Source organism: Streptomyces sp. NPDC004610 (genome assembly GCF_040609715.1).
In the GTDB taxonomy this organism is placed as follows: Bacteria; Actinomycetota; Actinomycetes; order Streptomycetales; family Streptomycetaceae; genus Streptomyces.
The window spans coordinates 178,337-232,090 of the sequence record NZ_JBEXLA010000012.1; the positions used below are offsets into that span (position 1 = coordinate 178,337).

The following is a 53,754-nucleotide window of genomic DNA, read 5'->3' on the forward strand; positions in this document are numbered from 1 at the left end:
GCCCGCCGGGAGTAGCGCCCGCCGGGAACAGCGCCCGCCCGGAACAGCCCCTGCCCGGAACAGTGCCCGCCGGGAGTAGCGCCCGCCGGGAACAGCCCCCACCCGGAACAGCCCCCGCTGGGAACAGCCCCTGCTGGGAACAGCCCCCGCCCGAAACAGTCCCCACCCGAAACACCCCCCACCCGGAATACCCCCCGCCGCCCCCCGCGTTGCCCGATCATGACGACGGACGACACCCCCCACCCCGAGGTGCTGCGCTACACCGCCTTCTCCGGTACCCCCGACGGCGGCAACCCGGCGGGCGTCGTCCTGGACGCCTCCGGCCTCGATGACAGCGCCATGCTGGCCATCGCCGCCGGGCTCGGATACTCGGAGTCCGCCTTTCTGACCGCGCCCCCGGCCGGGCTCGGCGGCGCCGAGGAGCGGGCGTACCGGATCCGGTACTTCAGCCCCCGGGCCGAGGTGCCGTTCTGCGGGCACGCGACCATCGCCACCGCCATCGCCCTCGCCGAGCGCACCGGCCCCGGGAAGCTGGTGTTCGCGACCCGCGCCGGTACGGTGCCGGTCGAGGTGGCCGAGGAGGACGGGACTCTCCGGGCCACCCTCACCAGCGTCGAGCCGCACATCGAGGAGATCGCCGCCCCCGACCTCGCCGAGGCGCTCGCCGCGCTCGGCTGGCCCGCCGCCGATCTCGACCCGGGCCTCCCGCCCCGTATCGCCTTCGCCGGTGCCCGCCATCTCGTGCTCGCCGCGGCCACCCGCGCCCGCCTCGCGGATCTCGCCTACGACTTCGAGCGCCTCGAAGCGCTGATGCACCGCCTCGACCTGACCACCCTCCAACTGGTGTGGCGGGAGTCGGCCACCGTCTTCCGCGTCCGCGACCCCTTCCCCGTCGGCGGGGTCGTCGAGGACCCGGCGACGGGTGCGGCAGCCGCCGCGTTCGGGGCGTACGCCCGTGAACGGGGCCTGGTCCCCGAGGACGCCGTCCTCACCCTCCACCAGGGCGAGGACCTGGGCCGCCCCGGCACCCTCACGGTGACCCTGCGCGCGGGGGACTCGCGGGTGCGGGTCAGCGGTACCGGGACCCGTATCAGCGGGACGGGCTGACCCGGCCCGGTTCGCTGCCGGGCGGCGTGGCAGGTCCGCTTCGGCGCGCGCGGCGATGGCCGGTCCCGGGTGAGGGGCCGGCCATCGGTGGGAGGTCGGTCGGGAGGGGAGTCGGCGCCCCTTCGACGCGGGACCCGTGCCGCCGGGGTGGTGGGGCGGGGGTCAGCGGGGCTCGGGCACGAGGCCGGGGGTACCGGCCGGTGTCCGGGCGGTGAGGAGCTGGTCCTCGTAGTGGTGATGGTGGCGGGTGGTGGTGCGGTGGCGGAGCAGGACGGCCGCGCGTACCTGGTCACCGGCGTCCACGAGGGCGCGGGCGAGGGTGTCCTGGACGATCTCGCGTTCGACGCGGACCCCGCCGAGCCGTTCGAGCCGCTCGTCCGGGTCGATGAGGTCGGTCAGCAGATCGACGGCGGCCCGGGGGCGCCCGGCGGTGATCTCCGCGAGGGCCCGGACGACGGGGGCGAGGACATCGCGGAAGTCGGGGCGGTCGTCGGCGGCGGCGCGGCGGGACAGGGCGTGCAGATCGTCGGTGGCCGCCTCCACGGCGAGGGCGAGGGCGAGATTGAAGGTGTGGAAGATCTCGGCCATGCCGCCCGGCGCGGCGAGCAGTTCGCGCAGCTGCGCGGGGTCGCTGTGGTGGGCGGGGGACTGCCCGGCCAGGAGCAGCCGCCAGTTCGTGGCGGCTCGCATCCCGACATCCGTACGGGCGAGCGCGGTGTCCGCTCGGCGGCGGGCGTCGGGGTAGTCGCCGCAGGCGAGGGACTGGAGGGCGGCGTGCCAGTTGAGATGGCGGGCCTGTAGCGCCCGGGGGTCGGCGCGCAGCCAGTGGTCGAGGAAGTCGGTGCAGGCGGGCCCGGTGCCCAGTTCATGGGCGGCGTGGGCGAGGGCGTGGGCGGCGACGCCGGAGCGGGGATAGAGGTCGAGGGCGTGCTCGGCCAGCTCGTACGCCTCACGCGCCCGGCCGCTCTGCTCGGCCCTCGCCGAGGCCAGCCAGCTCGTCCACGGCCAGTTGTCCGGACCGGCCACCGCCGCCTGCTCCTCCACCAGCGTGTCACCGTGCCGGCGGTACTCGGGGTCCTGGCAGGCCCAGAACGCGCCCACCAGGAGTCCGGCCTGTTCATCGGCGGGCCAGCGGGCGAAGTGCCAGACCAGATGCTCGGCGGTCAGCCGGTAGTGCCGGTGGGTGTGCAGGAAGACCCCGTACACCAGACTCGTCTCGCGCTCGCCCGCCTCCAGGGCGTCCCGGTGGGCGATGGCCATCTGCCGCTTCAGTACGGCGTCGTCCCAGTGGTCGCCGGCCGCCAGGGCCAGCAGCGCCCGCGCCACTCCGCAGCGCGGGTCCGCGCTCACCCAGGCGCGCAGCAGCGGCAGCGTCCGTCCGCTCTGGGCCAGCAGCGCGTCCACCGCACGCTGCTCCGGTGCGCCGCGGCCGGTCAGGGGCCGCTCATCGACACGGTTCACGCCTCACACACTCGCCCGGAACAGCGCGGTGCAGACGATGCCGCTGTTGCCGCAGTGGTTGCGCGGCAGGCTCAGCGGCAGACCCGCCAGGTTGCCGCCCCCCACCCCGCTCCCGCCGACCGTGGTCCCCGCGGCGCGCGCGTCGCCGTGACTGGCGCAGGTGTTGCCGAAGACGGCGTTCCCGATCCCGATGACATTCGCGTGCGCGGCGCCCGCCGGGACCAGCGCCATCCCGGCGACCGTGCCCAGCACCACGGCCCGCGCGCCCGTCCGCCCCGCACCGGACTCGGCACCCCGCGTCTCCACCCTCATCGCGCTCATCGCGCTCATCGCGTTTCTCCTTCTCCTCGGTCCGGGGCGGCACCCCGGTACTTGTGCAAAGGGCGCCGACCGGATGAAACCGGGCGCCGCACTGGAGCCAACGAAGGAGGGCATGACCCGACACGTGTGCATCACCCGGCGCACGGGACACAACCGGCACGTCAGGTGGTGCGGCGAGAGATGCTGCGCTCTCCCGCCCGCCCCCGCGCGCCGCGCCCGCCTTCGCCGTCGGTGCCCGGGGCAGGGGCAGCGTTCAACACGTTCAACATTGCGACGCGTCGGAGGAGTTTGGGCGGCGCGCTCGCCAGCCTCACCCGGGGGGCGGGGGTGTTCTTCGGGTCATGGCGTCGTCGACGCCCTTGCCGGGGGTGCGATTTGAGCCGCGCGGGGTACGGCCGACCGCGCCCGGCGCTCTTCACGTCACCCCGGCGATCCGCCCCGCCCGAGCCACCGCTCACCGCCACCTCAGCCGCTCAATCCCCCTCTGACCAGCATTCTTTCCCCTCCCCCGCTCGCCGGAGCCGACCCCTCCACCGGCCAGGACCCGGCCGGGTGCCGTACGGAGAATCCTGTGAAGAAACTATGAATCCGATCCTGTGTGGCTGAGAATGCACTCCCTGTCGTGATACTGGGGCGCCACCCGGTCATGGGTGGCGGTAGTGGAACGAACGTGGAGGAATGGCATGGGCAGAGAGACGGAGAGCGGGGCCGCATGGGCGGGGCCCAGTCGGCGGACAGTCGTCTGGGCCGGCGTCGGGGTGGGTACCGCTGCGGCGGTCGGGGTGGGGCAGGACGCGGAGGCGGCGACGACGGGAGGCGGTGCGAGTGACGGGGTGAAGGTGATCCCGGTGCCGAGGCAGGCACCCGCGGCCGAAGGCGTCGTACGGGTGGACGGCGTCGGGCTCGGCTACTGGGACACCGGCGGCAAGGGAGAGCCCGTGGTGCTGATGCACCCGGCGAGCGGGAGCCGGGAGAGCTGGCCCTATCAGCAGCCGGTGCTGGCACGGGCCGGATACCGGGTGATCGGCTACTCACGGCGGGGCTACCACGGCTCCGAGACGGGCGACCCCGCCCAGGGCGGGACCGGCGCGGCCGACCTCCACCGGCTCGTCCAGGCCCTCGGGCTCGGACGGTTCCACATCGCCGGGGTCGCCGGGGGCGGCGGGGTCGCCCTGGACTACGCCCTGCTCCACCCCGGCCGGCTCCGCTCCCTCACCATCGCGGGCAGCTCCACCGGAGTGGAGGAGCCCGCGTACCGCGCCCTGCTGAACCGCCTGGAGCACGACGGCTGGGACGGTCTGCCCGAGGAGTTCCGCGAGCTGGGCCCCGCCTACCGGGCCGCCGACCCCGACGGCGTGGCCCGCTGGCGGGAGATCCACGTCCGGGCGGTGGCCAACCGGGTACGGCAGGAGTACGAACTCGCCCCCGACTGGGCCGCGGTGGAGGCACTGTCCGTACCCGTCCTGCTGTTCTGGGGCGACGCCGACCTCTACTCCCCGCCACCGATCCAGCGGGTTCTGGCGTCCCACTTCCGCCGTGTCCGCACGGTGGTCGCCGATGAGTGCGGGCACAACCCGCAATGGGAACGGTCCGATCTGTTCAACCCGGCGCTGCTGCGGTTCCTGCGGCAGAACTCCCGGTAGCGGGATAGCTCCGCTCGATAGCCCAGCTCGAAAGCGGCACAGCCCCGCGTGGCCCGATAACCGCACAGCCGCACAGCGGGATAGCGGGATGGTCCGGTGGCTCCAACTCGGCCCCCGGCGGCCAGGCCGCGAGACGATCCCCCCGGTCACGGGTCACCCCCGGCACCGCCGCGCAGGGATCCCCAGCGCCCCGGCGTCAGCACACCCTCCGACGCCCAGGCCCCTCTCTCGCCCTCTCCCCTCCCCCCCCCACGTCGGTATCCGCACCCACCACCCTCCCGTGGTCCGGCGTGTCCACCCGCCCTCACCCAGGGCTGGCCCATGTCAGCGCACCGGCCCGGCCCGGCGGCCCTTCGCCGTGGCCGGGCTCGTGCGTGTCATCGTGCGGGCGCGCAGGAGGACCGCCGCGGCCTGGCTCTGGTTGCGGTGCCGGTAGAGCGACCGGCTCAGGTACATCAGGGCGTCGTCCGCGGCGACCAGCCGCAGGTTCGGATAGTGATCGAGGAAGACATGCCAGTGGACGCACGACTCCTCCAGGCGGCCCAGCGGCAGCAGGGTCGCGGCGAGCCGGGCGTGGGTCAGGGCGCCCGATCTGCGCCGGTCGTCGCCGCGGGCGGCGGCGGAGGAGGCGAGGGATCGCGCGGCCTGTTCCCGGTCGCCGAGGGCCAGGAGGGTCTGGCCGTGCTGGTAGTCGAGCCCGGCCCGGGGATAGGTGTCGAAGGGCGTGGTGCGCCGGGGCGCGCGGTCGTGCTGGGTCTCGGCGGCCGAGAGGTCGGCGAGGGCGTGGCGGCGCTGCCGGGTGTGGGCATGGGTGACCGCGCGCTGGCTGAGCAGGAAGGCGAGGGTGGCGGGGTCGGCGGACGGTCCGGCGGCGTCCAGCGCGGAACCGGCGAGCTGGGCCGCCTTCTCGTGGAAGCCGAGGCGCAGGGCCTGGAGGCTCATGGCGCGCAGGGTGATGGCGTACATACGGCGGTCGTCGGCCTCCGAGGCGAGGTCGAGCGCAGTGGTGAAGTAGTGCTGGGCCAGGCCGGGGTGTCCGGCGTCGGCGGTCATCCGGGCCAGGACATGGGTGAGTTGGGCGGCAGCGGTGAACAGAGCCCGGCGCAGGGCGGGTTCGGCGGGGGCGGCCAGCAGACGGGCGGTGTCGTCGGCGAGGTAGGCGGCCAGGGCGGAGCGGGCGTGGGCGCCGCCGTGCCGCTCCATGAGGTCGGTGAAGACCTGGCACATGTCCCTGAGGGCCTGGACCTCTGCGGCGGAGACCCGGCTGTGCGCGGCGCGGGGCCGTCCGGGAGAGGGCACCTCGGGATCCCAGGCGAGGGAGTCCACGGCGGGCAGGCTGTACGCGGTCACGGTGAGCTGGGCGCGGTGGGAGGGGTCGGTGTCGGCGCGGGCCAGCACGGTGAGCCCCGCGGCGGCACCGGCCGTGCTGTCGGGGGAGGGGCGGGGGAGTTCGTCCGCGGGCCGGGCGGGGCGGGTGAGGCCGGTCTCCCGGGCGGTGACCAGGCGTTCGGTACGGCGGCTGAAGGCCGCGGCGACCAGATCGGGGACGGGGGGCCGGGGGCGGGAGCCGGTGAGCCAGTGGGCGACCGAGGTGCGGTCGTAGCGAAGGGTCATGCCCTGGGCTCTGCCGAGCGCGTTGACGGCTCTGGCCAGCTCCGCGGCGTTCCACTCGGCCTCGGTGAGCAGGAGGGCGAGTGCGCGGTTCGGTCGGCGACGGACCACGGCGGGTCTCCTCGGCAGGAGGTGCGCGCCGTGATGGTCCGGCTGCCGCCGGTCCGTGCGCGCAGCAATCGGGGAAGCGGATACGAGGACGCGTCGGCGGGTACTGGAAGAGCCCATGCCGTCTGTCTCCCCCCGCCATCATCCCGTCGCGGGCGGGTGCCGGGTAGGCCGAGATACGGGGAATCTGCGCCGACCGATTCCGATTCCGGTTGCGAACTCCGGCTCCGGCTCCGAACTCCGGTTCCGGCTCCGGCTCCGGTTCCCGCTCCGGCTCCGAACTCCGGCGCGCCGCGACCGCCGGGGCACCATCGGCATGCGTGATGGCCGGGACCGACGCGAGGTCCAGCGTGCCGAGTGTCTGGGCGGGGCGGCCAGGGCGAGCCGTTCGTACCTGAGCCCCTGCCGCCCCGCAGGCGTACGGTCTCCGGGCTCCGCATTCCGGCGGTCGCCCAGCGCTTCACCGGGGTCAGACCGCTGCGGGTCGATGGGCCCCTGGAGCCGGGCGCCGTCGATCAGGGGCAGGGACGCGAGCTGGACGGTCGAGTCAAGGGGCCGTCCGTCCCGTCACCGAGGGGGTGCCTGCGGAAGTGGGAGACGGACGGCCCCGGTTGCTCCCCGCATCCGGGCCTCGGGGCACCGGACACGGGGGCGCTACGCGGGCGGCGCTACGGGGGTGGCCACGCCGGGCCGCACGAGCCGTCCTCGGCGGCGGACCCGGACCCGTCCGTCCCGCCGTCCCCCTCGTGGTACTCGAAGGTGTGGCACCCCGGATGTCCCACGTACAAGATGCACGCCACGTCACCCTGGCCGTCCCCGCTCAGGGTGTTGCAGTCGGGCAGCACGAACACCCGCTCCGCCGGACCCGCTTCGGGCCACACCGCCCACACCTCACCCCGGGACGCGTCGTTCAGCTCCCAGGTCATGTCCTGGTGCCAACCGCTCTCGTGCTCCTCCAGCAGGCAGCACAGCTCGGCGCTCACCGACACCCGGGGATCACTGTCGTCGGGGATGTGCGCGAGCATCAACGCCACGAGATCGATTGGCATCCGGCCCCGGGCACCGCACCGCCGACGGCGCGGCCCCCTGTCCAGGGACACCACGGTCACACCTCCCGACCGGCGGAGTCGGGCACATCCGGCCGCGGGCCCCGACCCGACAGACAGCGCGGGCAACGGCACGGCGGCCAACGGTCCGACACCAGCGTCAGCGGCCCGGGACCGCGCCGGTACGTGCGCCGCCGAGTGGGCCCGGTCCGCGTGCCGTCCGGGCCCACCCGGTAGATCTCGATCGTCATACGCGAGGTGCCCGGCGCGGGCGGAGTACCGGCGTTCACCGCGCCCCCTCCCCACCCAGGTCGCGGCAGCAGCACCTACGGCGCGGGACCAGGACCGCCTCGCGCTCCCGCTCCGTGGCGATCAGGTAGGGCGACCGGGGCGCCCGCACCCGCGCGGCACCCGCACGGGGCCCTTCCGGGCGCTGCACGAAAGTCTGGGGGACCGGACGGGCACCCGCCCGACGCTTCCCCGAGGCGGGCAGTATCAGCCGCAGCAGGAACTCAAGAACCAGACAGAAACGCTGCACCACTTCCCCAACTCCCATCAAATATGGGCCTGTTGACCGCCCGTATGTGAGATCCGCCCGAACCGTTCAGAAGGTCGGCGCGTTCGCGCCGGTGGCACGGCGGTGCGGATGCTGACTGATGATCACGTTGAAGTTCCGGACTGCCCCGGGGAGCTCCCGGGAACGCTTCCGCCCCCGTGCTGCTGCACCACAGATACGGCAGCCATCCACCGGTACAGGCTCACCACCGAGACCGGGCCCCACGGCCTACTCGCCATCCCGCAGGAACCGCACCCACGGCATGAGCCCCGAGGGGCCAGACACCCATTGGGCACCCGCCCCGGTCACGTCAATGCACTCGCCCATGCCGCTCACTCCTCTATGTAGCGACTCCGCTACCGGGGTGAGTCAGCGTGGCCTAGAGTCGGAGTCGTCTTCAACCTGTCGGTGAGTTGAGAAGACTTGAGGTGGATCATGAACCGGAGAGAGCTTGATCCAAAATCCTCTCCCCGCGCGGCCTTTGGTGTTCAACTTCGCAGGTCACGTGAGGCAAAGGGATGGATTCAGGACGAGCTAGCGGCGCGGATGGGCTACTCGGGAACGCACGTATCGGCCGTAGAAACAGGCCGCAAATCCCCCACACTGGAGTTCGCACGTAAGGCTGACAAGGCACTCGGCACAGGCGCGACGTTTGAAGTCATGTGGCAGGCCATCAGGAAATCAGTGCTCTTGGAGGGGTTCCCCGAGTATCTGCAAGAGGAGTTGAAGGCGACGAAGCTGCGCACGTTCGAGCTTGGCGTCATCCCGGGGGTGTTCCAGACGGCCCGGTACGCGGAGGCTCTTGCGGGCGCCGACGTAGAACAAGGAGCTATCACACAAGAGTTGGCAGCAGAACGAGTAGCCCTCCTGAGAACCCGCCAAAAGCGTCTACTGGAAGCGAAGGACGCACCACTCTTGTACGCGGTCTTGGACGAAAGCTGTCTGTGCCGCAAGGTCGGGGGGCGGGGCGTGATGAGGGAACAACTCGATCACCTTGCGCGTCAAGCCACGTCACCCCGTGTAACAGTTCAGCTTGTTCCCTTCAGCCATGGCCATCTGCGCCCCCTACTCCTCCCGGTCATACTGCTGACTATGCGTGATCGGTCAGTCTTGGGCTACACCGAGTCAGCGAGTCGCGGCTACCTGGAGCGGGATGACAATCTTATCGAGAGGTGGGAGAGGGCCTACGATCAGTTGCAGGCAGGCGCGCTTTCCCCGGCGGCCTCCCTGGATCTGATCAGCTATGCACGGAAGGGTTTCCAAGATGAAAGCTGACTTGACAACGGCTCAATGGGCTAGGTCGTCGTACAGCCAGCAGGGGGGCAATTGCATCGAGTGGGCCCCCGGGTTCGCCCCGTCCGGTGTCATCCCCATCAGGGACAGCAAGCAGACTGACGGCCCGGTCCTCATACTCTCCCTCGGAGCGTTCACCGGTCTGGTGTCGTTCGCACGTAATGCTGATCTCACCTGAGTGCGCCCATTCCCGCAGGCCCCCGTCCGGTCGACTTCACCGGGCGGGGGTCTCGCTTTCCGAGGACGGGCCGTCGTACGGCCGACATCGACGCCGATACCGGTGATGCCGCCGCCGACAACGCCGCTTGCCCGCAAAGGGAAGGCGCAGCGGTCCTGCCCATGCTGACGGCCTACCATCAGCTACAGAGAGAATCGCTGTCCCAGAGTGCTTCACTTGATCTGAGCAACCAGCTACGAAAGGACGCACTGTGACTGACCGTCCCCTCTGGTTCACATCCTCCTACAGCAACAACGGGGGCGCTTGCGTGGAGGTTGCCACCAACATCGCCGGCTCGCGCAACGTCGTCCCGGTCCGGGACAGCAAGCGTGCTGACAGCCCGGTCCTCATACTCTCGCCCGAAGCATTCGCCGGACTGGTGACGTTCGCCCACCATGCTGACCTCACCTGAGTCCGCCCGTTCCAGTAGAACCCCGTCCGGTCGCTCCCTACCGCGCCCGCACCGTGCTGCGCCGCGCCGAGTCCCTGACCCGCATCCGAGAACTGCTTGAGGAGTACCGACAATGAGCCTTCCTGCCCCCCATGCTGCGGAGTGGGTGAAATCGAGTCACAGCGGCCCTGAAGGCGGTACGTGCGTCGAGTGGGCACCCGGGTACGCGTCCGCTGCTGGCGTCGTTCCGCTGAGGGACAGCAAGCAGACCGACGGCCCGATCCTCATACTCTCCCTCGCGGCGTTCACCGGTCTGGTGTCGTTCGCACGCAAGGCTGATCTCACCTGAGTACGCCTACCCCCTCGCTTTCCGAGGACGGGCCGCCGTACAGCCGACGCCGACGCCGATACCGGTGATGCCGCCGCCGACAACGCCGCTGCCGTCGCCGTCGTCGCTCAGCCCGGCGCGAAAGGTGACTCCCCGAGCCCGAGCGCCCCGTCGAGCCGGGCCGGGTGCAGTACATGGTCGCGGACGAGATACGCCGCTCCGGCGATGCCCGCCCGGGAGGTGTAGCGCGTGGGCACGATCTTCAGCTGGCGGGTGGCCAGCGGCAGGGACCGCTGGTAGACGACCTCGCGGACGCCCGCCATCAGATGGTCCCCGGTGGTGCCGAGGATGCCGCCCAGCACGATGACATCGGGGTTGAGCAGACTCGTCGCGTAGGCGACCGCCTCCCCGAGGACGCGTCCGGCGGCCCGCAGAGCGGCGACGGCACCGCTGTCGCCGCTCTTGACCTGGTCGACGACATCGCGGGCGTCATGGCTGTTGTCCTGGTGGCGGCCCCGCGCGTCACGGGCGAGGGCCCAGCCGCCGACGAGGGACTCCAGGCACCCCCGGTTCCCGCACCGGCACTGCGGATCGCCGAAGCCGCTGATCCGGGCGTGGCCGATGTCGCCGGCCGCGCCCTGGGCGCCGCGATGGACCCGGCCGTCGACGACCATCCCGCTGCCGACACCCGTCCCGGCCTTGATGTAGAGCAGATGCCGCTGGTCGGGCCAGAAGCGGCGGTGCTCGGCGAGGGTCAGCAGATTGACGTCGTTGTCGATCAGGATGGGGACCTGCCAGGTCCGGCGCAGATGCCCGCGGATGTCGTAGTCGTCCCAGCCCGACATGATCGACCAGCCGAGCACCTTCCCGGCCTCGTAGTCGACGGGCGCGGGGAGCCCGAATCCGATGCCGGCGACCGGCCGGTCACCGAGCCCGGCGTCCCGGATCAGCTCGCGCACGGTCGCGGTGATCCGGTCGAGCAGTACGTCGGGGCCCGCTCCGACGGCGAGCGGCTCGACGCGGTCGGCGAGGATGCCGGTGTCGAGATCGGTGAGGGCGACGCGGGTGCGTTCCTCGCCGATGTCGACGCTGATGACGAGCCCGGCGGAGGGGTTCAGTTGCAGCGCGCGGGAGGGACGGCCCCGGGAGGGGATCTGTTTCTCGCTCTCCCGGATCAGCCCGGCGGCGAACAGCGCGTCGAGCCGCTGGCCGACCGTCGAGCGCGAGAGGCCCGTCATCTCGGCGATGGCGGTCCGGGTGCGGGCCCGGCCGGTGGTGATCAGCTCCAAGACTCGTCCGGGGCCCTCATCGGCCCGCCACAGAGACGGAGTTGCCGGGGCCGTGGGTGTCGTCTCGGTCATCTCGCTCCACTCACTCGAACGTCGCCCCGCACTGTAGTGAAGTAGGGACTTCCGGCGATCGTAACGCATAAGAATGGCTTTGATGCTTGACAGTCACCGGAACTATGCGCAACATCTCCGTCATCGGAATCCCATACCGCCACTGCGGAGACATATGGACGCTTCCGCGGCGCTGTTGCCGGCGCTCGCGTCGGCGCTCCTGTCAGCACTCGCGCAGGGTGAGCCGCCGGTCCGCATCCAGGAGGACTCCATGAAGATCGTCCGCCGCACCCCCAGACCCGGGATCAGAGCGATGGCGCTGGCCGTCACCTGCGCCGTCGCCGCCGTCGCCGTCGTCGGCTGCGGCTCGGGTGACGGCAGTTCCGGCGATTCCGGAACGTCCGCCGATGAGTCCGGCGGGGCCGTCACGATCGGCATAGTGAACCTGAACCTGAGCAACCCGTTCTTCGGGACGCTGGGGGACGCCACCGAGGCCGCCGCCGAGGCCAAGGGCTGGAAGGTCATGAAGGCCGAGGCGAAGGTCCCCGGCGACTCCGGCACCCAGGTCACCGCGATCGAGAACATGATCGCCGCCAAGGTGAAGGCGATCGTCGTCACCCCGGCCAACTCGACCGCGCTCAACGGGGTGCTGAAGCGGGCCAGGGACAACGGCATCCTCGTCCTGGACGTCAACTCGCCGCTCGACCCGGTCAGCACCGCGGACGGCACCTACGCCACCGACAACCTCGCCGCCGGCAAGCTCATCGGCGCCTGGGCGAAGGCGTCGTCCCCGGCCGATCCGCAGATCGCGATGCTGGACTTCGACCTCACCGACGGACCCGCCTCGGGCCGCCACGACGGCTTCCTCAGCGGCTACGGCATCACCATGGACTCCCCGCTGGTCGCGGGCAGCGCGCTGACCCAGGGCACCGTGGACACCGGTCAGTCCGCGATGGAGAACCTGCTGTCGGCGCACCCCGGCATCAATGTCGTCTACACCATCAACGAGCCCGTCGCGCAGGGCGCGTACACCGCCGTCGAGAACAAGGGCCGGGCCGACGACGTCATCATCGTCTCGGTCGACGGGGCGTGCTCCGGGGTCCAGGACGTGCAGGACGGCGTCATCGGCGCCACCGCCATGCAGTTCCCGGACAAGATGGGACAAATGGCCGTCGACGCCACCGACGCCTACCTCAAGGACGGCACCAAGCCCGCCGCCGACCAGATCACCGACTCGGGCACCGTACTGATCACCGACCGGCCGGTCGACGGGGTCGAGTCCCAGACCTCCGCGTGGGGCCTGGAGCGGTGCTGGGGCGACAAGTGACGGCAACAGCCACGCGCGACGCCGAAGTGGCGGCCCTGGAGGGGGAGGTGGGCCGCGCCTCGGGACTGCGCGCGCTGGCGGCCCACCAGATCACGGGCCCGCTCGCGGCCCTGCTCCTGGCGGTCGTCGTCTTCTCCCTGTCCACGAGTACGTTCCTCAACTCGGAGAATCTCTCGCTGATCGCCCAGCAGTCGGTCGTGGTCGGCACCCTGGCCCTCGGCCAGACGCTGATCATCCTGACCGCGGGCATCGACCTGGCGACCGGCGCGATCATGGTGCTGGGATCGGTCGTCATCGGCAGACTCGCCGCCGACGGCAACCCCGCCCTGGCCCTGCTCATCGGCCTGGCGGTGTGTGTCGCGGTCGGCTCGCTCAACGGCGTACTCGTCTCGTTCCTGAGACTGCCGCCGTTCATCGTCACCCTCGGGGTGATGTCCGTCGTCGCCGCGTCCGCGCGGCTGTTCACCGACTCGCAGAGCTACCCCGTCACCTCCGACCTGCTGACCGTCCTGAACCTCGGTCCCTCGGTCGGCGGGGTGACCATCACCTACGGCGTCATGCTGTGGGTCGCCCTCACCGCGATCCTGGCCTACGCCCTCACCCAGACCTCCTGGGGCGTACGCGTCTACGCCGTCGGCGACAACCACAAGGCGGCGGAACTCGCCGGCATCAAGGTCCGGCGCGTCCTGCTCAGTGTGTATGTCGTCGCGGCCGTGATCTATCTCTTCGCCGCCTGGCAGGCGCTCGGCCGCACCCCGACCGCCGACCCCAGCGGATACCCGACCGCGAACCTCGACACCATCACCGCGGTCGTCATCGGCGGGACCAGCCTCTTCGGCGGACGCGGCGGGGTCATCGGCACGCTGATCGGCGCGCTGATCGTGACCGTGCTCCAGAACGGGCTCACCCAGGCCGGTATCGACTCGCTCTACCAGCAGGTCGCCACCGGCGTCCTGGTGGTCATCGCGGTCGGCGTCGACCACCTGGTGCGCAGGAGGCAGACCCGATGACCACCACCACCGCACACCCCGTCCCCGCTGTCCCCCCTGTCCTGCAAGCCCGCGGCCTGACCAAGCACTACGGCCATGTGGTGGCCATGGACGACTGCGATTTCGATCTGCGGCCGGGCGAGATCCTCGCCGTCATCGGCGACAACGGAGCGGGCAAGTCGACCCTGATCAAGTCCCTCACCGGAGCCGTCGTCCCCGACGCGGGCACCCTCCGGCTGGACGGCACCGAGGTCCACTTCCGGGGCCCCCTCGACGCCCGCAGGGCCGGTATCGAGACCGTCTACCAGGAACTGGGCGTGGCCCCGGCGCTCGACATCTCCCAGAACCTCTACCTCGGCCGCGAACAGCGCCGCCGCGGGCTGCTCGGCACGGTCTTCCGCCAACTGGACAAGCCCGCCATGCGACGCGGCGCGGCCCGGCAGATGGCCGACCTCGGCATCCGCGTCCAGTCCATCCGGCAGAAGGTCGAGACCCTGTCCGGCGGACAGCGCCAGGCCGTCGCCGTCGCCCGCGTCGCCGCCTGGGCGACCCGGGTCGTGATCATGGACGAGCCGACCGCCGCGCTGGGCGTCCGCGAGACCAACCAGGTCCTCGACCTGGTGCTCCGCGTCCGCGACAGCGGTCTGCCGGTCGTCCTCATCAGCCACAACATGCCGAACGTCTTCCAGGTCGCCGACCGCCTCCACATCCACCGCCTGGGCCGCCGCATCGCCCTGGCCGACCCGAAGACCCTGTCGATGGAGGACGCGGTGGCGGTGATGACCGGGGCGAGGCCACCGGACTCCATCGAATCCATCAACTCCATCAACTCCACCGAATCCATGGACTCCATCAAATCCACCGCATCCATGGACTCCATCGACGCCCTCGGCACAGCCGCCACCGCCGGAGAACCCGACCCGGCCCCCCGCACGGAAGGCGAACAGTGAACAACCCCCCAGCGGCCCATGACGGGAAGCGGAAACCGAGGGCGGTCGCCAAGGAGACGGACATCGACGTGGACGCAGCTGTGAATGTGACCGTGGACGACTTGATCGAGTCGGCCCGCGCGCTCATCACCCCCGGTACCCGCCGGATCCTGGGCATCACGGGCGCCCCCGGCTCCGGCAAGTCCACCCTCGGCGAGACCCTCGTGTCCGCGCTCGGCGACCAGGCCGTCCTGGTCGGACTCGACGGCTTCCATCTGGCCACCGCCGAACTGGACCGCCTCGGACGCCGGGCCCGCAAGGGAGCCGCCGACACCTTCGACGCCGCCGGATACATCAGCCTGCTGCGCCGCCTGCGCTCCCGCGAGGACGAGGCCGTCTACGCCCCCCTCTTCGACCGCGGCCTGGAGGAGTCCCTGGCCTGCGCGGTACCGGTCCCGCGAGACGTACCGCTGATCATCACCGAGGGCAACTACCTGCTGGTCGCGGGCGCGGCCTGGGGCCCCGTACGCGAACTGCTCGACGCGTGCTGGTACGTCGACCCCGGGGACGACGTCCGCCTCGACCGGCTCATCGCCCGGCACATGTCCTTCGGCCGCTCCGCCGACGAGGCGTACGAACGGTCGCACGGCTCGGACGAGCGCAACGCCGCGCTCATCCGGGCGACCCGCCCCGCGGCGGACCGGATCGTCCGCGTACCCGTGCTGCGCACACCCCTGAGGCCCGCCGAGGAGGCATCCGTATGAGCGTCCTGGACCAGTTCCGACTCGACGGCAAGGTCGCCGTCGTCACCGGCGGGAACCGAGGCATCGGCAGGGCCATCGCGCTCGCGCTGGCCGAGGCGGGCGCGGCGGTCGCGATCGCCGCCCGCGACGAGGCGCGCAACGCCGAGGCCGTCGCCGAACTGACCGAGGGCGGTGCCACCGCCCTCGCCACGACGACCGATGTGACCCGCCGGGAGGACCTCGTCGCCATGCGCACCGAGGTCACCGAACGGCTCGGCCCCATCGACATCCTGATCAACAACGCCGGTATCGGGATCCACGGCGAGTCCCTCACCATCGACGACGACAGCTGGCGCCGCGTCATGGCCACCAACCTCGACGCGGTCTGGACGGCCAGCCAGGTGGTCGGCGAGTCCATGGTGGAGCGGGGCACCGGTTCGATCGTCAACGTGGGCTCCATGTCCGGCATGATCATCAACCGCCCCCAGTGGCACGCCCCGTACGCCGTCTCCAAGGCGGGCGTGCACCACCTCACCCGGTCGCTCGCGGCGGAGTGGGCGCCGAGATCGGTACGGGTCAACGCGATCGCCCCCGGCTACACCAAGACGGAGATCTCCGACATCGACCTCCCCGAGTACCGGCACTACTGGATCGACGAGGTACCGATGCGGCGCTACGCGCAGGCCGCGGAGATCGCTCCGGCGGCGCTGTATCTGGCCAGCCCGGCATCGTCGTTCGTGACGGGTGAGGTGCTGGTGATCGACGGGGGATACACGCTGTGGTGAGCGGGCGCCGGGGGCCGGGGGTGGATGTGCCCAGGGGGTCGGGGGTGGATGTGCCCAGGGGGTCGGGCGCAGCACTGCCGTAGCCGCCGCCGTGGAGGTCGTAAAAGCCGTAACTGCCATAGCCGTTCGCGTAGTTCGTAGTCACCGTAGAAGGAGCGCTCCGTGACGAGCACCGCCCCCGCCACCGAACCCGCCGCCTCTCAAGAGGTCACCGCCCCCTTCCGCTGGACGGATGACGACATACGGGCCGTCACCACCGCACGGGTGCTGGCCATGGACGCGGTGGAGGAGGCGGGGCACGGGCATACCGGGACGGCCGTCAGCCTCGCCCCGGCGGCGCATCTGATCTTCCAGCGGTTCCTGCGCCACGATCCCGCGGACCCGGCGTGGCCCGGCCGGGACCGCTTCGTCCTCTCGTGCGGCCACACCAGCCTCACCCTCTACATCCAGCTCCACCTCACCGGATACCCCCTCACCCTGGACGACCTGCGGTCGTACCGGAAGAAGGGCAGCCGTACGCCCGCGCACCCGGAGTGGGGCCATACGCCCGGGGTGGAGACCACGACGGGTCCGCTCGGCCAGGGCATGGCCACCGCCGTCGGCATGGCGATGGGCGCGCGCAGGGAGCGGGGCCTGTTCGACCCGGACGCGCCGGACGGCGAGAGTCCCTTCGACCACCGCGTCTTCGTCCTCTGCTCGGACGGCGACATCCAGGAGGGCATCAGCGCCGAAGCCGGTGCCTTCGCGGGCCATCAGCGACTGGGCCGGCTGGTCGTGGTCTACGACGACAACCGCATCTCCATCGAGGGCAGCACGGAACTGGCGACCGGCGAGGACGTGGCGGCCAGGTACGCCGCCTATGGATGGCACGTCCAGCGGGTCGAGCTGGCCGACGACGGCGACATCGACCTCCCGGCCCTGTCCCGGGCACTGGAGGAGGCGACCGCCGAGACCGACCGCCCCTCGATCATCCTGATGCGCAGCACCATCGCCTGGCCGGTGCCCGGGGCCCGGAACACCCCCGAGTCCCACGGCTCCGCGCTGGGCAGGGAGCCGGTCCGGGCGGCGAAGGTGCTGCTGGGCGCGGACCCCGACGCGACCTTCGACGTACCGGAGTCGGTGTACGCGTACACCTCCGCATCGGCCCGCGAGGCGGGCGCCGCCGCGCACCGGGCGTGGGACGAGGCGTTCGCGACCTGGGCGGGCGCGCACCCCGCCGGACACGACACCCTGCGACGCCTGAGGGAGAGACGAACCCCCGCCGGTTTCGCGGCAGCCCGCCCGGACTTCCCGGCCGCCGACGGCCCGGACGGCCCCCCGATGGCCACCCGCAAGGCATTCGGCGTCGCCCTGAGAGCCGCGGGGCGGCAACTCCCCGAACTGTGGGGCGGATCGGCCGACCTCGGCGACTCGAACAACACCACCATCGACGCCACCTCGTCCTTCCTCCCGCCCTCCAGCCCGCTCCCCGGAGCGAGCCCCTACGGCCGGACGGTCCACTGGGGCATCCGCGAGCACTTCATGGCCGCGGCGATGAACGGCATCGCCCTCTCCGGGCTGACCCGCCCCTACGGCGGCACGTTCCTGGTGTTCAGCGACTACATGCGCCCGGCCGTCCGGTTGGCGGCGCTGATGCGGCTGCCCACCCTGTACGTCTGGACCCATGACTCCATCGGCCTGGGCGAGGACGGCCCCACCCACCAGCCGGTAGAGCATCTCGCCTCGCTGCGCGCCATCCCCGGCCTGGACATCGTGCGCCCCGCCGACGCCCGCGAGACCGCGATCACCCTGTGGAAGGTGCTGGAGGGTGGCGCCGCCCCGGGCCGACCCACCGGCTTCAGCCTCAGCAGACAGGACCTGCCGGTGTTCCCGGCCGACGGCGACGGCTTCCGCCCGCCCGACGACGCCGTCCGCGGCGGCTACATCCGCTACGAGCCCCCCGCCGACGACTCCAGCACCACCACCCGAACCCCCGACGACCCGGACGTCGTCATCATCGCCACGGGTTCGGAGGTACCGGTGGCGATCACCGCGGCCCGCACCCTCGCCGGGGAGGGCATCCGGGCACGGGTCGTCTCCATGCCGTGCCGCGAATGGTTCGACGAACAGGATCCCGCGTACCGGGACAGTGTCATTCCCCCGACGGTCCGCCGCCGGATCACGGTGGAGGCGGGCGTCGCCCAGTGCTGGCACGACCTCCTCGGCCTCGACGGCCACGCCATCAGCGTCGAGCACTTCGGCGCCTCGGCCTCGGCCGCGGAACTGTACGCGGACTTCGGCATCACGGCGGAGGGGGTGGCGGGGGCGGCACGGGACCTGCTGCGCGGCACGCGGTGACCGGCCGAGATCCCGACTCCCCGCATGAAATAGAACTCGCCCTCGGCGGGTTGTGCAGGGCACAGTCCAGTTGATGTATCAACTAGAGGAGTGCCCGCCATGCAGCTCGGCATATTCACCGTCGGTGATGTGGCCGTCGACCCGCACACCGGCCGTGCCCCCACCGAGCACGAACGGATCAAAGCGCTGGTGACGATCGCGCGGAAGGCGGAGGAGGTCGGACTGGATGTCTTCGCCACCGGCGAGCACCACAACCGGCCCTTCGTGCCCTCGTCGCCGACCACGATGCTGGGCTGGATCGCCGCCCGCACCGAACGCATCATCCTGTCGACGTCCACGACGCTGATCACCACCAACGACCCGGTGAAGATCGCCGAGGACTACGCGATGCTCCAGCACCTGGCCGACGGACGGGTGGACCTGATGATGGGCCGCGGGAACACCGGGCCGGTCTATCCCTGGTTCGGGCAGGACATCCGCGAGGGCATCAATCTCGCCGTCGAGAACTACGCGCTGCTGCGCCGGCTGTGGCGCGAGGACGTCGTCGACTGGGAGGGCAAGTTCCGTACGCCGTTGCAGGGCTTCACCTCCACCCCGCGCCCGCTGGACGGCGTACCGCCCTTCGTCTGGCACGGATCGATCCGGTCGCCGGAGATCGCCGAGCAGGCCGCCTACTACGGTGACGGCTTCTTCCACAACAACATCCTCTGGCCCCCTGAGCACACCCGCCGAATGGTCGAGCTGTACCGCAGGCGCTATGCGCACTACGGGCACGGCACGCCCGAGCAGGCGATCGTCGGGCTCGGCGGGCAGGTCTTCATGCGGAGGAACTCGCAGGACGCGGTGCGTGAGTTCCGCCCCTACTTCGACAACTCACCCGTGATGGGCGGCGGACCGTCGCTGGAGGAGTACATGGCGGCGACCCCGCTCACCGTCGGCACCCCGCAGCAGGTCATCGAGAAGACCCTGGCCTTCCGGGACTACGCGGGCGACTACCAGCGCCAGCTCTTCAGCCTCGACTCCTCGGGACTGCCGCTGAAGACCGTCCTGGAGCAGCTCGACCTCCTCGGCGAGGAGGTCGTCCCGGTGCTCCGCGCGGAGTACGCACGCAGCCGCCCCCCGGGCATGCCCGACGCACCGACCCACAGTTCACTGGTCGCCTCCCGCCGGGACGCTGCCCTCTCCGGCGAGGCGCGGGCGTAGCGCCGGGGACGCTGTCGGCGACGTCCGCCGCCTGTACCGGTCGTACGGCCGACTGCCGGACGACGACCGATCCGCACGCCCGCACGCACGGTCCCTGACCCTCGATGCCGGGCCGATCCCCGGTCGGCAGTCCCCGATCCGGGGTCCCCGATCCCGATCCCCGGTGCGCGGGCCCCGTGCACCGGGGAGGCCCCCATTCCTCTCACTCCTCCGCAAAAGCCGAGCCCGTCAACTGGGCAGCTTCTCCATATGGTCGAGAACGCGCCGCGAGATATGAGCGACCGAATCAAGCTCTTCCGGGGTAAGCGCTTCGATGAAATAGCGGCGCACCGCCTCGACATGCCGGGGCGCCGCCTCGGTGATGGCCGCGCGCCCCGCCGGAGTGATGGCCATCAGGGCGCCGCGCCCGCCGTCCGGGCACTCCTCCCGGGCCACCAGCCCCCGCTTCACCATCCGGCTGATCTGGTGGGACATCCGGCTCTTCTCCCATTCGACGGCCCTGACCAGCTCCATGAACCGCAGCTTGCCGTCGGGTACCTCGGTCAGCTCGACAAGCACCGTGTAATCGGCGGCCGACAGGCTGGACTCGGCCTGCACCTGACGGGCAAGACGGCCGATCAGTTTCTCCTGCATGCGGATGAACTCGCGCCAGGCGGCATATTCCTTCTGGTCAAGCCAGTGCGGGGCTTTGTTCATGGCGTCAGCGTACGTCGAGGTTGATGTGTCATTCCTCGGGATTTCTCAGGCCGACACCTCGGCCTACGACGCCGACGCCGACGCCGAGGAGCGGCACTGGACCGAGCTGCTGGAACGCCCCGACCGAACCCTCTGAACCGCCCCCGGCGGACGTCACTTCACTTCACGTCACATGCTCCGCCCGCCGGGTCGGTTCAGACGGCGGGCATCAGCACGGTGTCGATGATGTAGACGTTCGCGTTGGCGGTAGTGACTCCGCCGCAGACGACCTCGGCCGCATCGCCGATGGTGTACGACTCACCCGAGCCGGACGTGGTGAGCTTCGAGGTCTCCAGGGTGTCGAAGGACCCCTTCTCCAGGTCGGCGGGGGTGAGCTTCTGCCCGACGACGTGGTAGGTGAGGATCTTCGTCAACGCCGCCTTGTCATTGAGGACCTTGTCCAGGTCGGCCTTGGGGATCTTCGCGAAGGCGTCGTCGGTCGGCGCGAACACGGTGATGTTCTCGGCGTTGTTGAGGGTGTCGACCAGCCCCGCCTTCTGCACGGCGGTCACCAGCGTGGACAGCGCCGGGTTGTTGGAGGCGGCGGTGGCCACCGGGTCCTGGGCCATGCCGTCGAAGGAGCCCGCGCCGGTCGCGGGGACGGTCGAGCAGGCGGGGCCGAACGGCTGGTCCATGGCGGCGCTGCTCTCGGCGGCGGTACCGGCGTTGTCGTCGGAGGCCGGAGCGGACGCCTCCGCCGCGGAACCGGACTCGGCGGAGTCGCTGCCGCTGTCGGAACAGGCGGTCAGGACGAGGGGGAGTAGGGCCGCGGCGGCGAGGGCGACGGTGGCGCGGCGGAGACGGGTGTGACGAGTGTTCATGATGATTCTCCTGGGATGGGGAAATGGGCACATGTGCCCTGTGATGGAGGAAAGTTGCTGGTCAGGGGGCGGGTTGATGGGTCGGTGAGTCGGTGGGATCACTGGGTCATTCGACGGTGACGACCACGGAGTGCCATCCGCTGGCCCCGTCGGGCACGGTTCTCGTCCGCTGTTCCGTCTGCACGGCTCCGGTGCGGTCGGTAGCGCGGACGGTGAGGGTGTGGCCGCCCGGGGTGGCCTGCCAGGGGAAGGACCACTGACGCCAGGTGTCCCGGCCCGCCTCGGCGGCGAGCAGGGCGCGCTGCCACGGGCCGTCGTCCACCCGGACCTCGACCCGGTCGATGCCCCGGTGCTGCGCCCAGGCGACCCCGGCGACCATGACCGTCCCCGCCCCCGGCCGGGCGAAGGGCCGGGGCGTGTCGATCCGCGACTGCGTCTTGACCGGCGCCCGCCGCGCCCACCCCCGCCGCACCCAGTAGGGGTCGTAGGCATCGAACGTCGTCAGCTCGATGTCCTCGATCCACTTGCAGGCGGAGACGAACCCGTACAGGCCCGGCACCACCATGCGGACGGGGAAACCGTGGTCGAAGGGGAGGGGTTCGCCGTTCATACCGAGGGCGAGCAGGGCGTCCCGGCCGTCCATGACGTCCTCGACCGGACTGCCCAGCGTCATCCCGTCCACGGAACGGGCCACCAGTTGGTCGGCCGACCCGCCCCGGGAGGGCGCCCGCACCCCGCACTCGGCCAGCAGCTCGGCGAGCCGTACGCCGGTCCAGCGCGCGTTGCCGACATAGGGGCCGCCGACCTCGTTGGAGACACAGGTGAGGGTGATGTCCCGCTCGACCAGCTCGCGGCGCAGCAGGTCGTCGTAGGAGAGGGTGACCGGGCGGGTGACGCCCCGGCCGTGGACGCGCAGCCGCCAGGTGGTGGCGTCCACCCTCGGTACGACGAGCGCGGTGTCGACGCGGTAGAAGGAACGGTTGGGGGTGACGAAGGGACTCACCCCGGGGATCCGTAGCCGGGCGCCCCTGGGTACGGGGGCGGCGGGGGAGCCCGGAGCGGGCAAGAGCACGCGGTCCCGGGAGGCGGCGGCGTCCCGGGCGGCCGAGCCCGTCAGGACCCGGCCGAGGCCACCGGCCCCGACGGAGGCCGCCGCCGCCAAGCTCGCCGCGATGACGAAACCACGCCGGTCCCAGCCGTGTTCCTCTCCCCGTCCCTGCTCCCCTTCCTCTCCCGGCTCCCGCTCCTGTTCCTCTCCCGGCTCCTGATCTGGTGCGCCTCCGCCGCTGGATGGTGCGGTCGGTGCCCCTGCGGTGAGTCGGCCGGTCAGGGTGTAGAGCACGGCCGCCCCGGCGACCGCCCCCGCCAGGGACGGCACCGTGTCGAGCGGGCCGCTAGCGTCGGGCCGGGTGACGGCGGCCACCGCACCCACCAGCCCGAACAGCAGCACGCCCGCCACACCCGCACGGCGCAGCCTCAGTGCCGCGATTCCGAGGCCCAGCGCGAGAAGCGCCAGCACCGCGATGATCCCGACTTGGAGCACCAGCTTGTCGTTCGTGCCGAAGTTCCGGATCGCCCAGTCCTTGACCGCGGCGGGCGTGCGGTCGATCGCCGCCCCGCCCACCGCGACCACCGGACCGGCCTGCGGACGCACCGCCGAGGACACCAACGCGGCGACGGCGAGGGACGCGAGACCGGCCAGCAACCCGCTCAGCGCACCGAGCCCGACCGGCGCGGCTGCTGCCCGCCGCCGTCGGTCCCGGATGCCTGTCTCGTCGTTCCTCACACGGGGAATCCGGCCCCGGGCGGCCCCCGGATTGGTCGGCCGCCCGAACGGATGAAATCCCTCCCACCGGCCAATCCGCAGAGCCATCGGCCACGGATGCAACCCGTCGGTTGTTGCCGCCGGAAAGCCCAGGGGTGCGTGCCACCCGCGTGGCACGCACCCCTGGAACCGCCTTCCATCCCGCGGCTAGGCGAACACCAGCACCGCCAGCGGCGCGGACGTGGGCCGTGCCGAACCGCCCTCGGGCTCGACCGTGATGCCCATGCCCGAGGCCCGCCCGACAGCCCCTCCCATCAGGACCGCCCGATCAGCCCGCCCCGCATCGAGCAGCCCCGCGTCCCGCATCACACCCCCGTCGTCGAACCACAGCTGATACGTCTTCCCGGCGGGCGGACGCGGCAGCCCGGCGGCCACGAAGACCGCCCGGTCCCGGGACCGGGACACCACCACACTCCCCGTCGCCCCACCGTCCCCACCGTCCGCGCTGTCCACGCCGTCCCCGAGGCGGCCGGCCACGACCCGCGCGTCCGGCGCGGACAGTACGGCGGCGATCTCCGCCGCCTCCCGGTCCGCGACCTGCACCCGGTTCTCGGCGTCCCGGGCCCGCTCGTACTGCCACCAGGCCGTTCCCCCCAGCGCGGTCGCGACGGCGAGGCAGGCCGCCAGCGCCCACCGCGCCGACGCACGGGCCCGCCCCGCCCCCCGTTCCGGGCGGACCGGCACCACCGCCGGGCGCGGCGGCTCCTGCCGGACGGCGTTGATCCGGCGCAGCACCCGCGCGCGCATCTCCGGCCGGGGCACGGCGGAGACGGCCAGCCCCAACCGCCCGGCCGTGGCACACAACTCCGCGCTCTCCTGCGCGCAGGGCCCGCACCCGGTCAGATGCCGCTCGAACCCGACCCGCTCGTCCCCGTCCAGCGCGTCGAGCGCGTAGGCGCCGGTGAGGAGGTGCGGATCGTCGGTGAACGGATCCGGTCCGCCGACGAGCGGGTCGGGTCCGCCGATGAGCGGGTCCGGTCCACCGTTGGGCGGGTTCGTTCCGCCGTTGGGCGGGTGCGGTCCGTCGGCCCTCACAGCGACACCCCCAGGCAGTCACGCATCCGGATCAGCCCGTCCCGCAGCCGGGTCTTGGCCGTCCCCAACGGCAGTCGCAGCGCCTCGGCGACCTGCCGGTAGGTCAGCCCCCGGTAGTACGCCAGCGTCACGGCCTGCCGCTGCACCTCGGTGAGGGTGCGCAGACAGCGCCGTACCTGCTCCCGCTCCAGGCGCGCCTCGACCTGCTCGCTCACCTCGTCGTACTCCGGCGTCCGGTCCAGCAGCGCCGCCTTGTGGTCCCGTACGGCAGCCGCCTCCACCGAACGCACCCGGTCCACGGCACGCCGGTGCGCCAGGGTCAGGATCCAGTTGAGGGCGGTGCCCCGGTCGGGGCGGTAGCGGGGGGCGGTCCGCCACACCTCCACCAGGACCTCCTGGGCGACCTCCTCGGACTGGGCCCGGTCCCGCAGCACCGCCCGCGCCACCCCCAGCACCCGCCCGGCCACGGTGTCGTACACCCCGGCGAACGCCTCCTCGTCCCCCAGGGCCACCTGCGCCACCAACTCCTCCAGATCGGGCTCGGTCGACGGATTCCTGCCGATGAACACGGCTTCTTCCACACGGTCCTCCGTGGTCCGGACATCTCCACCCGTAATCCGGGCCCGCGGGGACGGCGGATTGGTCTCGATCCCGAGGGTGCGTGCCCCGCGCCGACTAGAACTCGCCGACCCGCCCGGTCGGTTGTCCGAGGAAGTCGCGGGCGGCCATCCAGATGGTGAGGTCGCGGGCGATGTCGTCGATGCCGGTCGCTGTGGTGACCTCGTGCTCGTCGCGGGTGGTGTCACGGCGGACGATCTCGTAGCCGCCTTCGTCCAGGACCGTCACGGAGGCGGACCAGACGGGGTCGTCCTCGTCGGGCTGGACGGTCACGAAGGTGTTGTCGGAGTCGTTGAGGTCGCTGATCATCATGAACAGCGCGTCCTCGGAGGGGTCGTCGATGCGGTCGCCGTCCTCGCTGTCGGCACCGTAGTACTGAGCTGGCATCGCGCTACTGCTCCTTCGTCCTGTCGATCGACCCTGCGACGGTCAGCATGGCATGGGGGACTGACAGCTCAGATCGGCGGCTTCGGGCCTTGACCTCAAGTTTTGTTGAGGTACCAGAGTGGTCCGCATGACCACCGAAACCGCAGACATCAAAGCCATCGAACAGGTCGTGGCCACCGTCGAGCGCACCCAGCGCGCCAAGGATGTGGAGGGGTTCCTCGCCCTGTTCCATCCCGATGCCCTCTGGACGACAGCCCATGGCAAGGTCCTCATCGGCCTTGACGCGATCGCCGAGTTCACCCGCACCGTGCTGCCCACCGCGAGCTGGGACGGTGAGGTCACCTACGAGGCAGTGCACACACAGTTCCTGCGGCCCGACGTGGCCGCCGTCAAGGTCCGCCAGGTCTACCACTCGGCGCAGGGCGACACGGAGGGCGCTCCGCTCTACATCATGACCAGGCAGAACGACGGGAGGTGGCTGCTGCACGCCTGCCAGAACACCGAGGTGCGGGCCGACTGAGGCATGCCCGAGCCCCCCGTCTGGGGCCGTCCAAGCCGTCCGGACCGTCGAGGCCGTTCGAGGGACCGGGCTGCGATGCGACATCTGCGCGGTGCCGGACCGCGCTGCGGTGGGCCCGGTCAGCCGGGCGGGTAACCGGGCGCGGCCGGACCGGTGAGGTACGCGGCGCGGATGCTTGACACGGCCCGGACCGGCGAGGCATGCGGCATGGAGACGAAGAAGTCGATCCGGGTACCGGGCTGCTCGGACCGCCTGCACGGTACCTCGCGTACCCCGAGTACCCCACGCACCCGGCGAATCCCGCGCATATGGCGTGTATCGCGCACCCGGCGACGAGGGCACTCGGCCCCGCCAGGCGTCACCCGGTCCGCCCTAGCGCTGGGGCTCGCCCTGTGCGCGGGAATGATCCCGACGGCAGCCACGGCAGCCACGGCAGCTGAGGGCGGGATCGGGACCGGGATCGGAAGCGGCAGCGCAAGCGCAACGGACGCCGTCTGCGCGACGACCACCGCCCCCGGTCCGTATCACCGGCAGGTCGAGGCCCATCTCGGACTGCCGGTGGACGGGCGGCAGTCCGCGCGGGACTGTACGGCGATCACCGCGTTCCAGCTCGGGCACAGCATCGAACCCGGCCGGGGTTCCGCGGACCTGTTCACCCACCGCGCGGTGGTGTGGGAGCGGGCGCTGGCGGAGGGGGACGCCCTCAAGGGGTGTCCGGACCGGCGCGGGGTGGCGGTGTGCATCGACCAGAACCGGCAGATCCTCTGGGTGGAGGACGCGGGCCGGGTCATCTTCCGGCCGGTCCCGGCGCGGACCGGGATGCCGGGATACGCGACCCGCAACGGACGGTTCGGGATCTTCCGGCGGGAGAAGGAGTTCTGGTCGACGCAGTTCGACGGGCCGATGCCCTTCGCCCAGTTCTTCAGCGGCGGCCAAGCGCTGCACGCCAGTTACCGCCCGATCTTCCAGGACCCACCCGACATCACCCCTCCCCCTCCCCCTCCCCCTTGTCCTTCGGCTTGACCTTGCCGTTTGTGAAGCAGCGGCGGTCGACGCTGCCGCGCTTGCAGTTGTTGCCGGGGGAGTCGGAGATCACCGCGTTGTCCAGCCGCAGATCGCCGAACGGCCGCGTGCTGGTGGTGATCGAGAAGGTGATCGTCGCCGACTGGCCGGGAAGTACGCAACACGAGTGGCCGTCTCGTTCACCCCTCCGGCCCCACGACGGGCGCGGACGCGGCACGGGCCCGGCGTTCCGGGGCCGGGCACCCGGAACGGCACGACTGCCGCCCCCCTCCTCCTCCCCTGCTCCTCCTCCCCTCCCCCCTCCTCCCCTGTCCTCCTCCCCCTCGTTCCTGCCAGCGAGCGCCCCCACCTGAACCGCCCGCTGGCAAGACGTCGGCCCGTCTGTGCCTCTTACAGGCGACCTTGACTCTAAACATGCCGTGACCAGGGCACTCCACCTCCAGCAGCTTCATGACGAAGCCGCGTGGGTGCCGTCGGGCGCGCACACTCCAGGGGGACGCGGGCCGACGGCCACTGAGCGGAAGGCGGACGCCACATGAGCATGATTCAGACCGGCAGGCTGCAACTGAACTCCGGCAGCCCGACAGAGGTGACGGGCGGGGTGACCACGACCTTCACCCAGGTCACCTTCCCGACTCCGTTCCCGGCCGGCGCGGAGGTGATCGTCGTCCCGTTCGTCCAGACCTTCAACGGACCCGACACCCCCGGCCTGCGCATCGCCGATGTCACCAGGACGGGCTTCAAGATCCGCATCAATGAACTCGTCGGCTCCGGCCGGGCGCTCTCCGACGGCCCGCACACGACCGAGACGATCGGCTGGATCGCCGCCACCGTGTAGGCGACCGCGCGCACGCCGAGCCGGTCCTCACTCCGGCTCGGCGTGCGCTTCCGGGCCGGGCCACGGCCCCCGCGCCACCCGGCGGCTCACGAGGGAGCGGCGACCCGCTCCCTCCTCGTACCCCGGGCCGGTGGCGGGGACGGGCCCGGCGCTGGACGCGGACGCCTCGCGCAGCCGGAGCGTGCACAGGACGCCGACGGCTGAGACGGCCATCAACAGGGCAACCGAAAATCACGTTGCAGAGCTGGTAGGAGAGGGAGATCCCGGTGTACCGGACGTGCGGGGCGAAGTCCTGGGCGAGGATCGCCGAGATCGGCCCGTACAGCGCGGAGCGGACATCACCAGCCGCATGGCCAGCATCGCCGCGCAGATGAGCACCGTGTACCCGGCCCCCAGCGCGAGGAACTGCGGCACGGACAGCACGATGACGCCCGCCAGGCCCACGCCGACGACCCGGTGGGCGCCGATGGCAGGGTGCGTTCTCAGACGGGCACGGTGTCGAGCCGGACTCGGTCGGACGTCCAGTCGGGGAACTCTTTCGTGCACGGAGACTGCTGCCGCGTGGTTGTCAGTGGCCGACCGTAGCGTGTCCGCGTGACGACATTCCGATCCGGCTTCACGCTCTGGCAACTGGTCCAGACGGCACGGGAACTGACTGAGGACGCGCGCGTCCGGGAGCGCGTCGACGCGGTGCTGCACATCATGGGCGGCTTCGGTGGGACGTACGGCAAGGGTAGGCCGCTGGTGAACGCCTTGGAGGAGGTGGCCCAAGAGGCCATCCTCCAAGGAGACTTCGCATTGGCCCAGCGCTTTCAGCGCTTCGCCGCCTATGCCGGAGGCGAACTGTTCCTTGACATCCTTGAGAACTACTACGACGACGAAGCCCGAGAGCGCAGCGAGAAACACATGCGCAGGATGGCCGCGTTGGGTGCAGACAGAGCGGTCGCCACCCTTGACGTCCTGTGCCGCGATCAGCCCGGCGCGAGCGCCGCCGACGCCCGTGACCTCTTTCGCGGCATAGCCAAGTCCGTCGACTACCTGAGCCTCGGGGACGGGGAGGGCGGGATCCGGCTCCCCACCAAGGAGGCGAGGCGACTCCAGGAATACGGACATATGGAAATGGTCCTCCGTAACCTGCCCCGGCCCGCCTCCGCCGAGGCCGCGCGGATGATGAGCGACGTCCTGGCCGATGTCGACGTCGCCATGCTGGCCCAGTTGCTCGAACTGCGGTCCAGACAGGTCGGTCTGGCGGCCCTGCGTACCGCGGTGGAGGACCCGGACAGCTCCGAAAGTGCCCTCCACGGCTGTCTGAAGAACCAGGAATGGATCTTCGGCGGGGCCTTCGTGGCGGAGCTGGCACGCCAGCAGTACACCCCGGACACCATCCTCGATATCCCGCTCCTGCCTGGCGATGGTTCCCTCCACGTGGTGGAGCTCAAGCGCGCCAATATCAAGGATCTGGTCATCCGACGCTCCGGCCACCTCATGTTGGGTGCCCCGGCGCACCACGCTGTCTCCCAGGCGCAGAACTACCTTCGGGCCCTGGACGAGAACCGCCCGAGCATCCTCGCCGAGCACGGAGTCGACACCCGCCGGGCATCGGCGACGGTCGTCATCGGACACCCGCGGTACGTGACTGGGGACGTCACCACCCATGAGATCGCGGAGACGCTGAGAACCTACAACACACACCAGGCGCGCATAGAAGTGATCACATACGAGACCCTGCTGGATTCAGCCTCCCGCATGCTGGCTCTGTCATCGGCATGGCAGGACTCAGCCCCCGACCCGGACGAGGAATCCACCGAATAACCGACACACCACCCGCGATCGAACCGCTCCTGGCCCGCTTGTGCGGCGGCGAGATCACCGACAAGGACTACGTCGGATACTTCATGAACGAGTGCGGAGAGGAACTCGTGTTCGCCCAGCATCGGGTCGAGAAGACCGCTCGACTCTGGCACAGCGACGCGAACTGGGAGACATTCCGCGTCGGAGACCACTCGATTCGGCCCGACGGCCCGACGGACGGAATGATCACCGTTGCGGACCTGATCACCAACCGCGAGGAGGCGACACGCCTGTCCTCCTGCCTCGCCGCTTCCCGTCATCTACGGCAGGGACGGACCTGACCACGTACCCGTGCTGAGACCTCAACGGATGGATGGGCCCGGCTCCGGGGAGGCGGCCAGGCCCCGGCACATGAGCCCCGCTCTGCCGTCCGCGACCTGGTGGCCCGCAGCCAGGGTGACCATCGCCCAATGGGCCCCGCCCGCTGGTCTAGACATCAAATAACCCCCGGGCCGATGACCTGGGGGTTCCTCATGGAGCGGGTGACGAGAATCGAACTCGCGCTCTCAGCTTGGGAAGCGAGGGCGCTTGGGTGGCTGCAAGGCTCTGACCGGCGTAGACACCTGGTGCTCGAAGTGGTCGTGTGGGTCGGATCGCACTGCGGTTGACCGTGGTTTCCCGTCCCTGCGGGCACACGGGGGGCACGGAACCTCGGAAGGGGAGAGGCCGGCGCTGCCGGCGGTGCGACCGCGCAAGGGCCGCCTTGCGCGGAGACCAACCGATGAGGTGACGTTGCCGCTGCATACGAGTGGCCCCGGCCGGGTCATCGCGGGGCGCCGTCGGAGAACGAAGCGGCCGCGTTCGGCAGGCGAACACGAGCGAGCCTACGCGGCGAACTCCCGGGCGACGTGAAGCTGACCCCTTCCGGAACCACCCCGACCACAACCCTGTCGCCTGTTGGCGAGTCTTGATCGCACAAGTGTCCTCGCTTTCCCCTCCCGTGGAGGAACCAAGTGGGCAGACGTGCCCTCGTTCGTGGCGGTTTGGCCGCCGTCACCTCGCTGACCCTGGCCATGAGCCTCGGCCCGTTGACAGCCGACGTCCACGCGGTTGCCGCCGCCGCCGCCGAGGTGGTCATCCCGGCGCAGACATCCCTGCTGCCGCGGACCGCGCTGTTCAGCGCCGGGCCCTCGGGTTTTCTGCGCTATGAACCCGGCCGTGGCCATGTGTGGACCACCTACACGGGCGAGGACACGGTGGTGGACGCTTCGGCTGACGAGGTCTGGGGCATGCCGGAGTTCGGCGCCGGTGCGGACGTGGTCGCCCGCTATGACAGCAGTACGCGGACCGTGACGTTGCGGGACATGGGGGCCGGGGGCGCGGTCACCACGATCGCGCTCCCCAAGGGTCACACCTACCGGGGGACGCTCGGGCGGACCGTCGTCTCGACAGCCTGGATGGTTGACCGGCTGACCTGGCACCTGCTCGACATCCAGAACGACGGCACCGTGGGTGACCGCCCGGTGTCGGGCGTTCCGGACGACGTCTCCTGGGTGAGCACCGGCAACTCACCGGTGGCCGACGCCCACGGCACGGTGGTGCAGTTCCGGACGGGCAGCACGACCCGCAGCGGCTGGATCGACGCCGACGAGGGCACGTTCGTCGAGCTGCCGTACAACCCGACCATCACCATGAGCGGGCGGGTGGTCCTCACCCCCACCCACCTGGTGTCGTGGGACGGCGCCGACACCGTCTCCGTCTACTCCCGCGCCGACCTGACCACGGCCGTCCGTACCGTGCCACTGAAGAACGACGACTACTACGCGACCCACATGCTGGGCATGGTCGGCGACCAGCTCCTGGTCTCCCGCTACGACTCCGCGCTGGGCGCCATGGGCGGCGGCCTGCCTGTGTGGCGGGTCGACGCGCTCGCCCTCGACGGCTCGACGACCAAGACCGTGCTGGCCCGCTCGGGTACCCTCGCCGTCCCCACCCCCGACGGCGGACTCCTCGTGCCCGGCGGCGGCGCCGACACCGCCGACTTCGGGGTGAATCTGGTCCACGCGGGCACCGACGGCACCCCCGTCGCCGAGAAGGTCGCCGGCTCCGTGCTGGACCCGGTGGCCGACCCGATTCCCGCACTCACCCTGGACAACGGCCGGTTGACCGTGACGGAACACGACCGCGGGACCGGCCGTACCTCCCTGTACAGCCGGACGATCGGAAGCACCGGAGACACCCTCACGGTCGGCCCGCGCACCTCCCAGGGCCTCGTCACCGCCTCCGCGCCCTATCTCGTGGGCACCGGGGACGGCCGTACGGTCGTCTGGAATGCGTATGACTCGGGAGATGACCTCGTCCCCCGGGTCGTCCAGCCGACGGGCACGCTGCCCGGCACGGCGATCGACCCCCGGCACAGTTATGTGCGGGTGTGGGACGCCAAGGGCCGGCATGTCGCGATGGCCACCGAGTTCACGGAGGCGGCCGGTTCGCAGACGCGGGTGGTCGACCTCGACACCGGCTCCACGGTGCTCACCTCGCCCACGCACGGCAGGGCGCTGTGGGGCACCACCCTGTGGGTGGCGGACGACAGCGACCGCGCCGCGCCGGTCGACGTCCGCACCGGCAAGCGCGGCGACTCGGTTTCGTTCGGCCCGAGGTGCATGCTGGAAAACCTCCAGGCCGTAGGACGCTGGCTGCTGTGGTCGTGCGTCGGCTCGGGCGAGAGCCAGGGCGTCTACGACACCGTCACCCGGACCAGGACCACCCTCACGCAGGGCGCTTGGGAGCCGGCCAAGCTCGGCGACGGCTTCGTCGTCACCAGCGTCGGCGGCGAGCTGAAGGTGACCGATGTCCGCGGTGCGACGCCGGTGACGCGCTCGGTGGCCACCGGCCTGGGCGGGCGGCTCTGGGACGTCGATCCGTACACCGGCCTGATCGCGTATGTCGACGCGAAGGAGAACACCCACGTGGTGCCCAGCGGCGTCCCCGCCTCGGCGCTGTCCCAGCTCGACTCCTCCGTAGCGGGTTCGGTCGACGTCAAGGGCGGCGCTTTGCCCTGGAGCCCCAGGTGGTTGCTGTCGAAGCCGGCTGCGTCCTGGACACTCGCGCTGAAGAACAAGGCCACGGGGGCGACGGTCCGCACATTGTCCGGCGGTACGGCACAGGGGGCGCTCCGGCCGTCGTGGAACGGCAAGGACACGGCCGGCAAGCTCGTCGCCAACGGCGCCTACACCTGGACGCTCACCGCCACCCCGGCCGACGGCCAGGGCACGGTCCTCACCAGGACCGGCACGCTCAAGGTCACCGGCGCGACCCCGGTCCGACGGGACTTCGCCACCGCGGACGGCTTCGGCGAGGTGCTCACTCTCAACAGCTCCGGCGCACTGACGTACCAGTACGGCACCGGCACCGGCACCCTGACCGGCAGGAAGACCGGCTCCGGCTGGCCGACGAGCGCGACATTCGTGCCCTACGGCGACCTCGACGGCGACCGGTGCAACGACGTCCTCGTGCGCTACGCCAGCGGTGCGTTGCGCGCCTACCGGCCCGCGTGCGGGGCGGCGGTGACGCCTTCGAGCGCGTACACCTCGCTGGGCACGGGCTGGAATCAGTACGACGTGCTGACCTCGCCCGGGGACATCAGCGGTGACGGCCGCGCGGACCTGATCGCACGTCAGACCACCACCGGGGACATCTATCTGTACAAGGCGACGAGCACGGGCAAGCTGTCGGCGCGCACGAAGATCGCCTCCAAGTGGACGGGCTACAAGAAGATCGTGGGTGTCGGCGACCTCAACGGCGATGGCCACGGCGACCTCCTGGCGCAGGACAAGTCGAACGAGCTGTGGCGCTACGACGGCACCGCGACGGGCAAGTTCAAGAGCCGGGTGAAGGTCTTCAACGACTGGGGGGCTTCGTACAACGTCATCGTCGGTGTGGGCGATGTCACGGGCGACGGCAGGGCCGACATCATCTCCCGCGACACCTCCGGCGCCGTCTACCGCAACAACGGCAACGGCAAGGGCTCCTTCAGCGGCCGAACCAAACTGACCACCGGCTGGCAGAGCTACAAGGGCGTGTTCTGACTCACACCAGATGTCCCCTTTCCTCAGCGCGGCGAACCTTCCGCCAGGGAAAGGGGGCACCCACCCGCGAAGGGTTGACGACCTGGTCCGAGCCCTCCGTGACGACAGTCAGAGGCCGACTTAGGTGTAGAGGGCATGCCGGGCTGAAGTTGGACTAGACAGCAAAGAACCCCCGGGTCATTGACCTGGGGGTTTGCCATGGAGCGGATGACGAGAATCGAACTCGCGCTCTCAGCTTGGGAAGCGACGGCGCCCACTTCCGCCATCCGCTCTGACCTGCACAGACGTGGCCCTGGACGGTGACCCTCCAGGTCTGGTCGCACCGCTGCTCACCGTCTTCTCCTGCTCTGGTGGGCACGGTCTGGGCACGAGCCCCGTGGACCCGCCGGGCACGGCGCAGGTCGATCGGTGGACTTTCCGGCCCGGGTCTGCCCATCCGTCAGGGCGCGGGCCGCATCGCGCCCGCACACGGCAAGGGGCAGGGGCAGGGGTATGCAGGTGGGCGGCTCAGGCCGTCGTTGACCCCGCTCGTCAGGGCGCGCCCGACGAATACCTTCGACAGGGCGGCCCCTCGTCAGCCGCCGACGCCCGGTGTACGCGGGAACACCGCGTCGCACCCCGGGCACCGGCCTCTTCGGCCGGCGGATCGAGCAGTGCGCGCTCCCACTCGTTCCGCTGAAGCCTTCGGTTGCCCGGCCCCCTTCGTGGAACCAGGTCCCCGGCAGCCATGCGCACCGGACACGCCCGTCCGCGCCGAGACCCGGCCCCCGTCCGCACGAGACTGTCCGGCGTCGGACGGTGAGCGGGCCCGCCCTCATCCGGACGGGTCACCCGCATGGCCGGAGCGGGCGCGGCTCGCGAGACTGCCCGGTACAGGTCGGGAGCGGTCGAGAGGGGTCACAGGACGATGCGCGATGCCCAGCCCGGGAACGGCGAGCCCAAGGACGCTCAGCCCGCCCAGCCCTCCGTCGCTGCGGCGAACGCGGCGGTCACCCACCGCTTCCCCTTCGACGACGAGCGGGACTTCGAGGACGCCGCCCGCGGTTTCCTGGGCTCGGCGCCGAACCCCACGGTCCGGGACGCGCGGGGGCGGGAGGTGTGGGACGCGGACGCGTACGCCTTCCTGGACGCGGACTGCCCGGACACCGCCCACCCGAGTCTATGGCGGCAGGCCCGCCTCGCGGCCCGGCACGGCCTGTTCGAGGTCACCGACGGTATCTATCAGGTACGCGGGTTCGATCTGTCCAACATGACGCTCGTCGAGGGTGACCGCGGTGTCCTGGTGATCGACCCGCTGATCTCCGCCGAGACCGCCGCCGCGGCCCTCGCGCTGTACCGGGCCCACCGCGGGGAGCGGCCGGTGACCGGGGTGCTCTACACCCACAGCCACATCGACCACTTCGGCGGCGTGCGCGGAGTGGTCGGCGACGCCGACGTGGCGGGCGGTGTCCCGGTGCTCGCGCCCGACGGGTTCATGGAGCACGCGGTCAGCGAGAACGTCTACGCCGGTACGGCGATGGCCCGCCGCTCCGCCTACATGTTCGGAGCGGCCCTGCCCAAGGGCCCGCGCGGCCAGGTCAGCGCCGGTCTCGCCCAGACCACCTCGACCGGCGCGACCGGGCTGATCCCGCCGACCCTGACCCTCACCCGCACCGGGCAGACCCACACCGTGGACGGCATCCGGATGGTCTTCCAGATGACCCCGGGCACCGAGGCGCCCGCCGAACTGAACATCCACTTCCCCGACCGGGCCGCCCTGTGCCTGGCCGAGAACGCCACCCACACCCTGCACAATCTGCTGACCCTGCGCGGCGCCGAGGTCCGCGACCCGCGGATCTGGGCCCGCTACCTCGCCGAGACCGCCGACCTCTTCCTGGACGGCACGGACGTCGCCTTCGCCTCCCACCACTGGCCCACCTGGGGCCGCGAACGCATCGGCCGCTTCCTCGCCGACCAGCACGACCTGTACGCCTTCCTCCACGACCAGACGCTGCGCCTGCTCAACCAGGGCCTGACCCCGCTGGAGATCGCCGAGCGCGTCACCCCGCCCCCGGCCCTGGAACGCGCCTGGCACACCCACGGCTACTACGGCTCGGTCAGCCACAACACCAAGGCCGTCTACCAGCGCTACCTGGGCTGGTTCGACGGGAACCCGGCCCATCTGTGGGAGCATCCGCCCGTCGAGGCGGCCCGCCGCTACGTCGCTTTCATGGGCGGCGCCGAGCGGGTGCTGGACCAGGCCCGTGCCGCGTTCGCCGAGGGCGACCACCGCTGGGTCGCCCAGGTCGTCCACCACGTCGTCTTCGCCGACCCGGGCAACGCCGACGCCCGCGCCCTCCAGGCCGACGCCCTCGAACAGCTCGGCTACGGCAGCGAGAACGGCATCTGGCGCAACTTCTTCCTGATGGGCGCCTACGAGCTGCGCCACGGCGGCATCGGCACCCCGACCGTCTCCGTCTCCCCGGACCTGCTGGCCGCGCTGACCCTGGACCAGCTCTTCGACGCCCTCGCCATCCGCGTCGACGGCCCCGCCTGCTGGGACCGGACCATCACCCTGCGCTGGAACCTGGACGACGGCCGGAAGATCACCCACCGGCTGCGCAACGGCGTCCTGAGCCACACCCTCGCCACGGGCGGGGCCACCGGCGTCCCGGACGCGGAGATCTCCCTCGGGGAGGCCGATCTGCGGGCGGTCCTGCTCGGCACCCTCCCTCCCCCCGAGCTGGCCCACCGAGCCGAGATCACCGGAGACCCCGCCAAGGTCACCGAACTCCTCTCCGTCCTGGACACCCCCGACCCCGACTTCGCCATCGTCACCCCCTGACCCGGCGGGTGCGGGTAGCCCGATCCGTGGGGCGGAGCCGGCAGCCACCGCAGGGGCGTCCAGCCGTACCCGGACGGTGTGCCCGGTGACCGTGCGGCCCGCGTCACCGCCGTCCGGCACGGAACGTGATTACGCGCCAAGGGTGTATCCGGCGACCGCGTGAGGACGGGGCTGCCGTACGGGGCTGAGGGAACTCCCGGGACTGCTGAGGACGAAGAGGCGTGCGGCATTGCGCCAGCCCGGCCCCGCCCACGACGGAAACGCCCACCACAGTCCGCACGGACAACCCAAGTTCGCACTCCAGTTCTGGTCGCACCGGCCCCGGGGCTGACCGATTCGCGGTCTGTCCGCCCTCGTCGCCGCCTGGCAGTGTCGATGCCGTCGCCCCGAGTGCGTCGGGAGCGCCCCCCTTCCTTGTGGCCGCCCAAGTGGCGGTGGAGCGCCGGGCCCCGGCCCGGCCGAAAGGAGTGCGTGTTGTCCGCTTCTGCCCGTAACACCCCCCAGCCCGCAAGCTCGTTGACCGCGGCGCTCAACGCCGCCGTCGTGGTTCCCGCCCCGGACGAGGACCCCGAAGCCGCCTTCGCGGCGCGCGGACTGATCGAGGCACTGCCCGCGGACTTCACCGTGTACCGGGAGGGCGGCGAGGTCCCCGCGTGGGAGCTGGGCCCGTACGCGTTCCTGACGGGCGACGCGCCCGACACCGTCAACCCCAGCCTGTGGCGCAACGCGCTGCTGAACATGAACACCGGCCTGTTCGAGGTCGTCGAGAACGCCGTCTACCAGGTCCGGGGCATGGACCTGTCCAACATCACCTTCCTGGAGGACCCCACCCAGGAGTCCCCGGAGATCGTGGTCGTCGACCCCCTCGTCAGCGAGGAGTGCGCGGCAGCCGCGCTGGAGCTGTACCTCAAGCACCGCGTCCGGCCGGGCCAGGACCGCACGATCCGCGCGGTGATCTTCACCCACTCCCACATCGACCACTACGGCGGCGTCCTCGGACTCTTCGCCGACGGTGTGGTACCCGACGGCGTCGACATCATCGCCCCCGATGGCTTCCTCGAACACGCCATCAGCGAGAACGTCTACGCCGGAAACGCCATGCAGCGCCGCGCCCTGTTCATGTACGGGTCCCTGCTGGACCGCTCGGCCCAGGGCCAGGTGGACGCGGGACTGGGCAAGACCAACTCCAACGGCCTGTCCGGCGTCCTCACCCCGACCTTCACCGTCACCTCCGACGTCGCCGTGCAGGGCAACGTGGTCCCCTTCGGCCCGGTGAACCTGGAGTTCCAGCTCACCCCGGGCACCGAGGCCCCCGCCGAGCTGAACTTCTACCTCCCCGACATCGACGCCCTGTGCATGGCGGAGAACGCCACCCCCACCCTGCACAACCTCTACAGCCTGCGCGGCGCCCAGGTCCGCGACGCCAAAGCCTGGTCGGAGTACCTCAACCAGTCCATCGAGTGGTACGGCGACCGCTCCGACACCCTGTTCGCCAGCCACTTCTGGCCCCGCTGGAACACCGAGGACACCCCGGACGCCATCGTCTCCTTCCTCACCAGCCAGGCCGACCTCTACCGCTACCTCCACGACCAGGCCCTGCGCCTGGCCAACCACGGCCGCACCATGACCGAGATCGCCGAGGACCTCGACACGAGCGTCCCCGAGAGCCTCGCCGGGCAGTGGTTCAACCGCGGCTACTACGGCACCGTCAACCACGACCTCAAGGCCGTCTACCAGCGCTACCTCGGCTGGTACGACGGCAACGCCGCCCACCTGCACACCCTGCCCCCGGAGCAGGCCGGGCCCCGCTACGTCGACGCCCTGGGAGGCGCCGCGAACGTCGTGGCCCTCGCCCAGCAGGCGTACGACGACGCCAAGAGCGCCGACGACTACCGCTGGGCCGCCGAACTCCTCTCCCACGCCGTGTTCGCCGACCCCACCGACACCGACGCCCGCCAACTGGAGGCCGACATCCTCGAACAGCTCGGCTACCAGGCGGAGAGCGGCCCCTGGCGCAACTTCTACCTCGCCGCCGCCCACGAACTGCGCACCCGTCCCGCCGACGGACTCCCGCCCGGCACACCCTCCCCGCAGATCATCACCCAGCCCGTCCTGGCCGCGATGACCCTGGACATGCTGTTCGACTACCTCGGCATCCGCCTCAACGGCCCCCGCGCCGCCGACCAGCCCCTGACCATCGGCCTCACCGTCACCGGCGGCCTCCCCGACGACCCCACCACCGTCACCGTCCGCGTCCGCAACGGCGTCCTCGCCCACACCCCCGCCCCCGCCGACCCGGCCACCGCCGACGCCACCTACACCCTCACCCGCACCGGCCTCAACAACCTCGCCATCGCCGCCACCACCCCCGACCAGCTTCTCACCGACGGCGACCTCACCATCGACACCGGCACCATCACCCCCCTCGACACCCTCAACTCCCTCCTCGACACCTTCGCGTACTGGTTCGGCCTCACCACCCCCTGACCAGCACCGACGAGCACCAGGCAGCACCGAACAGCACGACCGGACGAAAGGAACCCCGCCCATGGCAGGCACAGTCGTCGACGTCACCGACGCGGACTTCGAGACGAAGGTGGTCAAAGCCACGGGGACGGTCCTCGCCGTCTTCCGCGCCGAGTGGTCCGCCCCCTGCAAGGCCCTCGACCCCATCCTGACCGAGGTGGCCAAGGAGTACTCCGGCCGGCTGACCGTCGCCCGCCTCGACATCGACCAGCAGCCGAAGACTCCGCCCAAGTACAACGTCACCGGCATTCCCACCCTCCTGGTGTTCAAGGCGGGCAAGGTCGTCGCCACCCGGGTCGGACCCGCGTCCAAGGGCAATGTCGTCGATCTGATCACCCCACACCTGTGACCGGCGTCCGGGCGGAGTGCCGGGCTGTCAACAGCTAGTCGGTTAGCCGGTCCCGGGAATAGCCCGGGACGGCCCAGCCCCTGTCACATGGGCCCGACCGGACATCTCACACACGGTGGGCGGCAGCCCGGAGCGGAGGGTGTTTCATGGAGCGGAGCCGGAGGGTGTTCGGCGCGGTGCCACTGGCGCTGTTGCCGGTGATGGTGGTGGCCGGCCCGGTCCCCGCCGCGGCGTCGGCGGCGCCCGTACTGGTCACCTGCGCGGGGACCACCACGGTCGCCTTCTCCCCCGGGCTGACCGACGAGGAGCGGACCGTCGGCGTCAGCGGCCAGGACGTCGCGAGCATCTGTCTGAGCCTGACCAACCCCGGGCTGACCGGCTTCGTCGGCCCCTTCTCCGGGACCGCCACCCAATCGTGCACCAGCCTGTTCGCCGGAGGGTCGGGCACCGAGACCCTGCACTGGAACAACGGCACATCGAGCACGTGGTCGTACACCAACAGCTTCTCGAACGTGAACGGGACCAAGGTCGGCACCTCGACCGGCCCGATCACCTCCGGCACTCTCTCCGGCGCCGAGGTGACCCAGACCATCACCTACCCCAACCTCGACCTGACCGCCTGCTCGACCGCCGAGGGCCTGACCTTCCTCAGCGGCGTCGACACCTGGACGATCACCCGTTCCTGAGGGCGGCGCGGAGGCGAGGCGGAGCGACGCCACGGGACTCCACACACCGGACGAGACGCGCAAAAGGCCCGTCTCCAGGTCGGCGTTGTGACCACACCACCGGCCGTACGCCCGCTGCCCGCGTATGCCACCGGAACGTCGGGCCGGGCAGGCCCGGTGCATGGTGATCGACCCCTTCCCGCTCCTGGATCGTTCCCAGTGGGCCAAACGTCACCCGCGGCCCGCACGATCCGCCGCGATCCCGTGCGGGCGCCGAGGGAAGGAACGATCCCCATGCGCTCCCGTCTCCATCACGGCCCAGCCCCGGCCGGGCCCGGCCCACGTCTTCGCGCGTCGGCGCTCGCGCTGGCGCTGGGGCTGGTCCTCGGCACCGGCACCGTCGGCGCCGCCCAGGCCGGGCCCGCACCCGCTCCGGCCGCCGGACGGGCGGCGGCCGGTGAGCCCGGCCCGACGGCGTACGTCCCCGACCGGTGGGACGGAACGGTCACCCTCGTCGATGTCGCCGCCCCACACACCACCCGGAAGATCACGGTGGGCGGCACACCCCTGCGGGTCGCGGCCTCGCACGACGGGCGCACGGTCTACGTGAGCGACGCGAAATCCAGCACCGTCACCGTCCTGGACACCGCCACACGCACCGTCACCGGGCGTATCGCGCTGCCCGCTCCGGCGGAGGCACTCGCGGTCTCCCCGGACTCCACCCGGCTGTACGCGGGCGAGCACGACACGCAGGAGGAGGGCGACAGCGGCGCGGCGGGCGCCCGCGTCCACGTCGTGGACACCGCCACCGCGAGCCTGCTCACCTCCGTGCGGATCGACCACTTCGCGTCGGACCTGGCGGTGGCGCCCGACGGCTGGACGGCCTTCGCCTCGCACCCCGCGGGCATCACCCTCATCGACACGGCCGCCGCCCGGATCGCCGACACCATCGCCCTGCCGGGCGCGGTGGACCTCGCCCCGGCCCCCGACGGGAAACGCCTCTACGCCACCGAGTTCTACAACAACCGCATGTCGGTCCTCGACCTCGCGACCCGCACGGTCACCAGCACTGTCGCCCTCGACCGGGGCCCCGACGGCATCGTCCTGAGCCCGGACGGACGGCGCGGCTTCGTCGCCGCCCAGCACGGGCCCACGGTCACGGAGTTCGACACGGCCACCGCGACCGTACTCGGCAAGGCGACAGCCCCGGAGCGGCCCACGAAGCTCGCCCTCGCCCCCGGCGGCGGCACCGTCTGGGTGATCAACCCCTGGGACAACCGGATCTCCATCATCGACACCGCCACCCACACCGTCACCGACCTCATCCGGACCGGCACCTTGCCCTACGACATCACCATCGCCGCACCCGCCGCCGACCTCGCCGTCCAGCTCACCGCCACCCCCGTCCCGGGCCTGTCCGGGCGCATCGACTACCGCCTCACCGTCACCAACAACGGACCCGCGCCCCTCACGTCCGGGACCGTGACCGTCCCCGACGGCGTCACCCCCACCACCACCGACTGCACCCCGGCCGTCGGCACCGCCCGCTGCGACCTCACCGGCCTCGCCCCCGGAGCGAGCACCGCACGCACCCTCTCCCTCCCCGTCTCCGCACTCACCCTGAACACCCCCCACACCGTCACCGCCACCCGCACTGCCTCCACCCCCACCGACCCCAACCCCGCCAACGACGCCGCCACCAGCCGCTGCACCGCCACCACCCCCCTCCTCATCGACTGCACCTGAGGCCCTGATCCAGGGCCCGCCGCCGACGCACACCGGGCGAACAGCACCGCGCGGCGGCAGCGGCCCTGGTTCCAGGCCGCCCGCCGTCGGCGACGCCTCCGCAGGCGACGGCCGCCAAGGGCTCCCCCTCGCCCCCCTGGTCAGGCCCTCCTGAACCGCGGTCCGCCTCCGGCCCATCCCCGGAACGGGCGAATCCCGGCCGCGCGGCGCATGGACCGACACGGAAGGGAAAGGCCACGCCGGAGACACGACCGGGCACCACGGTCGCCCCGCAGGGCCAGGGCGACCGGAACGTGGACCGCGACCCATCCGCGGCGCCCCGCCCCGGCCTCCCGACGAGAGGACCACTACGCACCATGACCATTCCCACGCCCGGCAGGACAGCGCTGATCTCCCTGGCCGCCCTGACGATGGCCGCGGCCGTAGCCGCGCCGGGCACCACCGCAGCGAGCGCAGCAGCCCCATCCGGCGCGCCGGTCCTGTCCACGGTCGCCACCGACCAGAATCGCGACCCCATCGGCTTCTTCGTCCAGCGGGGCATGTCACGCGGATCGTTCCAGGGCGACCTCACATGGACGGGTGACGGCTCCTACGCGATCAGCGGATACCTGAACGTCAACTGCTATGAGACCGCGCGCACGACGGCCTGGCTCCAGCACGGCGGCGTCAGTCAGTCCTGGAAGGACTCCGAAGAAGTCGGGTGCAGCGGCGAAGGCACCTCCGACTCGAAGGTCATCCACGTCACCGGCAAACTCACCAAACGCGAGAAGCTGAACATCCGCCTGGGCACCTGGCAGTCCAGCTTCCCCGCCGGAACCTGGAAACACAGCACCGTCTACGAGGCCGACATCTTCTCCTGACCGGGGACGACCGCAGACCTGACGGGGCCCGCCGGCCCGAAGCCGCCCGTTGTGTTCTTCGTGGTCCTGCAAGAGGGCCGCTGGCCTCCGGGTCCGGTATGACTTTTTCCCCTGTCGCGTGTTCCTCGGCCTGGACGTCCGCACGACCACACCGGCGCCTGCTGCGGCAGCCCTGCCTCCGCCCGGCCATCGCCGGGCGGGGCCAGGCGCACGGTTCCGGCCTGGGCCTCTTCTAGTACGTCGTTGAGAGGACGATCGCCTGATCGCACGGTTTCCGCCGCCTGCGCATCCGCTGGCAGAGACGTAACGACATCCAGGGAGTATTGCTCGGCCTCGCCATCAGTCTGATCACCCACCGGACACGTCCGACGCCTTTGTCAGGACCCCTCAGCGACTGCCGCGCAGGTGTATGTCTTGGGTCCAGGCGCTGGAACGGCCAGAAGGGGCTGTCTTGCACGGGGTGGCGTAGCAGCGCCAGAACCAGTTGCCGTTCTTCCGCCGTCGGATCTCGATCTCCGTGCCGTGGCACCGGCCGCACTTCGGCGGGTGAGGGAGCTGAGCCGCTTTGCGACCCACGGCGCCCAGAGCCACAGAGAGTGCTCTGCTCGGTTGATCTCCGTGGCGAAGGTGTCGTAGAAGGTTGTCTCATCGTGAACGTCGGTCACCTCCACATGCCGACTCAGCACCTCCGCGAGAGCCGTGCCGAACTCGCCGCGGAACGGGACCGGGGCTGTCGGCGGAGCGATGAGATGCTTGGCCTTCAGGACCCGAACGCCCGAGGACCCGGTCAGCGCGGCGATCCGGGCCAGGGCCGTTCCCGGTTTGGCGTTCCTGACGCGGGCTCCGCCGGCGATGACGTACAGCCGGGTCTTCGTCCGGGTCACGTCCACATTGAACAGACGGATGCCGTTGCGGTGCCACGGGTCGGCCCCCGGTTGACGATGAGCGAGGGCCATCAACAGCTCGCGGCTGTCGCCGCTGCCCTCCACCGTGTCGAAGACGACGACATCGAATTCCCGGCCCTGGAACCGGTGGGCCGTACCGACCTCCGCGAGTGGCCGGCCGGTACCTTCGACGTCACGCAACGCCTCAAGCGTAGCCTCGGCCTGCACGCCGTACGGCGTGACAATGCCGGCCTCCTACCCTGTTCGCGATGGAGTTCCGCCACGGCCCGAACGATGAGCGATCCGGCGGGCCACCATCCTTTTCGGCTGCCGGTCAGGTGGGCACGAGCCAGCTCGTCCAGGCCATCGGTGTCGATGAGGACGATCTCCGGGTCGTTCTCCGGCCTCGTGCGCGACACCTGGGGGCCGCCCGTGAGGACACCGCCGTACGCGAGGTCATTGGCCAGGCTCATGACGGCGGGGCCGAAACGGTGTTGTTCGGTGAGTGTGATGTACGAGGGGTGCGCCTCGGCGTCCGACGGTTCGTGGAGCGGCGTGCTCACCGTCGGCAATCCAGCCCCGTGGACCTGGACGAAGAACACTCCCGCTCTCTGGCGGAGTTCCGACTCCGCATCGCTTCCGCTCCCGTCCTTCCTGCGTGGGCCGCAGCACGGTTGGCGGGAGCCCATGTCGAGCACCGGCTCGCAGCTTGTCCCATCCATACCGCGCTCGGTCTGCCAGAGCGGTGGCCGGTCGGCGAGGTCTTCCCTCGGCGTCCCGAGAGCTCCGGCTGACGGTAGTGCCGCCCCATCGGGCCATGGGTCCTCGTCTGTCGGCGAGGCGCATCGCCCGGTGTGGATCGGCAGTCCGAATCGCCGCGCTGCCGTCCGAATGGTCCTCGTCTCCGTGGACCGAAACTTCGGCCCTGCTGGACGTCCGAAGCCGCGCCCAGGGGCTCACAACAGGTCAGATGTCAGGCGGGTTCGTGTTCCCGCCACGCCATCACCCGTACCGCCTCCAGAGGCCAGAGGCGGTCCCGATCCCTGTCGGGGTGGCGGGCCTCGGCCTCCCGTACGTACTGCTCGTGCCAGCCCACCTGCTCCCGGTGGAGCGCGGGCCGGGACAGACGTCCGATGGCGGAGTGGCAGGCCGCGATCACCTGGGCGAGAACGAGAGCGGTCTCGGCGTCGCAGGAGGGGTCACCGGGGTGTTCGTGCGGGATGCCGTACCACTCGGAGACCTTCTCCAGCGAGCGTCCGCCGGAGCGGAAGGGTTCGGCATGCCGGTCCAGCACCAGAGGGTCGCAGATCGGTGCCAGGCCCTTGGCCAGGCGATCGGACAGCGGAGTGAGCCCATGGCGGAGCAACTCCGTCTCCAGCGTGGTGAGTACGAAGGGAGCGTGCCAGACGACCAGGGGCTCCTTGCCGGCCACATGCTCGGTCAGCGCAGCCGCCAGCTCTTCCAGTGCTTGGGCGGCGGGCACCCCGGAGGCGCGAGCGTGGTCCGGGGACAGGACATGCTTCTTGCCTGGCGCGACGGACAACGGACCGGAGTCCGGATCGGGACCGGGATCGATGAGCCATGAACGATCCGTTCCGTCGGTGCCGCGCAGGGCCGCGCCGAGGATGCGGTCGACTCCGTAGCGGTTGCCGGTCGTCGCGATGTCCAGGGACATCAGGCGGCGTTTATGCCAGCCCGAGTGATGGCCCCGGGGCGGCGGCGCGGGCTCACGGACGTGATCGCGGTGGTAGACGTCCCATCCGCCGAAACCGGTGTTCACGAGTACCCCGAGCCCCGCCGGTACGACCGAGCCGCACACCTCGCATTCCCCGTCCCGCCGGTTGGCGCGCATCGCCGAGGGGTCGGATGTGGTGCCGTCCGGGTCGGGCTCCGGGGCGTGCTCCGGGTGATAGGCCACCCAGCCACCCCACACGCTGCGGAGCAGCACTCCGGCCTCGGCTTCGACTGCGCTGCCGCATCGAGCGCAACTGCCCGCGTATTGATTGGTCCGTAAGGGACTGCTCATGCTTCACCTCGATGGTGGTCGCACACCGACATCGCACTGCGGTAAATCGTGCGCACGGCCCTGGCGTGGTGGCCCCAAGTATCGGGGCCGCACTGTCCGCATACCTGCCGTTTCGCTGATCTCCAGGGACCGGCGCTGGCTCGGCGGCGATCCCCCCAAAACGGCCGTGCACTGCTCGTCCTGGTGGGCGGCCCTGGCGTGGGACGCCCCGCGGCGATCATCAGGCCGTTGCCTGGGCGCGAGGCTCGCGTCGATGGCGGGCGGGCGGTTGTGCGGTGGTGAACACCGCTCCAGTGCCGACGATGTCGGTGGCGCACGCGGATCACCAGCCGTGCACCGAGAACGGTTCTCCTTTGGGCTGCTGCTCCTCAACGTCGGCGCTTGTGGCGGTCGCCAGCAGGTTCATGGGGCCCGAGCCCAGCCATCGCTGCGCGGTGCCACGGCTGATCGGCTCGACTACAGCTCGCGCAGGCAGGTCAGGACTCGCCCGATGAGTATCGGGGCAGCCTGCTGACCGCCGACTCCTGGCGTCCTCAGGGCGCTGCTGGGACGAGCAGGAATCTCTGCCCAGACGACCTTCCCAGGGTGTGGCTGCGTGGGGGAGCAACCCCAGCGGTTGGCCATGGTCTGGATGAGGACGAGTCCGCGGCCTCCGGTGGCGCTGGCGTCACTTGCGCGAGGTGCCGGCGGTCGAGGGTCGGGGTCACTGACCGCGAGGATGATGCCGCTGTCGATGGGCCAGAGCGTGAGCACGATCGTGCCGATGCTGACGGAATGAGCGGCTGCTTCAGACGTCTTCGTGGGGCGTGCGTGCCGGATCGCGTTGGTAGCCAGCTCCGAGACGAGGAGCCGGGCGACTTCGATCCCCTCGTCGGGGAAGCGCCAGCGCTGGAGGATGTCGACAGTGTGGCGGCGGGCCCAGGCGACGGCGTTGGGGGTGGCGGCGAGGGTCAGTTCGCTGATGGACGGGGGGACCTGGTTCATGCTGGTGGCTCCCTCGGCGAAATGGCCGGGCGGGTGCGGGGTGCTGTGGCGTGAGTGGAGGCCCGCGAGGCCTGGACGGCAAAGGACGGGGTGTCTCGGCCTCGCGGGCTGCTTGAGGTGTTTACCTCGTGGCGACGACGTAGACGCTGCCCCAACGGCGCTTCGGGTTGGCCATGGTCGGGTCGAACGTCCAGGGCTCGACGGTGGTGAAGCCGGCCTCGGTGAAGAGCTGGACGAGCTTCTCGTGGTCGTAGGCCCACAGGTGCGGGGTGTACGTGGGGTCGTCGTCCTGGTCGCGGAAGACGAGGTTGACGAGGTCGAGCCGCGTGTTGATATCGCTGCGGCAGTCGCGCTTGGCGTACCAGCGCTCGATCGTCTCGTCGGCGGTGTCCAGGGGGCCGGGGTACCGGTTGAGGGCGAAGGCGGCGTCGGGGACGCCGGTGATGATCTGGCCGCCCGGCACGAGGACGCGGTGGGCCTCGCGGACGTAGTGCTTGGCCGAGCGCGGGTAGTCGATGTGTTCCAGGAAGTGCTCGGAGAAGATCTCGTCGGTGCTGTCGTCCTGGAGGGGGATGCCCTCGCGGATGTCCCAGAGGAGGTCGGCCGGCGGGACGAGGTCGATGTTGAAGAAGTCGTCGATGCGGTGGGCTCCGCCGCCGATCTGGACCTTGGCGGGCTTGTCGTCGATGCGGCCGTTGGGCCAGGCACGCCGGCTGGCGTGGTGGTAGCGGTGCAGCTCGATCTCCTTGGCGGCGGCCCGGAGGGTGCGGGCGAGGCCATGGGTTGTGGCGGGGTTGGCGAGGACCGAGGCGATCTGGTCGCCGAGGAGGTCGACGGAGGGCATGCCGGAGGGACTCATCACGGATCTCCCGCGTGTGAGGTTGCTCGGGGTGGGGTGGGCCACGAATGGCGGCGGCGGTGATCAGGCGGCGCTGGGCGCGGGGGCGGTCCACTGGTTGTTGCGCATGAGGGTGTACTTGATGTCCACGAGGCGCGGGGCGATGGTCAGCGCGAGCTCCTCGGCCGGGTGGAGGTGGCCGCTGCCGTCCTGCTCGGCGCGCCAGACGCGGTATTCGAGGTTGGGGTAGGCCGGGTTGATGCCGATCTCGCCCTTGGGCATCGTGCCGTTGAACGGGGCGACGATGTCCATGTGGTTCCAGTAGTTCCAGGCTTGCAGCGCCTTGTGCTGGTCGAAGTAGAAGTAGAAGTCGGGGTAGCGGCCGAAGGTGCGCAGTTCCCGGTGGATGAGGTGGCCGAGGAGCGGTCCGAGCTGGGTGGCCAGGGAGTCGAACTCCCAACGCGTGCGATGCCAGGCCTCGGGGGCGTCGCCGGGCGCGAAGAGGCGGGCGGCGACGAGGTAGCTGATCCGCTCGACCAGGTACGCGCTCGCGTGGCTGGTGTCGATGGTCGGGTCGACTCGGTGGATGAGCGCGGCCAGTTGCTTCGGACAGGGACGGAACCTCGCGAGGTCGAACTTGCCGGCCATGGTGGGGAAGGAGGCGAACAGCATCTCCTTGTACAGCCAGTTGTTCAGCTCGCCGAGCTCGGCCAGGCGCCGGGTGTGGTGAGACGCCGAGTGGAGCATCAGGTACTCGGCGACCGCTTCGAAGTAGAGGTAGCCGAGGATCGGGAGGCGGGGGATCGTCTCGTCGAGCAGCTTGAGGAACGGCTCGGCGTCGACCTGGGTGCCCTGGTAGGCGACGGCGGCAGCGGTGGCGAGGAACGCGGCCGAGTTCTTGACCCGGCTGACGACGGTCTCGCGCAGCTGGTGCCGTTCGTTCTTGCTCAGCAGGTATTCGAGGTGGCTGTAGATCCGCAGGTGGATGAGGCCGAGGCGCAGGTAGTCCACGCCGGCGAGACCGCGATATGCCTGCGGCGGGGTGTCGATCTCGAAGACCAGCGGGGTGGGGACGCGATCGGTGACGCCGAGCTTGGCCAGGAAGGTCGGCGCTTCCTTGGTCAGGACGTAGGCGCCGAGGTTGTGCATGCGGAAGCCCTGGTCGGTCGCGGTGAGCGGCGCGCAGTAGATGCTTCCGACGAGGCAGCCGCCCGACGGGTAGAGGACTCCCTGCCGGCTGATCTCCTCCAGGGCGTGGGTGACGTACAGCAGGTGCAGCTTGCCGTTTCCGCTCAGGGCCTCGAAGAGGGCGTTCTGCCGCAGCAGGTGGCCGTTCGGGGTCTCCTCGGCGAGACGTCGGTCCCAACCTGCGGCCTGGGTGGCGAGCGGGTCGGTGTGGTCGGCGGGGCTGGGTATGAGGGTGGAGTCGTAGAAGGCGTGGGCGTCGGCCCACAGGTGGTAGGCGTCGAGGAAGTCCATGGTCAGACCAGACCCAGTTCGGCGAGGGCGTAGCGGACGGCTGCGGTCTCGCTGGCCCCGGCGAGGTAGGCCCGCTCCGAGACCAGGACCAGGTCGAAGGCGAGGCCGCGCAACCGGTCGAAGGCGGGCTCGCGGACGTACCGGGCGTCCGGCCACCACTTCAGCTTCGGCAGGCGGTAGCGGTCCAGGGCATCGGCGGCCTTGACCACGTCGGTGATGCGCTCGGCCCGGGCGTGGTCGGACTTGTCGTCGGCGGTGAACCCCTCGTACGGGATGTCGTGCAGTCGGACGGCGGTGGCCGCCTGCACGATTCGCCGGGGTGTGGCGGCGAGGCCGAAGTGGCCCCAGACGGCGTCGGCGTTCACGGCGAGCCAGATGGCCGCGCGGGCGCCATGTCCGCGGTCGTCCTGGTCGTGGCGCCGCTGGCAGTCATGTACGGCGGCGGCGAGGATCGCCGTAGCGGCGTCGGCGTCGTCAAGGCCGTTCGTCTCGGCGAGGACGGCGGCGAGCGCCGCCGTCCTCATGGCGTGCCGGACGCCGTGGAGCGATGCGTACAGGCGGGCGTCGGCCCACCAGCGGGTGGGCAGCCCGCCGTGCGCGAGCAGCTCCTTCGACTGCGGGCGCAAGGGCGGCTGGGGTGTCGGCGGGAGGCCGGGCCTGTGGTCGCTGATCCACGCGATGGTGGGGTGGTCCATGTGCTGGTGGAGCGGGAGCTGCCCTCGGGCAGCCAGGTCGATCAGACTTGCGGTCGACGGGGTCGTGCTCACTCGTGCCCACCCCCTTGGTGGTCTCCGCGGTGATGTTCCCTACCGGATCGGCGCGGCCTGCTGCTCTCGCTCCTTGCGCTCCTTCTCGGCCGCCTCGAAGGCGGCGGTGAAGTCGGCCAGCTCCTGCTCCGTCATCAGGGTCACGCCGAGCGCCGTGGCGACGTCCGTGATCCTGGCCTCGGCCTCGGCGCGGGCGGCGTCCGAGGCGCTGTCCTCCAGCAGGACCTCGAACTCGGCGTGATAGCCCCACGCCTCACTCCACTTGACCGCGATCTCGACCCCATCGAAGCGGAAGTTGTGACGGAAGTTGAACGCCTCGTGCATCGCCGTCTCGAACCCGAGGGCGTTGAACACCTTCACCGCGGCCGGAACGTCGGCGGGGGAGATGGCAAACTCGGTCTCCGCGAAGGCCGTGCCCTGCCCGATCTTGCTCCCCTTGAGGGTGATCTTGGCGGTGCCGGCGGCGGTGTTGTCGGTGACCTTGAGGAGCTGGTCGGGGAGCACATAGAAGTAGATGTGCTTGTCGTCGGGCCCCAGGTCCTCCCCGTCCGCCTTCAGGCGGGTGACGAGCAGGTCGTGGACCTCCTTGGTGAAGCGGGCGCGCATCTCGATCTCGACGGCCACGGGGCTGCTGCCTCCTCGTTTCAGGCATGGCGAAGCCAGCCGGACCCTGCCGTGCGGGGGCTGTCCGGTCGGGCGATCGCTATGGGGTTGGTGTTCGAGCGCGGGGTGATGCGGCCGATGCGGGTACCGGCCGCATCACCCCGGTGAAGCGGTGGGTGTCAGCCGAGGGCGCCGAAGCGTTCCTCGACGACTCCCGAGTGCAGGTAGGTCGGCAACTGAACGCCGCCCACCGACGTGCGGCTGGTGACGACCTGCTCCTCCGTCTCGCTGGGGAAGCCCTCCAGCAGACGCAGGCACTGCTGGGCCCACTCGCGCGACCCCGGCCAGTCGCCCAGGTCACGATGGCGCACGGCCAGGGCGTACGCGGTCTCAGTGGCCGCCCACCGGTCGGTCGCGCCAGCTCACGCTGGAAGATCGACTCCAGCTCGTCCGTGGAGGCTAAGCGGGTCTGGTTGGTCATGGTGCCCTCTCGGTTCCTGCGGTCGTGCCCCAGTGGTGATCAACGCCCCGGCGTCCCCACGGTGACGCCGCGACCCGCTGCTAGTACGTGTAGATCTCGGCCAGCGTCTTGTAGTCCTGCAGCTCGTCCTTGTCGAACCACAGCTCCACCTCCTGCTTGGCCTCCTCCGGGTTGCCGGAGGCGTGCACGAGGTTCGCGACCGCCTTGCCCGAGGCGGTGCTGGCTGCCGCGCTGTAGTGAGAGAAATTGCCCCGCACGGTGCCGGCCGGAGCCTGGTTCGGGTACGTGCTGCCGACGATCTTGCGAACGGTGGCGATGGCGTCGAAGCCCTCCAGCACCAGGGCGATGACCGGCCCCTGCTGCATGAACGTCGCCGTGACGCTGTAGACCTCCGACCCCAGCCGCTCTTCCAGGTCGAAGTAGTGCTTGCGGGTGAACTACTCGTCCATCCAATTCATCTTCGTGCCGACGATCTTCAGTGCGGCGTCCTCGAACCGCGTGATGATCCTTCCTGCCAGGCCACGCGCCAGCGCATCGGGCTTGAGCAGGACGAGCGTGCGCTCGACGGTGGGTGCCTGAACCTCGGCCATTGACTCCCTTTCGCCTTACTGGCAACCGAACATGACGGACAATCAGTCGTCATCCGCTGAGGTTACCGGCGCTGGCAAGGCGGTTCGGGCGGGCGGGCAATGCCCCGGACGGGCCAACATCGCCCAAGGTGCGGCCGATCGCCCATCGAGAGTCCCGATTCAGCCAACTTATCTGTCGCCGCTATCCGCTGGGGGTACGCACCTAGAATCTCCCTGTGGTCGTCTGGCGCTCTCGCGCCTCTCATACGCCTTCCAAGGACTGACCCTCCGACGGGTGATTCCTTGCCCCCTGGTGACTCCGATTCTTCCGGGGCTCTTCCCGCGTGACCATGAAGTGCCAGTGCAGTGGGAGTGCACTTGCGGTGCGCAGATTTCCTGCACCGGGGCGGCGACGAGAGGGCAGTGTTGTGGACGTGATCGAACGCTGGAGCGGCCGGTACGCCTGCCTGTTGCAGTCCGCCCTACGGCTCCGCAATGAGCAGTTCGCCGCTCACCTCGGCATCGCCGTGAGGACGGTGGCCACCTGGCACGCCGACGCAGCCCTCGTGCCTCGCAGGGAGATGCAGCAGCTCCTCGACACAGCCCATGAGCAGGCTCCTGCGGCTGCGCGACAGCGCTTCGCGCTCCTGCTGGCGAAGGAGCAGGCTACGGCGGACTCGACACCGCCAGGCGCGCAGGCGCTGCGGGTGGCCATCGCGGTGGTCGTCCGCGACAGTGACGTCCTTCTGGTGTGCCGGCGGGACGATGCCGCCGCCGGAATCACGTGGCAGTTCCCGGCCGGCGTCATCAAGCCAGGCGGCAAGGCGGAGATCACCACCGTGCGGGAGACCTTGGACGAGACCGGTGTCCACTGCGCGATCCGGCAGCACCTCGGGAACCGGCTTCACCCCGCAACCGGCGTGCTGTGCGAGTACTTCCTCTGCGAGTACCTGGCGGGCGAGGCCACGAACAGCGACGCGGCCGAGAACATCGACGTCATGTGGGTCCCCAGAAACGCGGTGCCCCGCTTCATCCCCGTCGATACGATCTTCCCACCCATCCTGGCCGTCCTGGAGGAGCAGACGTGACGAACCAGAACACGGACGGGCGCCCAGGCATCGCCGCCGCCATCGTCGTGAACGAGGGACGCGTGCTGATGGTGCGCCGCCGGGTCAGCGAGGGGCAGCTCTCCTGGCAGTTCCCAGCCGGAGAGGTCGAGCCCGACGAGGCTCGCGAGGACGCTGCCGTGCGGGAGACCCAGGAGGAGACCGGACTGACCGTGGCGGCCGTGAAGCTGCTCGGCGAGCGTGTCCACCCGAAGACGGGCCGGTTGATGTCGTACACAGCCTGCGAGGTGCTGAACGGCACGGCCCACGTCGCGGACACCGAGGAGCTGGCCGAACTGGCCTGGGTCGCCCATGGCGAGATCCCGGAGTACGTGCCGTACGGACTGTTCGAGCCGGTGCAGGACTACCTCGACGCGACCCTGCTTTCCTGAGCGGCCTCAGGTCAGGGTCATGAGCACCGACGAGCGCCTGGTCGTTGTCGGGGCTGGAGTGTCCGGGCTCACCACCGCGATCGTTCTCGCCGAGGCAGGAGCCTCAGTGCACGTGATCGCCGAGCAGGTGCCCGGCGTCACGTCACTGGCGGCCGGGGCGATGTGGGGGCCGTATCTGGTCGAGCCGAAGGACAAGGTCGACCAGTGGGGTCAGCGGTCCCTGGAGGTCTTCCGCAAGCTGGCGAAGGACCCGTCCACGGGTGTCCGGCTCACCAGCGGCATCGAGGCATCCCGCGCAGCCGTGGCGCCACCAGACTGGGCCACCACCCTGCCCGGCTTCCGGCTGTGCGAGCTGGCCGAACTGCCGACCGGATTCTCGACCGGCTACCGCTTCACGGTGCCGCTGATCGACATGCCCGCCTACCTCGACTACCTTCTGCGTCGCCTCGATGCCGCTGAGGGAACGGTCGAACGACGACGTCTGGCCTATCTCGCGGACGCCGGCCCTGCGCCTGTGATCGTCAACTGCACGGGCCTCGGTGCCAAGGATTTAGCCCCGGACGCTGAGCTGCGGCCCATCCGAGGCCAGCACGTCGTCGTCACCAATCCAGGGCTGACCGAGTTCTTCTCCGAGGACACCTGCCGCTCGCCGGACCTGCTGTGCTTCTACCCCCACGGCGACACCGTCGTCCTGAGCGGAACCGCCATCGACGGCGAGGGCGACCTGGCCGCCGATGACATCGCGGCGGCCAACATCCTGGCCCGCTGCGCCGAGGTCGAACCCCGTCTTGTCGATGCCCGTGTCCTGGAGCACCGGATAGGCGCCCGGCCGACCCGCTCCGCAGTTCGCGTGGAGACCGAGTGTGGGGAGGACGCCACTGTGGTCGTACACAACTACGGGCACGGGGGCGCTGGCGTCACGCTCTCGTGGGGCTGCGCCGAAGAAGCCGCAAACCTCGTGGCCGCCGACAGGTGGGACTCGCGGTGAACGAACCGTCGCCGAAGCCCTTCCTGTACGTCGTCGTCTGCGCCGCCGGCATCGCGGGCGACAGTGATTACGCTCTGCATGACCTCGTTGCCGTCGGTTACAGGCGGGGGGCGCGGGGGCAACGCTGACGGCGTGGCGTGCTGAGGCTATGGGCGGTGACGGCGGAAGTGCAAAGCTCCCCGCAGGCGGTCTGATCGGCTCCCCGCAGGCGGACATGGAATGTCCCCGCTGATGGACGCGTGATCCCTCTT

General features: G+C 70.8%; 48 protein-coding genes, 1 tRNA gene and 4 pseudogenes. 31 read left to right on the forward strand and 22 right to left on the reverse strand.

Features of this window, described 5'->3' with window-relative positions; translation table 11 throughout:
• Positions 1 to 219: 219 nt before the first annotated feature.
• Positions 220 to 1,107, forward strand: coding sequence for a PhzF family phenazine biosynthesis isomerase (locus tag ABZX40_RS16185; RefSeq protein ID WP_355742225.1), 888 nt, complete (start codon positions 220 to 222; stop codon positions 1,105 to 1,107).
• A gap of 162 nt (positions 1,108 to 1,269) precedes the next feature.
• Here the strand turns inward: ABZX40_RS16185 and ABZX40_RS16190 are convergent, their stop codons facing one another.
• Both ABZX40_RS16190 and ABZX40_RS16195 read right to left on the reverse strand, forming a co-directional pair.
• On the reverse strand, positions 1,270 to 2,568 hold the full coding sequence (locus ABZX40_RS16190) for a hypothetical protein (RefSeq protein ID WP_355742228.1): 1,299 nt from the start codon (positions 2,566 to 2,568) through the stop codon (positions 1,270 to 1,272).
• A 3-nt stretch (positions 2,569 to 2,571) separates the two neighbouring features.
• Positions 2,572 to 2,898 carry a chaplin family protein gene (locus tag ABZX40_RS16195; protein WP_355742230.1) on the reverse strand — a complete coding sequence of 109 codons (327 nt, stop codon included), beginning with the start codon at positions 2,896 to 2,898 and terminating at the stop codon, positions 2,572 to 2,574.
• A gap of 674 nt (positions 2,899 to 3,572) precedes the next feature.
• On the opposite strand from ABZX40_RS16195, the gene ABZX40_RS16200 reads away from it, so the two are divergent.
• On the forward strand, positions 3,573 to 4,532 hold the full coding sequence (locus tag ABZX40_RS16200) for an alpha/beta hydrolase (RefSeq protein ID WP_355742233.1): 960 nt from the start codon (positions 3,573 to 3,575) through the stop codon (positions 4,530 to 4,532).
• A gap of 324 nt (positions 4,533 to 4,856) precedes the next feature.
• Here ABZX40_RS16200 and ABZX40_RS16205 read toward each other — a convergent pair whose 3' ends face one another.
• Entirely contained in the window at positions 4,857 to 6,254 is a 1,398-nt protein-coding gene (locus ABZX40_RS16205; protein ID WP_355742236.1) for a hypothetical protein, read from the reverse strand.
• Between the two features lie 665 nt (positions 6,255 to 6,919).
• Positions 6,920 to 7,300 carry a hypothetical protein gene (locus ABZX40_RS16210; RefSeq protein ID WP_355742239.1) on the reverse strand — a complete coding sequence of 127 codons (381 nt, stop codon included), beginning with the start codon at positions 7,298 to 7,300 and terminating at the stop codon, positions 6,920 to 6,922.
• Between the two features lie 988 nt (positions 7,301 to 8,288).
• On the opposite strand from ABZX40_RS16210, the gene ABZX40_RS16215 reads away from it, so the two are divergent.
• From ABZX40_RS16215 to ABZX40_RS16235, 5 genes and pseudogenes are all read left to right on the forward strand, one after another.
• Entirely contained in the window at positions 8,289 to 9,128 is an 840-nt protein-coding gene (locus ABZX40_RS16215; protein WP_355742242.1) for a helix-turn-helix transcriptional regulator, read from the forward strand.
• Complete coding sequence (locus tag ABZX40_RS16220) at positions 9,118 to 9,324, forward strand: DUF397 domain-containing protein (protein ID WP_355742245.1); 207 nt, start codon at positions 9,118 to 9,120, stop codon at positions 9,322 to 9,324. Before ABZX40_RS16215 ends, ABZX40_RS16220 begins: the two co-directional genes overlap by 11 nt.
• A gap of 134 nt (positions 9,325 to 9,458) precedes the next feature.
• A pseudogene (locus ABZX40_RS16225) lies at positions 9,459 to 9,578 on the forward strand (DNA-binding protein); the annotation flags it as partial.
• The gene (locus ABZX40_RS16230) at positions 9,575 to 9,775 is read left to right on the forward strand and encodes a DUF397 domain-containing protein (protein ID WP_355742248.1); all 201 of its coding nucleotides are present in this window, start codon (positions 9,575 to 9,577) and stop codon (positions 9,773 to 9,775) included. The pseudogene ABZX40_RS16225 and the gene ABZX40_RS16230, both read left to right, overlap by 4 nt.
• Positions 9,776 to 9,887: 112 nt before the next feature.
• Positions 9,888 to 10,103 carry a DUF397 domain-containing protein gene (locus tag ABZX40_RS16235; RefSeq protein ID WP_355742251.1) on the forward strand — a complete coding sequence of 72 codons (216 nt, stop codon included), beginning with the start codon at positions 9,888 to 9,890 and terminating at the stop codon, positions 10,101 to 10,103.
• A gap of 107 nt (positions 10,104 to 10,210) precedes the next feature.
• Here ABZX40_RS16235 and ABZX40_RS16240 read toward each other — a convergent pair whose 3' ends face one another.
• Positions 10,211 to 11,371 carry an ROK family transcriptional regulator gene (locus ABZX40_RS16240; protein ID WP_355742254.1) on the reverse strand — a complete coding sequence of 387 codons (1,161 nt, stop codon included), beginning with the start codon at positions 11,369 to 11,371 and terminating at the stop codon, positions 10,211 to 10,213.
• A 226-nt stretch (positions 11,372 to 11,597) separates the two neighbouring features.
• Here ABZX40_RS16240 and ABZX40_RS16245 point away from each other — a divergent pair, with 226 nt between their 5' ends.
• From ABZX40_RS16245 to ABZX40_RS16275, 7 genes are all read left to right on the forward strand, one after another.
• The gene (locus ABZX40_RS16245; protein WP_355742257.1) at positions 11,598 to 12,749 is read left to right on the forward strand and encodes a substrate-binding domain-containing protein; all 1,152 of its coding nucleotides are present in this window, start codon (positions 11,598 to 11,600) and stop codon (positions 12,747 to 12,749) included.
• On the forward strand, positions 12,746 to 13,759 hold the full coding sequence (locus ABZX40_RS16250; RefSeq protein ID WP_355742260.1) for an ABC transporter permease: 1,014 nt from the start codon (positions 12,746 to 12,748) through the stop codon (positions 13,757 to 13,759). The genes ABZX40_RS16245 and ABZX40_RS16250 overlap by 4 nt, the downstream gene beginning before the upstream one ends.
• Positions 13,756 to 14,688, forward strand: coding sequence for an ATP-binding cassette domain-containing protein (locus tag ABZX40_RS16255; protein WP_355742263.1), 933 nt, complete (start codon positions 13,756 to 13,758; stop codon positions 14,686 to 14,688). The genes ABZX40_RS16250 and ABZX40_RS16255 overlap by 4 nt, the downstream gene beginning before the upstream one ends.
• 80 nt (positions 14,689 to 14,768) lie before the next feature.
• A complete protein-coding gene (locus ABZX40_RS16260) occupies positions 14,769 to 15,431 on the forward strand; it encodes a nucleoside/nucleotide kinase family protein (protein WP_355742374.1) in 663 nt (220 codons plus the stop codon).
• Positions 15,428 to 16,195, forward strand: a complete 768-nt coding sequence (locus ABZX40_RS16265) for a glucose 1-dehydrogenase (protein ID WP_355742265.1) — start codon at positions 15,428 to 15,430, stop codon at positions 16,193 to 16,195. Before ABZX40_RS16260 ends, ABZX40_RS16265 begins: the two co-directional genes overlap by 4 nt.
• A gap of 162 nt (positions 16,196 to 16,357) precedes the next feature.
• Positions 16,358 to 18,532: a transketolase gene (locus ABZX40_RS16270; RefSeq protein ID WP_355742270.1), complete on the forward strand. Its 2,175-nt coding sequence runs from the start codon at positions 16,358 to 16,360 to the stop codon at positions 18,530 to 18,532.
• Between the two features lie 99 nt (positions 18,533 to 18,631).
• Complete coding sequence (locus ABZX40_RS16275; protein WP_355742273.1) at positions 18,632 to 19,735, forward strand: LLM class flavin-dependent oxidoreductase; 1,104 nt, start codon at positions 18,632 to 18,634, stop codon at positions 19,733 to 19,735.
• 228 nt (positions 19,736 to 19,963) lie between these two features.
• Here ABZX40_RS16275 and ABZX40_RS16280 read toward each other — a convergent pair whose 3' ends face one another.
• Positions 19,964 to 20,431, reverse strand: a complete 468-nt coding sequence (locus ABZX40_RS16280; protein ID WP_355742276.1) for a MarR family winged helix-turn-helix transcriptional regulator — start codon at positions 20,429 to 20,431, stop codon at positions 19,964 to 19,966.
• Here ABZX40_RS16280 and ABZX40_RS16285 point away from each other — a divergent pair.
• Complete coding sequence (locus ABZX40_RS16285; protein ID WP_355742278.1) at positions 20,430 to 20,567, forward strand: hypothetical protein; 138 nt, start codon at positions 20,430 to 20,432, stop codon at positions 20,565 to 20,567. The two genes, ABZX40_RS16280 and ABZX40_RS16285, sit on opposite strands and share 2 nt — an antisense overlap.
• A gap of 58 nt (positions 20,568 to 20,625) precedes the next feature.
• On the opposite strand, the gene ABZX40_RS16290 is transcribed toward ABZX40_RS16285, so the two are convergent.
• The 5 genes from ABZX40_RS16290 to ABZX40_RS16310 form a co-directional block, all read right to left on the reverse strand.
• Positions 20,626 to 21,291, reverse strand: coding sequence for a fasciclin domain-containing protein (locus ABZX40_RS16290; protein ID WP_355742280.1), 666 nt, complete (start codon positions 21,289 to 21,291; stop codon positions 20,626 to 20,628).
• A 106-nt stretch (positions 21,292 to 21,397) separates the two neighbouring features.
• Positions 21,398 to 23,164 carry a molybdopterin-dependent oxidoreductase gene (locus tag ABZX40_RS16295; RefSeq protein ID WP_355742282.1) on the reverse strand — a complete coding sequence of 589 codons (1,767 nt, stop codon included), beginning with the start codon at positions 23,162 to 23,164 and terminating at the stop codon, positions 21,398 to 21,400.
• A gap of 99 nt (positions 23,165 to 23,263) precedes the next feature.
• Positions 23,264 to 24,082 carry an anti-sigma factor gene (locus ABZX40_RS16300; protein WP_355742377.1) on the reverse strand — a complete coding sequence of 273 codons (819 nt, stop codon included), beginning with the start codon at positions 24,080 to 24,082 and terminating at the stop codon, positions 23,264 to 23,266.
• Between the two features lie 65 nt (positions 24,083 to 24,147).
• On the reverse strand, positions 24,148 to 24,732 hold the full coding sequence (locus tag ABZX40_RS16305; RefSeq protein ID WP_355742284.1) for a sigma-70 family RNA polymerase sigma factor: 585 nt from the start codon (positions 24,730 to 24,732) through the stop codon (positions 24,148 to 24,150).
• A 94-nt stretch (positions 24,733 to 24,826) separates the two neighbouring features.
• The gene (locus ABZX40_RS16310; protein WP_355742286.1) at positions 24,827 to 25,156 is read right to left on the reverse strand and encodes a hypothetical protein; all 330 of its coding nucleotides are present in this window, start codon (positions 25,154 to 25,156) and stop codon (positions 24,827 to 24,829) included.
• A 127-nt stretch (positions 25,157 to 25,283) separates the two neighbouring features.
• On the opposite strand from ABZX40_RS16310, the gene ABZX40_RS16315 reads away from it, so the two are divergent.
• From ABZX40_RS16315 to ABZX40_RS16325, 3 genes are all read left to right on the forward strand, one after another.
• A complete protein-coding gene (locus ABZX40_RS16315) occupies positions 25,284 to 25,676 on the forward strand; it encodes an SgcJ/EcaC family oxidoreductase (protein ID WP_355742289.1) in 393 nt (130 codons plus the stop codon).
• Between the two features lie 402 nt (positions 25,677 to 26,078).
• Positions 26,079 to 26,699, forward strand: coding sequence for a L,D-transpeptidase (locus ABZX40_RS16320; protein WP_355742292.1), 621 nt, complete (start codon positions 26,079 to 26,081; stop codon positions 26,697 to 26,699).
• A gap of 535 nt (positions 26,700 to 27,234) precedes the next feature.
• Positions 27,235 to 27,537, forward strand: a complete 303-nt coding sequence (locus ABZX40_RS16325) for a hypothetical protein (RefSeq protein ID WP_355742295.1) — start codon at positions 27,235 to 27,237, stop codon at positions 27,535 to 27,537.
• Between the two features lie 27 nt (positions 27,538 to 27,564).
• Here ABZX40_RS16325 and ABZX40_RS16330 read toward each other — a convergent pair whose 3' ends face one another.
• Positions 27,565 to 27,750 (reverse strand): hypothetical protein, encoded by a 186-nt coding sequence (locus ABZX40_RS16330; protein ID WP_355742297.1) that lies wholly within the window; start codon positions 27,748 to 27,750, stop codon positions 27,565 to 27,567.
• A 381-nt stretch (positions 27,751 to 28,131) separates the two neighbouring features.
• On the opposite strand from ABZX40_RS16330, the gene ABZX40_RS16335 reads away from it, so the two are divergent.
• The 3 genes from ABZX40_RS16335 (at position 28,132) to ABZX40_RS16345 (ending at position 33,416) form a co-directional block, all read left to right on the forward strand.
• A complete protein-coding gene (locus tag ABZX40_RS16335; protein WP_355742300.1) occupies positions 28,132 to 29,349 on the forward strand; it encodes a Shedu anti-phage system protein SduA domain-containing protein in 1,218 nt (405 codons plus the stop codon).
• Positions 29,304 to 29,669, forward strand: coding sequence for a hypothetical protein (locus ABZX40_RS16340; protein ID WP_355742303.1), 366 nt, complete (start codon positions 29,304 to 29,306; stop codon positions 29,667 to 29,669). The genes ABZX40_RS16335 and ABZX40_RS16340 overlap by 46 nt, the downstream gene beginning before the upstream one ends.
• A gap of 702 nt (positions 29,670 to 30,371) precedes the next feature.
• Entirely contained in the window at positions 30,372 to 33,416 is a 3,045-nt protein-coding gene (locus ABZX40_RS16345; protein ID WP_355742305.1) for an FG-GAP-like repeat-containing protein, read from the forward strand.
• Between the two features lie 199 nt (positions 33,417 to 33,615).
• Here ABZX40_RS16345 and ABZX40_RS16350 read toward each other — a convergent pair.
• Positions 33,616 to 33,686: transfer RNA gene (locus tag ABZX40_RS16350), tRNA-OTHER, on the reverse strand.
• Positions 33,687 to 34,323: 637 nt separating this feature from the next.
• Here ABZX40_RS16350 and ABZX40_RS16355 point away from each other — a divergent pair.
• The 7 genes and pseudogenes from ABZX40_RS16355 to ABZX40_RS16385 form a co-directional block, all read left to right on the forward strand.
• Complete coding sequence (locus ABZX40_RS16355; RefSeq protein ID WP_355742308.1) at positions 34,324 to 36,240, forward strand: alkyl sulfatase dimerization domain-containing protein; 1,917 nt, start codon at positions 34,324 to 34,326, stop codon at positions 36,238 to 36,240.
• Between the two features lie 474 nt (positions 36,241 to 36,714).
• Entirely contained in the window at positions 36,715 to 38,727 is a 2,013-nt protein-coding gene (locus tag ABZX40_RS16360; RefSeq protein ID WP_355742311.1) for an alkyl sulfatase dimerization domain-containing protein, read from the forward strand.
• Between the two features lie 61 nt (positions 38,728 to 38,788).
• Positions 38,789 to 39,115 (forward strand): thioredoxin domain-containing protein, encoded by a 327-nt coding sequence (locus ABZX40_RS16365; RefSeq protein WP_355742314.1) that lies wholly within the window; start codon positions 38,789 to 38,791, stop codon positions 39,113 to 39,115.
• 146 nt (positions 39,116 to 39,261) lie between these two features.
• A complete protein-coding gene (locus ABZX40_RS16370) occupies positions 39,262 to 39,801 on the forward strand; it encodes a hypothetical protein (RefSeq protein ID WP_355742316.1) in 540 nt (179 codons plus the stop codon).
• A 273-nt stretch (positions 39,802 to 40,074) separates the two neighbouring features.
• Positions 40,075 to 41,526, forward strand: a complete 1,452-nt coding sequence (locus tag ABZX40_RS16375; protein ID WP_355742319.1) for a cell surface protein — start codon at positions 40,075 to 40,077, stop codon at positions 41,524 to 41,526.
• Between the two features lie 356 nt (positions 41,527 to 41,882).
• A complete protein-coding gene (locus tag ABZX40_RS16380; protein WP_355742322.1) occupies positions 41,883 to 42,386 on the forward strand; it encodes a hypothetical protein in 504 nt (167 codons plus the stop codon).
• Between the two features lie 176 nt (positions 42,387 to 42,562).
• A pseudogene (locus ABZX40_RS16385) lies at positions 42,563 to 42,745 on the forward strand (IS5/IS1182 family transposase); the annotation flags it as partial.
• An 18-nt stretch (positions 42,746 to 42,763) separates the two neighbouring features.
• Here the strand turns inward: ABZX40_RS16385 and ABZX40_RS16390 are convergent.
• From ABZX40_RS16390 to ABZX40_RS16430, 9 genes and pseudogenes are all read right to left on the reverse strand, one after another.
• Entirely contained in the window at positions 42,764 to 43,471 is a 708-nt protein-coding gene (locus ABZX40_RS16390) for a hypothetical protein (protein ID WP_355742325.1), read from the reverse strand.
• 772 nt (positions 43,472 to 44,243) lie between these two features.
• A complete protein-coding gene (locus ABZX40_RS16395; RefSeq protein WP_356162559.1) occupies positions 44,244 to 45,296 on the reverse strand; it encodes a hypothetical protein in 1,053 nt (350 codons plus the stop codon).
• A gap of 456 nt (positions 45,297 to 45,752) precedes the next feature.
• Positions 45,753 to 46,280, reverse strand: a complete 528-nt coding sequence (locus tag ABZX40_RS16400) for an ATP-binding protein (protein ID WP_355742330.1) — start codon at positions 46,278 to 46,280, stop codon at positions 45,753 to 45,755.
• A 121-nt stretch (positions 46,281 to 46,401) separates the two neighbouring features.
• Positions 46,402 to 47,139, reverse strand: a complete 738-nt coding sequence (locus ABZX40_RS16405; RefSeq protein ID WP_355742333.1) for a methyltransferase domain-containing protein — start codon at positions 47,137 to 47,139, stop codon at positions 46,402 to 46,404.
• Between the two features lie 63 nt (positions 47,140 to 47,202).
• A complete protein-coding gene (locus tag ABZX40_RS16410) occupies positions 47,203 to 48,597 on the reverse strand; it encodes a hypothetical protein (protein ID WP_355742336.1) in 1,395 nt (464 codons plus the stop codon).
• 2 nt (positions 48,598 to 48,599) lie between these two features.
• Positions 48,600 to 49,364 carry a hypothetical protein gene (locus ABZX40_RS16415; RefSeq protein ID WP_355742339.1) on the reverse strand — a complete coding sequence of 255 codons (765 nt, stop codon included), beginning with the start codon at positions 49,362 to 49,364 and terminating at the stop codon, positions 48,600 to 48,602.
• A gap of 39 nt (positions 49,365 to 49,403) precedes the next feature.
• Positions 49,404 to 49,988: a hypothetical protein gene (locus ABZX40_RS16420; protein ID WP_355742342.1), complete on the reverse strand. Its 585-nt coding sequence runs from the start codon at positions 49,986 to 49,988 to the stop codon at positions 49,404 to 49,406.
• A 158-nt stretch (positions 49,989 to 50,146) separates the two neighbouring features.
• Positions 50,147 to 50,448, reverse strand: a pseudogene (locus ABZX40_RS16425) (hypothetical protein).
• Between the two features lie 80 nt (positions 50,449 to 50,528).
• Positions 50,529 to 51,038, reverse strand: a pseudogene (locus ABZX40_RS16430) (nucleoside-diphosphate kinase).
• 407 nt (positions 51,039 to 51,445) lie between these two features.
• Between ABZX40_RS16430 and ABZX40_RS16435 the strand changes: the two are divergent.
• Genes ABZX40_RS16435 through ABZX40_RS16445 form a run of 3 tightly spaced genes read left to right on the forward strand, consistent with a single transcriptional unit; the run spans position 51,446 to position 53,503 of the window.
• A complete protein-coding gene (locus ABZX40_RS16435; protein ID WP_355742345.1) occupies positions 51,446 to 52,105 on the forward strand; it encodes an NUDIX hydrolase in 660 nt (219 codons plus the stop codon).
• A complete protein-coding gene (locus tag ABZX40_RS16440) occupies positions 52,102 to 52,515 on the forward strand; it encodes an NUDIX hydrolase (RefSeq protein ID WP_355742348.1) in 414 nt (137 codons plus the stop codon). The genes ABZX40_RS16435 and ABZX40_RS16440 overlap by 4 nt, the downstream gene beginning before the upstream one ends.
• Before the next feature lie 19 nt (positions 52,516 to 52,534).
• Positions 52,535 to 53,503 carry an FAD-dependent oxidoreductase gene (locus tag ABZX40_RS16445; protein WP_355742351.1) on the forward strand — a complete coding sequence of 323 codons (969 nt, stop codon included), beginning with the start codon at positions 52,535 to 52,537 and terminating at the stop codon, positions 53,501 to 53,503.
• Positions 53,504 to 53,754: the final 251 nt, after the last annotated feature.

Bases quoted from the DNA above. Each gene is read 5' to 3' on its own strand.
- ABZX40_RS16195 (WP_355742230.1), bottom strand. From the start codon at position 2,898: ATGAGCGCGATGAGCGCGATGAGGGTGGAGACGCGGGGTGCCGAGTCC.
- ABZX40_RS16370 (WP_355742316.1), top strand. From the start codon at position 39,262: ATGGAGCGGAGCCGGAGGGTGTTCGGCGCGGTGCCACTGGCGCTGTTG.
- ABZX40_RS16405 (WP_355742333.1), bottom strand. From the start codon at position 47,139: ATGAGTCCCTCCGGCATGCCCTCCGTCGACCTCCTCGGCGACCAGATC.
- ABZX40_RS16375 (WP_355742319.1), top strand. From the start codon at position 40,075: ATGCGCTCCCGTCTCCATCACGGCCCAGCCCCGGCCGGGCCCGGCCCA.
- ABZX40_RS16285 (WP_355742278.1), top strand. From the start codon at position 20,430: ATGGCGTCAGCGTACGTCGAGGTTGATGTGTCATTCCTCGGGATTTCT.
- ABZX40_RS16315 (WP_355742289.1), top strand. From the start codon at position 25,284: ATGACCACCGAAACCGCAGACATCAAAGCCATCGAACAGGTCGTGGCC.
- ABZX40_RS16355 (WP_355742308.1), top strand. From the start codon at position 34,324: ATGCGCGATGCCCAGCCCGGGAACGGCGAGCCCAAGGACGCTCAGCCC.
- ABZX40_RS16275 (WP_355742273.1), top strand. From the start codon at position 18,632: ATGCAGCTCGGCATATTCACCGTCGGTGATGTGGCCGTCGACCCGCAC.
- ABZX40_RS16380 (WP_355742322.1), top strand. From the start codon at position 41,883: ATGACCATTCCCACGCCCGGCAGGACAGCGCTGATCTCCCTGGCCGCC.
- ABZX40_RS16185 (WP_355742225.1), top strand. From the start codon at position 220: ATGACGACGGACGACACCCCCCACCCCGAGGTGCTGCGCTACACCGCC.
- ABZX40_RS16200 (WP_355742233.1), top strand. From the start codon at position 3,573: ATGGGCAGAGAGACGGAGAGCGGGGCCGCATGGGCGGGGCCCAGTCGG.
- ABZX40_RS16340 (WP_355742303.1), top strand. From the start codon at position 29,304: ATGGCAGGACTCAGCCCCCGACCCGGACGAGGAATCCACCGAATAACC.
- ABZX40_RS16400 (WP_355742330.1), bottom strand. From the start codon at position 46,280: ATGAACCAGGTCCCCCCGTCCATCAGCGAACTGACCCTCGCCGCCACC.
- ABZX40_RS16295 (WP_355742282.1), bottom strand. From the start codon at position 23,164: ATGGCTCTGCGGATTGGCCGGTGGGAGGGATTTCATCCGTTCGGGCGG.
- ABZX40_RS16220 (WP_355742245.1), top strand. From the start codon at position 9,118: ATGAAAGCTGACTTGACAACGGCTCAATGGGCTAGGTCGTCGTACAGC.
- ABZX40_RS16235 (WP_355742251.1), top strand. From the start codon at position 9,888: ATGAGCCTTCCTGCCCCCCATGCTGCGGAGTGGGTGAAATCGAGTCAC.
- ABZX40_RS16210 (WP_355742239.1), bottom strand. From the start codon at position 7,300: ATGCCAATCGATCTCGTGGCGTTGATGCTCGCGCACATCCCCGACGAC.
- ABZX40_RS16310 (WP_355742286.1), bottom strand. From the start codon at position 25,156: ATGCCAGCTCAGTACTACGGTGCCGACAGCGAGGACGGCGACCGCATC.
- ABZX40_RS16325 (WP_355742295.1), top strand. From the start codon at position 27,235: ATGAGCATGATTCAGACCGGCAGGCTGCAACTGAACTCCGGCAGCCCG.
- ABZX40_RS16330 (WP_355742297.1), bottom strand. From the start codon at position 27,750: ATGGCCGTCTCAGCCGTCGGCGTCCTGTGCACGCTCCGGCTGCGCGAG.
- ABZX40_RS16395 (WP_356162559.1), bottom strand. From the start codon at position 45,296: ATGAGCAGTCCCTTACGGACCAATCAATACGCGGGCAGTTGCGCTCGA.
- ABZX40_RS16245 (WP_355742257.1), top strand. From the start codon at position 11,598: ATGGACGCTTCCGCGGCGCTGTTGCCGGCGCTCGCGTCGGCGCTCCTG.
- ABZX40_RS16410 (WP_355742336.1), bottom strand. From the start codon at position 48,597: ATGGACTTCCTCGACGCCTACCACCTGTGGGCCGACGCCCACGCCTTC.
- ABZX40_RS16445 (WP_355742351.1), top strand. From the start codon at position 52,535: ATGAGCACCGACGAGCGCCTGGTCGTTGTCGGGGCTGGAGTGTCCGGG.
- ABZX40_RS16320 (WP_355742292.1), top strand. From the start codon at position 26,079: ATGATCCCGACGGCAGCCACGGCAGCCACGGCAGCTGAGGGCGGGATC.
- ABZX40_RS16365 (WP_355742314.1), top strand. From the start codon at position 38,789: ATGGCAGGCACAGTCGTCGACGTCACCGACGCGGACTTCGAGACGAAG.
- ABZX40_RS16290 (WP_355742280.1), bottom strand. From the start codon at position 21,291: ATGAACACTCGTCACACCCGTCTCCGCCGCGCCACCGTCGCCCTCGCC.
- ABZX40_RS16280 (WP_355742276.1), bottom strand. From the start codon at position 20,431: ATGAACAAAGCCCCGCACTGGCTTGACCAGAAGGAATATGCCGCCTGG.
- ABZX40_RS16265 (WP_355742265.1), top strand. From the start codon at position 15,428: ATGAGCGTCCTGGACCAGTTCCGACTCGACGGCAAGGTCGCCGTCGTC.
- ABZX40_RS16255 (WP_355742263.1), top strand. From the start codon at position 13,756: ATGACCACCACCACCGCACACCCCGTCCCCGCTGTCCCCCCTGTCCTG.
- ABZX40_RS16215 (WP_355742242.1), top strand. From the start codon at position 8,289: ATGAACCGGAGAGAGCTTGATCCAAAATCCTCTCCCCGCGCGGCCTTT.